Consider the following 50,749-nt stretch of genomic DNA (forward strand, 5'->3'; position numbering starts at 1 on the left):
TTCGCGGATCATCTGCTGAAGCACGTGCCGCTCGCCGCGCGGATCAAGAAGGTGCTGAACGAGCGCCCGGGCCATCGTGCGCCGCGGGTGCGCTTCGAGCAGGAGCTGGAGGATTTCCTGTCCGACGAAGCGGCCGAGGAGACGCTCGATGCGGTGATCGACTGGGGGCGTTACGGGGAGGTGTTCTCGTATAACGACAAGACCGAGGTGTTCAGTCTCGAGGATGTCGAGTCGTGAAGTCTGGAAGTTGATTCGTGTGGTGCGACATCCATCCGTCATCGATGTCGCACCTACGTCGGAGCCTGCTGCATAGCCGGCAGCCTTACCGACGAGTCAGGCCGTGACGGTTCCGGCCAATCCACCGAAGAGCGATCACCAGATCGGCGACGAATCCGAGCGTCATTCCGGCATGGGTGCAACACCATGTCACGCCATTCTCTGACCGCACTGCCGGTCAGACTGCCCCGATTAGCCATATCCCAAGTAGCAAGATCGAATCGCGACTATCGCGTGACAATTTTATACATTGTTCGATTCGATTGTTTCCGGAGCTAGTCGATCGATTTCGTATGGGGATGCGCGGATTTAGAGGGCGATTTATTGAGTGTTTATCGAGCGATCATTAACTCGAATTTTAGAAAGATTGATTTCCCACGATGAGGAATGGCACTGGAGGGTGGCCGCCGCGCCCATCTAAGGTTTGCGGCGTGCGGGCCAGGTGCTTCATCCAAGGATTCTGCTCTATCGGCGTCTTGAGAGAGGCGGTGTCGAGATACTCCGGTGCGATAAAAATAAAAATGAATTTAATCAAATGCGGGGCGTTGCTTTGAGCATATCAAAAAAGATAACGGCTTATCAGGTCCGGGCAGTGTGTGTTCATTTCCATGAGCCTATGCTTCACTGGCGAGAGCGTAGTGGCACCGCGTCCCCGAATGCATGAGTGGACGAACGTGCCGGTGTACAACCTCTCGTTCAACAGCAGCCATGCCAACCATTCAGGATGTGCTGAAACACCGCGGTTCGGTCGTTACCCAACCGCTGCATCTGGAGATCGCGACGCTGGATGCGCCGATTTCCGTTTTGTCGTTCGTCCTGACCGAGGAAATGAATACGCGATTCCTCGCGGACATCACCGTGACGTCGAAGGACAAACGGATCGACGGTGCGGCGATCGTCGGTCGGCCGGCGATTTTCACGATCGAGGAACACGCGTCCGTGCCGTCGATGGCGGGGGATGATCGCTCCGGTTCGGCATGCGGCGCGTACCGTGCACGGCGTTGTCACGCAATGGACTCGAGTCAAGGCGTCTCGCGACGAGGCGACCTATCAATTGCACGTGAAGCCGCGTTTCTCGCTGCTTGAAGAGGTGCACGATTCGGCCGTATTTCTGGACCGGTCGTTGCACGAACTGCTGGCCGACGTGATCGTCGATCGCAGTGTGTTCCAATCCTTCGATGTCGAGTTCGAGCTGGAGGGGCTCGACGGGAAGCTGGAACAAACCGTGATGTACGAGGAGACGGTCGCGAACTTTATCGACCGGCATTGCCGGCGTGCGGGGGTCTATTACTACTTCAAGCAGGCCAGGAAGGAGGACGGCCCGCAACGCGACACGTTGGTGTTCGGCAATACGCCGCGCGGCTATATGCGAGCGCTCGAGGTGCCATTGCTGCCGCATTCCGGCCTGGTGAGCTGGCACGAGGCGATTCTGACGCTGGAAGCCACGCGCGCGCTGGTGCCGCAGAAGGTGCGCGAATGGGATCACAACTACCGCATTCCCGACGATCCGCTACAGGTCGAAGCGGTCGTGGCCCACGACGACCGCTCGGTGTACGGGAGCGTGAACCGCAGCATCGAGCATTTCCATTCGGTCGAAGAAGGCCAGGCGCTGGCCGACGCGCGGCGTGACGAACTGCTCACGCGGCAGATGCGCCTCTCGGGCACGAGTAACGTCATTGGCATGACGCCCGGCATGGTGGTGAGGATTACCAATGACGTGGTGCCGGAGGCGCCGCACGGGATGGTGATCACGAAGCTCGTCACGACCGGCAGCCGTAGCCAGTCGGTGATCAACACCTTCGAAGCGATTCCCGCGCACCAGACCTATCGGCCGGAATATGTTCCTGAAAAGCACTGGCGATGGGTCACCGGCATGCTGATCGGTGTGGTCGAGTCCGGCGACGACGAACCGTACGCGTGGATGGATGAATACGGCCGCTATCGCGTCAGGCTCCTGTTCACCCGGCATAGCGGCAAGCGCGGCACGAACAGCATGCCGTTGCGCCTGCTGCGTACGTCTGCGTCGTATCGCGGCGGCCTGCACATCCCTCTGCTGCCGCGGTCGGAAGTACGCGTCGTCGCGACTCAAGGAAATTGCGATCGCCTGCTTATCGCTGGGGCCCTGCATGACTATGCGCATCGGGACCTCGTGCATGGCAAAGAGGGATGGTACAGCCGAGCCGTGTTCCGCTCCCCGCTGCTCGGCAACAAGCTGCGCTTCGAGGATCTGAAAGACCGCGAAGGCATCCGCCTAGCGACGGTGTTCGGGCAGTCGTCGCTCAACATGGGTTGTCTTGTCGATAGTGAGAAGAACAAGCGCGGCGAGGGCTTCGAGCTGACCACGCAGGACTGGGGCACGGTGCATGCGCCGAAGGGGTTGTTCGTCTCGGCAGATGCACCAGGCGGGTCCGGGCAGCCGCACCTTGATATGCCCGCCGCTGTCGCGCAACTCAAGTCTGCATTGCAGCGTGTAACGGACCTTGCGGCCGCGGCGACGCAGGTCAAGGCCGATCCTGCGGACCGTGCGACGCAGGCGGCGCTGTTGGACAGCCTGAATCAGCTCCGCGACGCGGGGTTGCTTGCGAGTGCCCCCGGCGGGATGGCATTCGTGACACCGAAATCGGTGCAGCACTCAGCGGGAGAGAACGTGATCGTCACCGCAGGTCAGGACCTGGACGTGAGTGTCGTCAGGCGGCTGCGCATGGTGGCGGGTGACCTGATCTCGCTGTGCGCGCACAAGCTCGGCATCAAGATTTTTTCGAAAGGGAAAATCGAGTTGCAGGCGCAACGCGCTTCGATGGATCTCTTCGCCGACGAGCAATTGCATGTGTCGAGCGCCAGCGCGAATGTGCTCGTGAGCGCCAAGACCGGGGCGATGGTGGCCAGCGGCGGCGCGTCAATGACCATCGAGAACGGCAATGTCGTATTCAACTGTCCGGGCGAGTTTCGTATCAGGGCTGCCTCGTTCACGTTCGAAGGGCCGCGCAATACGTCCATCAGCTTGCCGCAACTGCCGGTGAGCGACTACCAGCCCAGCGACAAATACAGCCATACACGGTAACGATCATGATTATCAGCCCGCCATTTCTGCCCAAAGCCGGTTTCGCGGCCCCGACCGGGACGAACCCCGATCCGATGATGGATGCGGTAGACCAGTTCGAAGGCGATCACGGCATCTATCCGATCGCCCACGATCGGCGCTGGCATTGTGGCATGCATCTTCAGTCCGATACGAAGGGCGAGGTGTACGCGATTGCCGACGGGGAAGTCGTTGCCTATCGCGTCTGCCAGCATGCCGTTGACAGCGGCAAGAGCCATACGGGATTTGTGTTGCTCAAGCATACGACCGAGACGGGTGAAGGTCGTACGCTGACCTTCTATTCGCTTTATATGCATCTGTTGCCGCTGGCGGAGTATCAGGAGCACGGGGCGAACGCAGAGGCGATGCCGGAATTCCTGCGCATGCCGACTGGCCCGGTGAGCAAGGGGCAGGTGACGCAGGCGGTCTCGGGGGAGGGCAAGAAGGTTCGTCGCAAAGATGTACTGGGGTGGTGTGGGCAATATGAGGGTATGCCGCATTTGCATTTAGAAATCTTCATGTTGCCGGCGGATTTCGACACTTATTTCGGGAGCACGCAACTGGGTAGGAGCGTGCCGACCCCGCCGAATGGAACGGACTGGTGGGGGCACGCGTATTTCATCATTCCGGCAGGCAGCGACTTTCGTCGTTTGCCTGAGAAGGCCGATGCTCGAAACAAACTGCACGGGATTGAATTCAGGCCGGGTCAAGAGGGCTCGAACACGTTGCCGTTGCTGGTTGAAACCTACTTCACCCTCGGCTCGAAATACACCAAGGTATGGAGCGTTGCGCAAGACGGTACCCGCACGCTGCTCACGCCGCAACCCGTCGAGGAAAAGGACTACGAATACGACCTGTACAAGCGTGCGACGGCGCTTTATTCGTCATGTCCGAGCGACGGATACGAACTGCTGCGTTTCGGTTGCATCCTGTCTCCGTCTCAAACATTGGCGGCAGACGCGCGCGCGACGTGGATGCAGGTCAATTGGGCGGCAGACAAGGTGGGCTACATCGACATTAATGATTCAAGTATCCAAAAGTTCTCCGATGCGGACTTCCTGTCATTGATGGGCTGGCAAAAAATCACTGAGGGTAATACGCCGTTCGATAGTGACGGAATGTGTGATGTGGATGCGCTGAGGGAAATACTAGACGATGCCACTCCGCACGAGGTAGCAGCGGTGACGGGTGAAACGCCGGAAATTCACAAGGCGAGAGTGCTCTGGGCCTATGTAAAAAGCAACACCCAGGTACGGCAACAGCTACGCGGGTTCGTCTGCAACGCGCCGAGCGAATGGGACAGTACAAACAACGAGGAGCGCTATGCGAGGCTGCTTGACGAGGGCGGTTTCTATCACGGTAATGACAAGGGCTACAACGATTTCATGAAGTATCTGAAGGACGTTCAGTTTTGGGACAAAACGGGGCTTCCGGCGGGGCAGGCGCTGTGGTTTTTCCATCCGCTCGAGTTTATTCGGCATTTCCGAAAATCCGCATGGTTCAGTAAAGATGAGTTCGCGTTAATTTACTCAAACAGTCACATGTCTGGTAACGCGAGTGCTATCCGGGAAAAATATAGAAAACCTTTGAACTTCTCGCTTAGAAAATATGGATTGACGAGCAATCTGAAACAATCCCATTTCCTAGGCCAGGGCGCAGTGGAATCAAAATTTCTCTGTGGCATGCAAGAGACGAGTATGGTTGGTAAAGTGACTGAGGTCGCAGTTTACGGAGAGCGCATAAATCAAATTTCAGAAAAATCTGAAAAAGATCTTGGGCACTGGTATGGTGAAATTTCCTCTGAAGACGATCCGTATTTCAGATTGACCAAATATAGTTCAAAAGGCGGCTTCATAGCATCGTCGTATAGCTGGAGATTTGGGAACTGTGATAGCGAGGATGCTCAAAAATTCCGTGGCCGCGGGTTTAAGCAGCTTACATTCCGAAGCAATTATTCTGACTATTGGTTGTATCGGGGATGGATTGCACAAACGAATTTTTCCGCCTCGTGGTGGAATGATCCTCAATATAGGTTGAAAAACCGAGCGTTAATGAAAAAAATCCCTGCTCACATTGAAAATCCTCAGATTGTTGCCACTGAGCCGGAAAATTGCTTGGATTCGGGGGCTTGGTATATAACCTGTCTCAGGTCGAAGGTTCTCCGCGCTATTGACCGGGATGATTTTTGTCTCGCGAAGACGGCGGCAGAACTCGCGAGAGAGAAGAAAGTGATAGTGGATATCACTATGGGAATTAATGGAGGGGACGGCGGGATTGGCGATCGAGTCAAGTATACTCGCATGATCAAGAAGGTTCTTCTTTGAAAGTAAATCAGTTCATATTAATTGGTCTGGTAGCCGCATCAACTCTGAGCTACTGTCAGCCTATTGGTGCCGCGGGTGCTTCCGGGTATTTTGTTTTCTCCGGACGGACGACTGCTGGCGAATTTTATTGCTTAATTGACAAAGAACCCATTGGCGCAACACTGAGTTCGGATGGTGAGGTAGTTATCATGTCTGGCACCGATTACGTTCCTGTCGATGAGCTAAATCATTGTGCAGCTAATACGCCGATTCATGCGAGACGTGCTGCTCCACATGTGAGCTTCTTGTCAGACGTAAATCTTAAAGCGGGCATTTATGCGTCAATGATACCGGTTGCTGTCTCTCCTATGAGTTTTTTGGCGGTTGTTGGGAGGCTCGGGAGCGATAGGAATTTGGTGAAAATCCCGGGTTTCTATAGGGCTACCGTAAGCAAATCTAAGCTGAAAGGGGAGGCATCTTCAAATATGTTTCCTGTTATATCGCTTGATGGGAGATATGTATCATTGGATTGGCGTCAGTGTGAGGTGGGATCAAAAATTGACGTTATTGAAATAAGGAGGGGAAGGTCGGTTGAAATCGACGACAAAAAGTGCGCTGAGTTGTTCAATTGGGAAAGGTGATTTTATTGGGTGTTGGTGGTTTCCTTTGTGGCTGATGAGTCTTCTGTGAAATTTTTATAACGTGCCTGTGTTTTTTATCGGTCTCTCTTGGGTTGCGCTCGCTTTGTATGCACGGGGAGCATTTGATACGAGATTTGGGCCTACTTGCTGGATTATAAAAACAGGCGGCTCAATTCGGATGGCTCTGTATGCGTGGATGTAGATGGACTAAGTGTAACTGCCTTCATATGATTTTATAAAAATCCTGCTGATAATGTTTTTGAGTATAACGGCTATTTTGGATATAAGGGCCTTTCTCTGGAAGATGCATGGCAAATCTCTTTGTTGTCTGGTGATGATTTTGTATATGTTGCAGGAGACTATAGCTTCCATGTCTGACGAATACGCTGCTGTACTATTTTCGGTGAAAAACCCCAGTGCAGATCCTGTTTTATTTGTCTCTGCAATTATTGAATGGGTCACCTACGCCTGGCGGGAAGGTCGTGGAAAAGGCGGTGAGTAGGGTGGGCGGCGATTAATGCGATTATTGAGTCCATAAAGATTGGCCGGTAGCATGAGGTTGGTGCCCATATCATCTGTTGGTCGCATGCGGTCATCTCATAATAGGGTGGTGTCGAATTTTGACTGAAAATCAGAAATGGAATGATTTGTTTTAAGAAGGATCTGCCGATCCATGTGACATGAATGGTCGGTCATTGCGTTGGGCGAAAACGCGAAGAGTGTATTGGGTCTTGGGGGTAAGGTATGAGGAGGTGTGTTGCATTTATTTTTCCTTTGATAATTTTCATGTCGGATGCGCGTGCGAATATGGTTATATCTTGCGATAGGAGGTATTCGGCGCAAATTTTCGGCCGGTCAGCTTTGCTAGTTAAGCGGGACGGTAGGATGATTGGGGCGGTTAAAATCAATCATCATATTAATGGAGGCGTATTTTCGTTGGATGGAAGAAGTTTGGTTGTTTATGGAATACCGAATAAGATAGATCTTCGTGATCCTCGGGCTCAATTTGCTTCTGTTTATGATTTAAATCCAAGCTTGCGTATGATTTTTAGGGGGGCGTATGGTGGTGGGATATATGAGGTTGCAATTGGTTCTGGTAAAAAAATATTTGTTTCTAGTCGTTTTGAGTTTGGTTTCGTAGATATAGGGAATATAAAAATAAAATCGTATGACCCAATTTCGGAGCCGCGGTTTTAAAGGCGGAAATGTAAGCTTGGCAACTGACTTTGAGGTGGTTATGAAATCCCCCATCCGACAAGGCGACAAACTCGAACACGGTGGCGAAGTCACCGGTGGCTCGTCCTGGACGATATTCATGGGCAAATCGCTTGCCCGCAAGGGCGACGAGGCGACTTGCAATCTGCATGGCCCAACCTTCATCGACGAAGGTGCCGACAAGTTTCCTGATCGCGACAACAAGCCGTTCGCGCTGGACGGCCATCGCTGCGCATGTGGTTGCCAGTTGATCTCGTCGCTGCCGAACGTCCACTTCGAATAATGCCCGTCGACCTCTCTCACGCGGGGCTCCCGAACGCCTATCCGAGCCGCCCGCGCTTCTGGCCGTGGTGGTTCTGCGTCTGGTCGGCGTGCGCGGTGCTCGGAGCGGTGACCACTCTGCTAATTTGGCCAAAGGGTGAGCGGGCGGCCGGCCCATGGTTCTGGTTCTGCGTTGTCGGTATCCCGAGCGGACTTTTCGGCTTTCTGTTCGCGATCGAGCGCGCTCGCTATGAGGCAATGTGGTACCGCGCATACCACCGCAACCTCCATCGCGACCGATGGCTGGCGGAGCGCATCCGTGTCGCGCAGCAGCCGCTTCGGGTGCTGGGCGTCGGCTATTGCTTGCCCTTGAACGACCAGACGCTTGCACAGGCGATCGATGCGGGGGTGCGTTTGCCGCGACAGCAGCAGCCTCGTCTGGGCGCGGGTGTCGTTGAGCACTGCCGCTTTGACGACCCGTTGGAACTATCCGAGGAAGCCGACGAGGCCGAGGAAGCCGACCCGACAGAGGAGAGCGATACCGTAGCGGATACACCTCCAAAGCGACCCGTTACCCCGCTCACACTCAGGATCGCCGAAGCGCTCGAACCGCTCGCTGCGAGCCTGCACGCGCTCACGCACTACGAAGCCGCCTACTGGCCGAAAGTGCGCGTACTGGCTGAGCCCGGCGAAGAAGCGTTGCGTGAGGAGGAGGTGCGCGACGCGCTGCGATTGGTTGGTCTTCCGCCTCTCACTGTGCTACCCACACCCGCTTCGCACGGGTTGCTGCTGGCGGACGCGTGGCTCGATGCCCGCGACGCATGCCCGCTGCTCGTGATCGCAATGGCTTGGCACGAAGAACGACCGCCGACCGGCAGCACGGAGGGATGCGTCGCGGTGCTGCTCGACGCCGGCTTCTACGCTCTACCCGAAGGTGTACACGCGATGGCGACCCTGCATCGCCCCGTCGAAGGCAACGCCGACGAAATCGAATACGGTTTCGCGAATGCCGTGATCTGGGGCAGGTCAGACGTCACTGCCGTGACGCGTGCCTGGGTCACACGTGCCGTCAAGCGTTGCAATCAGGGGCTGCGGATCGCGAACCTGGAGGCGCTTGCGAACAGCGAGGCCCAATGTGACCTCGCCTACATCGTGGGCGATTTTGGTAGTGCGAGCGGATGGCTGTCCGTCGCAGCCGCTACCGAATGTGGTGCTGCGGATGCGCCACAACTGATCATCGATGGCGTGCAGTCCGCCGTCATTCATGTGCTTCCCGGTCCACGCGGGAAGGATTCTTCATTGCCTGGACACGCTCAGCATGACCGATCCGAAACTGACCTTGCGATCGCTTGACGCAGCACCCGCTGCAGCGTCTGCGCCCTCCGGACGCCTCGCACTCTGGGGCGTGGTTGTCTCCGCGCTGATTGTCGCGGCGTGCGCAATTGGCCTCGTATGGAGCCGGGGCGACCTGTTCGATCTCGCGCCAGGTGTAGCACGTATGCAAGTAGTGATCGTCATCGTCATCGCGCTGATCGTCTTCGTCGCCGTACATCTCTGCTTGTTTTTTATCGGTGCATACACCATTGCCGGACAGACGTTTCGCAGGGATATCGGCGACGCGACGAAGGCGCAGAAGCCGTTGAAATTCGATGCCCGTCTGCAACGCGTGGCCGAGGAACTACGCGCCTCGCGGGGCAGGCTCTGGCGATACCGATCACCGTGGCTGATGGTGAGCGGCGCGGATACATTGATCGATCAGGTCGCGCCGGGCCTGAAGCGAGCGGGCGCGATACCGGTCGGCAACGCGATTCTCGTGCACGTGGCACCGGACGGCATCGAGGCTGGCACATGGCGCCGACAAATCCGTAAGCTGCGGGGCCGGCGGCCGGTCGACAGCATTGTGCAGGTTACGCATTCGGACGATCGCGATACCGAACTGCCGCGCGCACTCGCCGCGCTTGTGACCGACATCGGCTGCGCCGCGCCTGTCACGCTCCTGCACGCAGTGCCCGCGCACGGCGATCGACCCGAAACGTTCGAGGCGATCGGTGCATTTCCCGGGCTGGCGTACAAGGGTGGGCAGCCGGCGCGGGCATTACGCGATCAGCTTGCCGAGATCGAGCGTGGGACGGCGGATGCAGGCGTTCGTCTGTGTACAGCACCCACACGTATCACCTGCCTAGCCGAAATCTCACAATACATCGGGAAGCAGCACGAAGATATCGTCGCCAGCTGGCAAACGCTCCTTGGTTCACCCTGGCTGCGAACACCGCTGGCGGGCGTGATGTTCGCACCCGTATTTGCGACAACGGCGGCAATGCCGACGCCAGTGCCGGTCACCGTGGACGGGAGCGCGACAGTTCCGAACGTCCCGATCGATCTCCCGCCGCAACCGGCCGCTCTGCTGCCAGCATGGCACGCAATCGCCAGTCGGAGGCGTATTGGCCGGCGAGTGGGATTCTACTGGCCGAACGCGCTGGCGATGTGCTTGATCGTTGCGACCATCGCGTGGTGCGCATGGATGTCCGTGTCGTTCATTGCCAACGAGCGGCTCATGCGAGATGCGCAGGCAGCAGCGAGTGCGGCGGTCGATGCGCGGCCGCAAACGGCCGCCGCGTGGCGCGCGCAACTGGCGCTGCAAAGGGTGATGGAAACGCTCGAATACCGGCAGCAGCATGGCGTACCGTGGTACCTGCGGGCGGGTTTGTCGCGTAATGACGATATCCTTGACGGTCTCTGGCAACCGTATCAGGTAGCGGCGACGCGCAACCTGCAGACGCCTGTCGTGCAAACGATCGGCAAGCTGCTGCAGGCTGCGGATCAGGCGCGAGCCGACAGCCTTCAATCGCAGGACACGAGGGGCAGTACCTACAACGCGCTCAAGACCTACCTGATGCTCGGCGACCCGTCGCGGGCAGATTCGGCGTTTCTGAAGCGCTTGCTCGTAGCCCTCTGGCCGCGTCCCGTGGAGATGCCGCTGGGTGAGCGTGACGATACCGGCCGACGGCTCGCAGAGTTTTACGCCGATCACCTGAACGCGCATCCCAATTGGCGAATTGAGACGGACGATCAACTCGTGACAGCGACTCGCAACATGCTGGTCACGCAGATAGGACTCGCGTCGGCTGACGACACGGTGTACCAGCGCATTCTCGACGACGTCAAGAACAAATATGCCGACGTGTCGCTTGAAACGCTCCTGAATGGCGCCGATGCGCGAGGGATGTTCGTGGCGTCGCAGGCCGTGCCCGGAATCTATACGCGTGCGGCGTGGGACGGCATGATCGCCACGGCGATCGACAAGGCTGCCGGCGAGCGCCAGCTCAGCAGCGATTGGGTGCTGACTGGCAAACAGCCGCAGCAGACAACCGGTAACCCGCTCGCGCACGGTGCGATCCAGACCAGGACGATCGTGGACGAGAAACGTGCAGGCGAGGAACTGAAGCAGCGATTGACGGCACGCTATTTCGGCGAGTACACGGCCGCATGGCAGCGCATGCTCAACAGTATGCAGTGGCAACCGACGTCCAATCTCAGTGGCGCGATAGAACAGCTTTCTCGACTGGCGGATGCACAGACTTCGCCGTTGATCGCATTGATGAAATCCGTGCAATATCAAGCGCAGGCGGGGCGGCCGTCGCAGGCGCTAGCCGATACGCTGGTTAGAAAGGCGCAGAATCTGATCGGGACCGACGAGGACGCATCGACCGTCGTCTACCCGCTCGACAAGCCGTTTGGGCCACTGCTGGTGCTGACAGGCGACACGAACGCGTCACCTGCCGCTGCAAATGGGAAGGGCAACACACCAGCCAACATCGCGCTAAGCGGCGTGAGCCTGTCGCGTTACCTGACGGCGGTCACGATGATGCGGCTGAAGCTGCAACAGATCGCGAGCAGTCCTGACGCGCAGGCAATGGCGCGCACGCTCGCGCAGGCAGTGTTCCAAGGCAAGTTGTCGGAATTGTCCCAGGCGCGCGATGACGCGGCGCTCACGGCCGCGAGCCTGGGTGCGGCGTGGGCGGGGTTCGGCAATGCGATGTTTGCGCAGCCGCTCGAGTCCGCATGGCAGACGATCCTGCAACCGGCCGCAGCGAGCCTGAATGACGCGTGGCGAGCCAGTGTTGCCGCGCCGTTCAACGCGGCGATGAACGGCCGCTATCCATTCTTCGATACGCAGGCCGATGCGTCCTTCGCGGAACTTGGACGCTATGTGCGACCCGATACAGGGTTGATTTCGCGTTTTGTCACGACACAGCTGGCCGGTGTAATGAAACCCGAGGGCGACCGTTGGGCGCCAAATGAGCTGGCACCGCAGGCATTGCAGTTCGACCCGACATTCCTGAGCGCCATCAGGCAGCTGTCGGCGGTTGGCGCGCAACTCTACCTGCAAGGCGATGCGGGTGGGAAATTCGAAATGATGGCGCTGCCGACACCGCAAGTGACGCGTTCGGAACTGTCGATCGACGGCAAGCAGATCGTCTATTTCAATCAGCAGGAGCGCTGGACGCCACTGGCGTGGCCCGGCAATGGCCTGAACGGGCACGCGCGGCTCACATGGCAAACGCTCAATGCGGGCCTGCAGCAGGCGTTCGATTCGACTGGCGATTGGGCGTTCCTGCGGCTGCTGAGCAAGGCCGACATCAAGCCGCTCGATAGCACGCGTTATCGGCTCACGTGGAATGCCGGGAACGATGAGCCGCTGTCGTACGTGTTGCGCACGCAGATCGGTGCAGGGCCGGTCGACCTGCTGAAACTACGTGGGTTCCGCATGCCTGATCGAATTTTCGTCGTCGGCAAGGCGAGCGCCGCTTCGAAGATGTCGCTCCTGCCACCGCTGCCACCGGATCTCCAACCATGAGTGAAGAAAAAAACGAACCGACGATGCCTGAAGGGGGCGGTTTCGGTACGGACGACGATCCGTACCTGCGCTACTTCGATGCGGAGATGCGTTACCTGCGCGAAACGGGGAGGGAATTTGCGAAATCCCAGCCGCATGTCGCGCGCCGTGTGGGGATGTCGATGCCTGGCGCGCGACACGACAGTGTGGAGCAGACTTACGAGGGTTTCGCGTTCCTCATGAGCCGGCTGCGAATGAAGCTCGACGACGCGCTGCCGGAAATCACCGATCCGCTGGTCGATCACCTATGGCCACATGCAGGCCGCACGATTCCGTCGCTGGCCATCCTCGAGTGCACGCCACGCACCGGCGAGGCGCGGATTCTCGATACGTTGCCGCCGGGGTTGCAGGTACGTTCGACACCGGTCGGACCGGATGGGACGATATGTGTTTATCGAACCACTCAGGCGATACGTCTGCTTCCGCTCACCGTGCGCGACGCGGGCGCGCGCATGCGCGAGGACGGTCGTACGGTGATCCGGCTCGCGTTTGACCTGCTGCACCGCGAGCAGCGCTTGCTGGACGACCTGTCGCGTATCCGGCTATACCTGCATGGCGACCGACCGATTGCATCGGCGCTGTACGGCGTTTTCACGCGCCAGGTCGAGTCGATCGGCGTGCGCATGCCGCGCATACTCGACGGCCAGCTGCAACCACGGGCGGCGATGTCTATCGAGGCGGCCGGCTTTGGCACGCAGGCGCGACTGTGGCCGATCGATCTCGATGTGCGCGACGCCAATCTCGACCGCGAGCAGACGATGCTCGAATATTTCACGTTCCCCGAGAAGTTCCACTTCGTCGACTTGTGCGGTTTCGACGCGGCCAGTGTGCTACCGGGCGAAACGCGTCTTGAATTCGATATCGTGATCCGGGATCGGATACCTGGTGACGTCACGTTCGGCGCGGACAACATCCGGCTATTCTGCACGCCGGTGATCAATCTGTTCGAACTGGATGCGCAGGCAATCCGGCCCAACGTACACGACCGTGACTATCCGGTGTGCGCCCCGGCGTCAGCGGGCGAGCACGTCGAGCCCTACGACGTAATGTCGGTAGTGGCAAACGATCCACGCACCGCCAGGCAATACACCTATCAATCGATCAAGGAATTCCGGCACCGGGGCGGGATGATCCGACACGAGTCGCCGGATCGGTACTACCACTCATTGGTTCGGCAGGGCGTGACGGGCCGGCGCGAGATGGTCGTGACGTTAGGCGGGCATCTCTGGGACGAACCCGGTGGCCTGCCGGACGGGCACGTAACAGTTCGGGTGTTGGCGAACAACGGGCGCTTGCCGCGTATGGCGCTGCGTGAATCGATGATTGCCACGCCTGCTTCGACTTTCAACGGTGTCGAACGCGTGCGCAATCTGACCGCCCCGACGATGCCGCTGTATCCCCCGCGCGGCGGGGACTATCACTGGCAGGTGATTTCTCACTTCAATGGTGCCGGCACAACCGAGCTGAACCTGATGGACGCGAATGTGTTGCGCGGCGCACTGTCGTTGTACGACTGGACGCGACGAGACGATAACCGGAGACGTATCGAGGCGATTCATTACGTCTGGCTCGACGAGGAAACGGAACTGGCAGGTGCGCGTGTCGACCGCATCGTGAATGTGAACGTGGGTATCGAGCCGGCGGGTTTTGCCGGGCCGGGTGACGTCGCGTTGTTCGGTGACGTACTCAGCCGCTTCGTAGGCCGCTACGCGAGTGTCCATTTTGCGGTGCGGCTCGCTCTGTATGAAGGTGTGGGCGGTCCGATCCGGCGCTATCCATGCACGATCAAAACGGGAGATTGGTTGTGACGCTGCGAGCAAATCGGATGATGCGAAGCGTTCGACTGGCGAGTGCTGCTGCGATGGCGGTCGCGTTGTTGTCTGGCTGCGGCACGTGGCAAGCGGTGAAGGACACGACTGCCGACATGACGCGAGCGATTTTCATCGCGAAGATCAAGCAGATGAATCTCGTGATCGAAAGCCGTTCCGCACTCAACGAGAACGAGCAAGGACAGTCGCTACCGGTTGTGATGCGCGTCTACCAGTTAAAGGACGCGAAGGTTTTCGAGAACGCAGCTTACGTCCAGTTGCTCGATGACGACAAAGCGCTACTGAGTGCCGATCTGCTCGGCAGTCAGGAGGCCACGCTTGCGCCTGGCGCCACCGTGAGGCTTTCTGCGCCATTGACGGATGACGCGCAAATCGTTGGTATTGCAGGGTTCTTTCGTGATAACGGCGGTGCCGAGTGGCAACTGACGATTCCGAAGTCGCAGTGGAAAAAGACGGATCCCGTCAGGCTGGTCGTGACGGGCAACCGGATGGAACTGGTGCCCTGAACGAGTTATCGCGAAGATTGTTGGAGTCACGCATTCAATGTTATGGATTGCAGTTGTTGATTCAGGTTGCAAACCCGACGGTGTCGAGCGCTGAAGCCGATGCTTGAATGGCGATAAGTCGTCACTCCGGCAAATCGCGCTGGTTGGTGTCCTGCCCGATGCCGCCGGTGTTGAGATGTTCGATCTTCTCCATCCGCTGCCGCGCCATCTCCGGCAATTGATTCGTCACACCGATCACGAGCGCTTCGGCGAGTGCGAGCGCCGGCACGTTCGTCTGAAGCATCGCAAACGGCTGCCCCCGGATCCGCAGCACGATCTCGGCAAATTCGCCGATCGGCGAGTGCCATTCGTCCGTGATCAGCAGCACGCGTGTGCCGAGTTGGTGAGCGGCCTGCGCGAACCGGATGCTGTCCCGCTGATAACGGCGAAAATCGAAGATGACGAGCACGTCGCCGGGCCCCATGTCGGCCAGCGCGACCGACGCGAGGTTCACGTTCGGTTCGACATACTGAACATGGGGCCGCGCATAGGCGAGGGTGAACGAAAACAGCGACGCGAGCGGCGCCGTGTAGCGCCCGCCACCGCAGAAGACACGCGCATCCGGATTCGCCAGCAGTGCGACCGCGGCGTCGAACGCCGCCGCATCGAGCCCTTCGATCGTCGTGGCCAGCGACTCGGACAGTCGCTGGAAAATCGCCGAATGACTGTCGCGCATGCCAGCGGACGAATGGAACGCATCCATCCGCGCAAGCGGCGAGTTCATCGCCGTGTCGATTTCGCCGTACAGCGCCTGCTGGAACGACGAGTAATTCGGAAAGCCGATCCGGACGACAAAGCGAAACACGGTCGGATCGCTGACCTCAGCCTGTTTGGCAAAGCTCGCAATCGGTCCGAGCCCGAGGCTAGGGTAGCGATCCAGCAATGCCTGCGCGACCTTCTGTTCCGACGGCGTGAAGCTATCCATCTGGGATAACAGCAACGCCCTGATGCTCGTCCCCATCGGGCACTCCAGCTCTCTGATCTGAATAAAAAACGGCAGACGTGAGTCTGCCGACGACTTCACGCATGTTAGCCGATCGACGTGCGGCAGGCCGTCTGCGGCCCGAAATTAGAGGGACGCATCACTCGGCCGCTTGGTGCGGCAGTTTATGTAACAAAACAAACATACATCGAAAATCGATCTCGATTGTGGTCACGATAAATTCAGTGATAACCCTAGGTTTTAGCGCAAAAAAGCGAGTGCTATGATCGCGGCCTCGCTGGAATGTATTGTTTATTACATGCTCGATTGACGTGTCGGCACGCGCCGATACGACGTCGCGTTCCGGCATGCAACGGTTCATTTGTCTGGAGGATCCCGTCATGAGGCGGCTCGTAGTACTCACCCTGTTGTCGGCCATGAGCGTGTGTGCGTTCGCCGCTTCGGACCCCGCGGTTGAAGCGAAGAACGGCATGGTCGTTTCGTCGCAGCATTTCGCGTCGCAAATCGGCGTCGACATCCTGAAGGAGGGCGGCAACGCGGTGGACGCGGCAGTGGCGGTCGGCTACGCGCAGGCCGTGACCAATTCGTGCTGCGGCAACATCGGCGGCGGCGGCTTCATGACGCTGCACCTGGCTGACGGTCGCGACCGCTTCATCAATTTCCGCGAAACCGCGCCGGCTGCGGCTTCCGCGAACATGTATCTCGATGCGAAGGGCAACGTGATTCCGGACGACAGCCTGTACGGCTATCGTGCGGTCGGCGTGCCGGGCACGGTCGCCGGCCTCGACCTCGCGCAGCGCAAGTACGGCAAGCTGACGCGCAAGCAGGTGATGGCGCCGGCGATCCGGCTTGCGCGCGACGGCTTCGTGCTGACGCGCGGCGATACGGACATCCTCGACACGACGATCGACCGCTTCAAGAAGGACCCGGAAGCGGCGCGCATCTTCCTGCGGCCGGACGGCACGCCGCTGCAGCCGGGCGACCGCCTCGTGCAGAAGGACCTGGCCCGCACGCTCGAGCGCATCGCGGAGCAGGGCCCGGACGCGTTCTATCACGGCGAGATCCCGAAGATCGTCGAGGCGGCCGCGAAGCGCGGCGGCGGCGTGATCACGGCCGCCGATTTTGCGTCCTACCGGGCACAGGACATGGCGCCGCTGACGTGTTCGTATCGCGGCTACGAGCTCGTGTCGGCCCCGCCGCCGAGCTCGGGTGGCGTGACGATGTGCGAGACGCTGAACATCCTCGAAGGGTATGACCTGCGCAAGCTCGGCTACCATTCGGCCGCGGCGGTCCACTACATGACCGAAGCGATGCGGCACGCGTACGAAGATCGCAACATGCTGCTCGGCGACCCGAACTTCATCGACAACCCGGTCGCGAAGCTGACGAGCAAGGAATACGCGGCGCAAATCCGCAAGAGCATCCATTCGGATACGGCGACGCCGTCGGTCGACGTGCAGCCGGGCGTCGGCGTGCACGAGAAGCCGGAGACGACCCACTACTCGATCGTCGACAAGGACGGCAACGCGGTATCGACGACCTACACGGTCAACGGCCGCTTCGGTGCCGTGGTCATCGCGCCGGGCACGGGCTTCTTCCTGAACGACGAGATGGACGACTTCACGGTGAAGGTCGGCGCGCAGAACCTGTTCGGCCTCGTACAGGGCACGCGCAACTCGATCGCACCGGGCAAGCGTCCGCTGTCGTCGATGGCGCCGACCATCGTGAAGAAGGACGGCAAGGTGTTCATGGTGGTCGGCTCGCCGGGCGGCTCGCGCATCATCACGATCACGCTGCAGACGGTGCTGAACGTGATCGACTACGGGATGACGCCGCAGGACGCGGTCACCGCGCCGCGCATCCACCACCAGTGGCTGCCCGACGAGGTCTATTATGAAACCTACGGCCTGTCGCCCGACACGCTCGCGATCCTGCGCAACATGGGCTACAAGATGGTCGAGCAGACGCCGTGGGGCGCCGCCGAGCTGATCATGGTCGGCCTGCCGGGCACCGAAGCGGCGAGCCGCCAGAGTTCCGGGAACGATTCGTCCGTGTCCGGCAACGTGCGGGTCGGCTTCATCTACGGCTACAACGACCCGCGCCGTCCGGCCGGATCGGCGATCGGTTACTGACCCGGCCTGACCTGATCGCATCATGCTGAGTCGCTGCCGTCGGCGTTCGCCCCCGCGCGAATGCCGTTGCGGCGGCAGCACGTCGGTTCGCGGACATCCGCGAGCCTGGCCGGCGCCGGCACCCGTGCCCGACACACAGGGCACCACCGGCTCGCCACGCGCGCTCCCAGGTTTCCTGGCACGGCACGGGATGCGCGCCTTTCATCCGTCAACTTCTTCCGTGCGTCGAATTCCGTTATGAACAAACGAATGTCCGCGGCAGGCTGGATCCTGCTCGCGATGGCGGCCGGCATCCTGATCGGCTACATGATTTATACGCAGCTGCCGGACAAGCAGTCCGCAGCGGAGATCGCCGGCTACATCTCGCTGGTGTCCGACGTGTTCCTGCGGCTGATCAAGATGGTGATCGGCCCGCTGGTGTTCTCGACGCTGGTCGTCGGCATCGCGCACATGGGCGACGCGTCGTCGGTGGGCCGCGTGTTCGTGAAGGCGCTCGGCTGGTTCGTCACCGCGTCGCTGATCTCGCTGCTGCTCGGCCTGCTGATGGCGAACCTGCTGCGGCCCGGCGAGAATCTCGGGTTGCCTCTGCCGGATATCGGCGCATCCGCGCATCTGGCGACGTCGAAGTTCACGCTGAAGGATTTCGTCGGCCACATGGTGCCGAAGTCGATCGCCGAAGCGATGGCGAACAACGAGATCCTGCAGATCGTCGTGTTCTCGATGTTCTTCGGCGTGGCGCTCGCGTCGCTCGGCGAACGCGGCAAGATTCTCGTCGCGGCGATCGACCAGCTCGCGCATGTGATGCTCAAGATCACCGGCTACGTGATGAAGCTCGCGCCGCTCGCGGTGCTGGCGGCGATGGCGTCGACCGTCGCGATCAACGGCCTGTCGATCCTGCTGAAGTTCGCGGTGTTCATGGGCGACTTCTACCTGAGCCTGTTCCTGCTGTGGGGCACGCTCGTCGTCGCCGGGCTGCTGTTCCTCGGCCGCCGCGTGTTCAAGCTGCTGGTGCTGATCAAGGAAGCGTTCATGCTGTCGTTCGCGACCGCGAGCTCGGAAGCTGCGTATCCGAAGATCCTCGATGCGCTCGACCGTTTCGGCGTGCGCCGCAAGATCTCGAGCTTCGTGATGCCGATGGGTTATTCGTTCAACCTCGACGGCTCGATGATGTACTGCACGTTCGCGTCGCTGTTCATCGCGCAGGCCTACGGCATTCACCTGTCGCTCGGCACGCAGGTCACGATGCTCCTGATCCTGATGCTGACGTCGAAAGGCATGGCCGGCGTGCCGCGCGCGTCGCTCGTCGTGATCGCTGCGACGCTGCACCAGTTCAACATCCCGGAAGCCGGGCTGCTGCTGATTCTCGGCGTCGATACGTTCCTCGACATGGGCCGTTCGGCCACGAACGCAGTGGGCAACTCGATCGCCAGCGCGGTGGTCGCGAAGTGGGAAGGCGAGCTGATGCCGGAAGCGGAAGCCGAAGCGAATGCGGCGCGGCTGGATGCGGAAGCCGAAGCACGCATGAACGAGGTGGTTCGCGAGACGGATCGCGTCACCACCGCCTGAAGCGGAATCTCGAACCTTCAGGCCGCCTCGGCGGGGCGGGCCGCGTCGATGCACGCGGCCAGCACCATCGCGGCGGCGTTGCCCGGCGTCGAGCCGAGCAATTGCGGCGCAAAGACGCTGTCGCCGATCTCGATCGGCTGCCCCGACAGCGCACACACGCCGCGCTTGCGCGTGGTGAACAGCCGCCACTTCTGATAACCGTAGTGCCCGGTGCATGCGTCGCGCCATGAAATCATCACGGTGTCGGCCGTGGGCCGCTCGAGCACGCTGATGGTCGGCTTGCTCGTCGCGTCCCACGACGGCAGCCGGTCGCGCGTGACGCTGCGCCGTCGCGGCATGCCCCACGAGACGGACGGCATGTCGAAGCTGCCGATCGCGGCGACGGTCACGAGCCAGGGCGCTAAACGGTTGTTCATGTCAGTTTTCCTCGAAACGTTACGCGACACCGCCACACGCGGCATCACGACAGGCGGATGCGCGGCTGCACGCAGCCGTTGATCCGTTCGGCGATCCACAGCAGGGTCGCCTTGGAGAAGCCGTGCAGCGCCTGCTGGTGCCGCCGGTAGAGCATCAGGTGGCTGAACTGCGCGAAACGCCCCTGGATGAAACCGCCGCGAAAGAACCCGAACTGCCCGAGCGTGCCGAACGCGTCGTAGTCGCTGATCGACACGAGCGCGCCGAAATCGTGGAACGCGAACGGCGGAATCGGCTGGCCGTCGAGCCACGCCGGCAGGTGCTTCGCGAGATGCTCGGCCTGCTGCGTCGCGACTTGCGCGGTGGGCGGCAGCGGCCGTTCCTGGCCGTCGGGCAACAGGCTCGCGCAATCGCCGATCGCGAACACGTGCTCGTCGCCCGTGGCCAGCAGCGTCGGCCCGACGACGATCTGGTTCGCGCGATTCGCGTCGAGCCCGTCGAGCGCCTGCATGAAATCGGGTGCCTTCACGCCGGCCGCCCAGACCATCAGGTCCGCTTTCGCGAACGAACCGTCGCCGTAGTGAAAGCCGTTCGCGTCGGCCGACGTGACGCGGGTCGACGTCAGCACGTGAAAGCCGATCTGTTCGAGCCGCCGCTGCGCCGACGCGGAAATCCTCGGCGGAAACGCGGCGAGGATGCGCGGGCCGCTTTCGAGCAGCGTGAGCTGCAGCCGCTCGCGCACCGTCGCGTCGCCATACGCCTGCGCCACTTCCAGCAAGCGGCTCAGCTCCGCCGCGAGTTCCACGCCGGTCGCGCCCGCGCCGACGATCGCGACGCGGAACGGCTCGTCGCGCGCGATGCTGCGAAATACGCGCATCCGCAACGCTTCGTTGAAGGTCTCGGCCTGCTGCTGGCTGTCGATGAAATAGCAGTGCTCGCGCACGCCCGGCACGCCGAAATCGTTGGCCTGGCTGCCGAGCGCGAGGATCAGCACGTCGTATTCGAGTTCGCGCGCGTCGAGCACCAGTTCGCCGTCCTGCGAGCGGATCTCGCCGAGCTGCACGCGGCGGCGGGCGCGATCGAGCCCCTTCAGTTCGCCGGGCTGGTACGCGTAGCCGTGGTCGCGGGCATGGGCGAGGAAGATCACCTGCTGCTGCTGGACGTCGCGGGTACCGGCCGCGATCGTGTGCAGCATCGGCTTCCAGATGTGGGTCGGGCTGCGGTCGACGACGGTGACCTGTGCGCGCCCGGACCGGCCGAGGCGCTCGCCCAGGCGGGTCGCGAGCTGCAGCCCGGCGATCCCGCCGCCGACGATGACGATGCGTGTAGGGGTTGTCATGGATAAATCATCAAGTGATGAATAAGGTATGATCCTAGCGCTTCCCGGCTTCGCGTGTCAACGGAGCGGGGCAGGTCACCCGGTTTCGGCGGCGCTAAAGCGGGGCCGGAACAGGGGCATTCGAATCATTCAAGGAGAGCAGGAAAACGTGACTGAAGTCACTGAGCGCGCGCCGGTCAAGCGGCGTATGCGAGGGCGGCCGCTGGCCGGGGCATCCGTGGGGCCGGACGTGATATTGCGGGCTGCGCGCCGCACGTTCGCGAAGCGTGGCTACGACGCGACGAGCGTGCGCGAAGTCGCGCGCGAACTGGGGGTCGACGCGGCGCTGATCGCGCATCATTTCGGTACGAAGGAAACGTTGTGGCTGGCTATCGTCGAGCAGATCGCCGAGCTGGCCCAGCCGATGTTCGACGCGCTGCGCGCGTTGCGCACGTCGCCGCTGCCGCATCGCGACCGCGTGCGGCGCGCGATCGAGTTGTGCGTCGATCACGAGTTCGACGAGCCCGACATGGGCATGTTCTTCTCGACGGCCGCGACCGAAGTGGGCGGGCGGCTCGACCGGCTGCAGGAGCGGATCGTGCGCCCGTACTACGACGTGATGTTCCCGCTGCTGTCGGAGGCGGTGGAGGCCGGCGTGATCCGCCCGGTCGATCCGACCGTGCTGTTCTTCATGATCGCGAGCGCGATCGGCACGACGGTGTCGTACAGCCACATGATGCTGGAGTACACGTCGCTGCCCACGCGGCAGGACGCGTTCCGGCAGGCCGTGGTGGACGTCGCGTTCAACGTCGTCGGCGGCTGAGCGCGGCACGCGTGACGCGCTCGGCCGTCACGTCGCCAGTACCAGACCCAGTTCGCGCACCGCGCTTCGTGCGGTCTCGCGCAGCGCATCGACGAGCGGCGATGGCGTCCGGTACGCGATCGCCAGCTCGTACGCGAGCGGGCTGCCCGCATCCTTCGGTTCGCAGAACGTCATGCCTTGCGGCTGCATCGGCACGAGCAGGCGCGGCATCAGCGCGCCACGTCCGGCCTGTCGGTCATTCGACGTCCGCAGGCGGCTTGTCGCCGAGCCAGCGCCGCGCGCCGGGCCCGTTGCGGCCCGCGCGGTCTTCCGGGTTCGTCAGCTTGCAGCGCTTCAGCGACAGGCAGCCGCAGCCGATGCATTCGTCAAGGTTGATGTAGAGCCGCTGCAGCTCCTCGATCCGGCTCGCGACGCGCTGCTTCCAGCCGCGCGACAGCCGCTGCCAGTCCTTGTTGCTCGGCGCGGTGTCCTCGGGGAGGCTGACGAGCTGCTCGGCGATCTCGTCGAGCGTGTAGCCGATCTTCTGCGCGAACACGATGAACGCGATCAGCCGCAGCACCGCGCGCGAATAGTGGCGATGGCTCGAGCCGTTGCGGTGCGACTTGATGAGCCCGCGCGTCTCGTAGAACCGCAATGTCGACGCCGGCACGCCGCTGCGTGTGGCCACTTCGCGAATCGACATCAGCGGCCATTGCGGGATTTCCTGGATACCCATGATGCCCCTCCGGGAAAACTTGACTTGAAGTTAACTTCAACTTTTAAGCTACGCGGCAGTTTAACCCGTCGCGAGGCATCATGCTCTCCTTACCCCTACGCAGGATGTCGCCTTTGGGCGCGGCCTGCGCACTGCTGCTGGCGTTGTCGGGCTGTCACGACGGCAAAGGCGCATCGTCGGCCCAATCCCTTCCCGAAGTCGGCGTTGCCACCATCGCGCCGCGCACGATCCGCCTCGCGGACGAATTCAACGGACGCGTCGAAGCGGTCAATGCGGTCGAACTCCGGCCGCGCGTGAGCGGCTATCTGCAGCGTGTCGCCTACAAGGAGGGCGACCTGGTCGCGCAGGGCGCGCTGCTGTTCGAGATCGACCCGCGCCCGTACCGGATCGCACTCGATCGCGCGAACGCGCAGCTGCAGCGGGCCCGTGCGGCTGCGAGCCTCGCGAACGTGCAGCTCAAGCGCGTGCAGACGCTGATCGATGCGCATGCGACGTCGCAGGAGGAACTCGACAACGCGCGCGCCACGGCCGAGCAGGCGCGTGCGGACCTGCAGGCGGCCGACGCGGCCGTCGCCGATGCGAAGCTCAATCTCGGTTTCACCGAAGTGCGTGCGCCGATCGCGGGCCGTGTCGGCCGTGCGGTCGCCACCGTCGGCAACCTGGCGCGCGCGGACGACACGCTGCTGACGACCGTCGTGTCGCAGAACCCCGTCTACGTGTATTTCGACTGCGACGAGCAGAGCTACCTGCGCTACAACGCGCGGCGTGCCGATCCGAAGCATCGCGCGATCGGCGCCGATCCGGTGCGCGTGGGCCTCGCGAACGAGACGGGCTTCCCGCATGCGGGCACCGTCGACTTCCTCGACAACCGGCTCGACCCGCAAACGGGCACGATCCGCGCGCGCGTGCGGCTGCCGAATGCGGACCATACGTTTACGCCGGGTCTGTATGCGCGCGTGCAGCTCGTCAGCGGCCGCGACCAGGATGCGCTGCTCGTCGACGACAAGGCCGTGCTCACCGACCAGGACCGCAAGTACGTGTACGTGATCGGGCCCGGCGACAAGGCGCTGCGCCGCGACGTGACGATCGGCCGCGGGCTGGACGGCGAGCGGATCATCGAGAAGGGGATCCAGGCGGGCGATCGCGTGGTCGTCGACGGCATGCAGCGGATCTACTATCCGGGCGCGCAGGTGAAGCCGAAGGCGCTGCCCGTGCGTGCCGACGCCGCCGCCGGTGCCGGCAATGGCGCAGGCGACGGGCCGAACGACGGCACGCAGGCCGTCGCCGACGCCGGCGCGCCGGCCGTGCAGTGACGGGGGGCACGTGATGGATTTCTCCCGATTCTTCATCGACCGGCCGATCTTCGCGGTCGTGCTGTCGATCGTCATCTTCGCGATCGGCCTGATCTCGATTCCGATGCTGCCCGCCGGCGAATACCCGGAAGTCGTGCCGCCGAGCGTCGTCGTGCATGCGACGTACCCGGGCGCGAACCCGAAGGAAATCGCCGAATCGGTCGCCGAACCGCTGGAAGAGGCAATCAACGGCGTCGAAGGCATCATGTACATGAAGTCGGTCGCCGGTTCGGACGGCAGCCTGCAGGTCGTCGTCACGTTCCTGCAGGGCGTCGATCCCGACACGGCCGCCGTGCGCGTGCAGAACCGCGTGAGCCAGGCGCTGTCGCGCCTGCCCGACGAGGTGCGCCAGTACGGCGTGACCACGCAGAAGCAGTCGCCCACGCCGCTGATGTACGTGAGCCTCTATTCGCCGGACAACAGCCGCGATTCGCTGTACCTGCGCAACTACCTGACGCTGCACGTGAAGGACGAGCTGTCGCGGCTCACCGGTGTCGGCGACGTCGGCCTGTCCGGCGCCGGGGACTATGCGATGCGGCTGTGGCTCGACCCGAACCGGCTCGCGTCGCGCGGGCTGACCGCGAGCGACGTGATCGCCGCCGTGCGCGAGCAGAACGTGCAGGTGTCGGCCGGCCAGCTCGGCGCGGAGCCGTCGCCGAAGAAAAACGACTTCCTGCTGTCGATCAACGTGCGCGGCCGGCTGCGCACGGTGCAGGAGTTCGGCGACATCGTGCTCCGCAACGGCGACGACGGCCAGGTCGTGAAGCTGTCCGACGTCGCGCGCATCGAGCTCGGCGCGGGCGACTACACGCTGCGCTCGTATTTCAACGACAAGCAATCGGCCGTGGTCGGCATCTTCCTGTCGCCGGGCGCGAACGCGCTCGAGGTCGCGAAGGCCGTGTATGCGAAGTTCGACGAGCTGTCGAAGCGCTTCCCGCCCGGCGTCGCGTACCGGCCCGTGTGGGATCCGACGGTGTTCGTGCGCGAATCGATCCGCGCGGTGCAGCACACGCTGATCGAAGCCGTCGTGCTGGTCGTGCTCGTCGTGATCCTGTTCCTGCAGACGTGGCGTGCGTCGATCATTCCGCTCGTCGCGGTGCCCGTCTCGGTGGTCGGCACGTTCGCGTGGCTCTATCTGCTCGGCTATTCGATCAACACGCTGACGCTGTTCGGGCTCGTGCTCGCGATCGGGATCGTCGTCGACGACGCGATCGTGGTCGTCGAGAACGTCGAGCGCAACATTGCGCAGGGCCTGAGCCCGCGCGACGCCGCCCACCAGGCGATGCGCGAGGTATCGGGGCCGATCGTCGCAATCGCGCTCGTGCTGTGCGCGGTGTTCGTGCCGATGGCCTTCATGTCCGGCGTCACGGGGCAGTTCTACCGGCAGTTCGCGGTGACGATCGCGATTTCGACGGTGATCTCCGCGATCAACTCGCTGACGCTGTCGCCCGCGCTCGCCGCGAAGCTGCTGCGTCCGCACAGTGCGCCGAAGGATGCGCTTACACGCGGGCTCGACCGCGCATTCGGCTGGCTGTTCCATCCGTTCAACCGCTTCTTCGACCGCAGTTCCGATCGCTATCACGGCTTCGTGTCACGCACGCTGAAGCGGCGCGGGGCGGTGTTCGCGGTCTACGCGGCGCTGCTCGCGGCGACCACGCTGCTGCTCAACGCGGTGCCGGGCGGTTTCATCCCCGTGCAGGACAAGCTGTACCTGTTCGCGGGCGCGAAGCTGCCGGAAGGCGCGTCGCTCGCGCGCACCAGCGAGGTGACCGAGCAGATGACGAAGATCGCGCTCGGCACCGACGGTGTCGAGATGGTGCCGGCGTTTGCCGGGCTGAATGCGCTGCAGGGCGTGAACACGCCGAACATCACGAATTCGTACGTGATCCTGAAACCGTTCGACCAGCGCCATCGCAGCGCCGCGGAAATCAACGCGGACCTGAACGCGCGCTTCTCGGCCATCGGCGGCGGCATCACCTATGCGCTGATGCCGCCGCCGATCCAGGGCCTCGGCAACGGCTCGGGGTATTCGCTATACCTGGAGGATCGCGGCGGCCTCGGCTACGGCGCCTTGCAGAACGCGCTCACCGCGTTCCAGGGCGCGGTCGCGAAGACGCCGGGGATGAGCTACCCGGTCAGCTCGTACCAGGCGAACATCCCGCAGCTCGAGGTGAAGGTCGACCGGTTGAAGGCGAAGGCGCAGGGCGTCGCGCTGACCGACCTGTTCAGCACGCTGCAGGTCTATCTCGGCTCGATGTACGTGAACGACTTCAACCTGTTCGGCCGTGTGTACCGCGTGATGGCGCAGGCGGATGCCGGCCACCGGCAGACGGCCGCCGACATCGCGAACCTGCGCACGCGCAATGCGAAGGGCGAGATGGTGCCGATCGGCTCGATGGTGACGGTGGCGCCCGCGTACGGGCCCGACCCGGTCGTCCGCTACAACGGCTATCCGGCCGCGAACCTGATCGGCGACGCCGATCCGAAGGTGATGTCGTCGTCGCAGGCGATCGAGAAGCTGCAGCAGATCGCGAAGGACGTGCTGCCGCCGGGCATCACGCTCGAATGGACCGATCTCAGCTACCAGCAGGTCACGCAGAGCAACGCGGCGATCGTCGTGTTCCCGCTCGCGGTGATGCTCGTGTTCCTCGTGCTCGCATCGCTGTACGAGAGCTGGACGCTGCCGCTCGCGGTGATTCTGATCGTGCCCGTGTGCATCTGCGCCGCGCTGTTCGGCGTGTGGCTGTCGGGGGGCGACAACAACGTGTTCGTGCAGGTCGGTCTCGTCGTGCTGATGGGATTGGCGTGCAAGAACGCGATCCTGATCGTCGAGTTCGCGCGCGAGCTCGAAATCCAGGGCAAGGGTGTGATCGAAGCCGCGCTCGAGGCGTGCAAGCTGCGGCTGCGCCCGATCGTGATGACGTCGGTCGCGTTCATCGCGGGCTCGGTGCCGCTGCTGATCGGTGGCGGCGCGGGCAGCGAAGTGCGCGCGGCCACCGGCATCACCGTGTTCGCGGGGATGCTGGGCGTCACGCTGTTCGGGCTGTTCCTGACGCCCGTGTTCTATGTGGCGATCCGCAAGCTCGCGGGCGGCACGCCGGCCGTGTGGAGCGAACACCACGGCACACTCGAAGGAGAAAACCGATGAGCGCCGCTTTCCGTCTTTCCGCGCTCGCGATGTCGGTGACGCTCGCCGCGTGCGCGGTCGGTCCCGATTTCAAGCGGCCCGACGTGGCCACGACCGCGCGGTTCGCGCGCGACGCGCATCCGGCGGCGCCGCGCGATGCGTCGTCGTCCGGTACGACGCCGGATACGCCGCCCGACGCGTCGGCCGATGCCGACGCCGCGTTCTGGCGCGGCTTCGGCGATCCGGCACTGACGCAGCTGATCGACACGGCGCTCGCGGCGAACCAGGACCTGCAGGTCGCCGTGTCGCGCTACGACGCATCGAATGCGCTGCTGTCGCAGGCCACGTTCGACCGCTATCCGACGATCACCGCGAGCGGGCAGATCGGCCACCAGCTGATGAGCAAGGACCAGGCGTTCGGCGCGCCGCGCAGCCAGCGCGATACGCCGACGTCCAGCGTCGGGATCAATGCCGCGTGGGAGCTCGACCTGTTCGGCCGTGTGCGTCGCTCGATCGAGTCGCAACGTGCGGAAACGGCTGCCAGCGCGGCGGACGTGCGCGCGGTGCGCGTCGCGATCGCCGGCGAGGTGGCGAGTACGTACGTCGATCTGCGCGGCTCGCAGGAGCGGCTGCGGATCGCGCGCGAGAATGCCGACAATCAGAAGCAGACGCTCGCGCTGATCAATGCGCGCGTCGGCGCGGGGCGCGGCTCCGAACTCGATGCGGCCCGGGCGCGCGCGCAGTACGAATCGACGACGTCGCGGATCGCCGTATACGAAGCGGCGATCGGCGTCGACGAGCACCGGCTCGCGGTGCTGACCGGGCAGACGCCGGACGCGCTGATCGGCCGCTTCGATCTCCCGCAGGCAGCCGCGTCGGCGGGCACGCCCGTGCCGCTGCCGGCGCTGGCCGCCGACATCGATCCCGGCACGCCGGGCGGCCTGCTGCGGCGGCGGCCCGACGTCGCGGCCGCCGAGGCGCGGCTGTATGCGGCGACCGCGCGCATCGGCGTCGCGACGGCCGACCTGTTCCCGCGCTTTACGCTGTCGGGCCTGCTCGGCAGTGCGACGAGCAGCTACGGGTTCTTCCGCGCGGGCAGCGACACGAACCTGATCGCGCTCGGCATCGACTGGTCGTTCCTCGACGTCGGCCGCGTACGCGCACGGATCGCCGCGAGCGATGCGGAAGCGGCCGGGCAGCTCGCGCAGTACCGGCAGACGGTGCTCGGGGCGCTGGAGGAAACGGAGAACGCGCTGCTGCGCGCTGCGCGCACGCGTGACGAGACGGACCATCTCGTGCGGGCCGCGACCGACAGCGCGCGCGCCGCGCAACTGGCGCAGGCGCGGTTTTCGGCGGGCGCGATCGACTACTACGAAGTGCTCGACGCGCAGCGCACGCTGCTGCAGGCGCAGGATGCGGCGGCCGACGGGCGGATGCGCAGCGCGGCGTCGACGGTGGCGCTGTACAAGGCGCTGGCGGGCGGCTGGCCGTCGGGAGCGGGGCAGGGTCCGCAAGGTCCGCTCGCGCAGTCGGGGCAGTAGCGCGGGCACGCGCCGAGATACGGCCGCGCGGATGAACAGGGGCCTGGTTGTCGTTGCAAGCGCACGAAGAGGGGGCGTCGCGGTAGAATCGATTGCAACTGCAATTAAATAAGGAAGAACCGACATGAGCGCCCCCGAACCCGATCTGTGGTTTTCGTTCGTTCGCGCGCATCGCACCATGATTCGCGAGATCGAGCGCCGCCTCGCGGATGCCGGCCTGCCCGCGTACGCGTGGTACGACGCATTGTGGGGGCTGGAAAGCGGGCCCGACGGGACGCGCCGCATGCACGAACTCGCCGACGTGCTTGCAATCGAGCGCTACAACCTCACGCGGCTCGTCGACCGGCTCGAGCAGGAAGGGCTCGTCACGCGCGCCCGCTCGGCGGACGACGGCCGCGCCGCGTATGCGAGCATCACCGACAAGGGGCGGGCGCTGCGCAAGAAGATGTGGAAGGTGTACCAGTCGACGATCACGGAACTATTTCTCTGCCAGTTCCGCGACAAGGAGCAGGCGGCGATGGCCGCGGCGCTCGATCGCGCGACCGGCGCGGCGCGCGAAGCGGCGGCCGACGCGAAAGCCTAGCATCGGCATCGGCCGCGAGCGCCGGGCCCGGTTGCCCGACGAGCGACCGGCGCCCGAGCGAGCGGCCCGGCAGTCCGGATCGCGCAGTCTGCATGTCCCTCCTTCGAGTACTGGCATGTCGCCGCGGCCATCGGTTCCGGCATAGGATTGCAATTGCAATGATTGTAGTTGCAACCGTAACCGGAAGACAAGGACCGACATGACCTCGACGCATCCCCTCACGTTCTATACGGCCGACACGCCGAACGGGCACAAGATCGCCATTTACCTGGAAGAGGCCGGGCTCGCGCACGACCGCGTGCACGTGAACCTGTCCGCCGGCGAGCAGCGCAGCCCGGCGTTCCTCGCGATCAACCCGAACGGCAAGATCCCCGCCATCGTCGACCACGGCACCGGGCTGGCCGTGTTCGAATCCGGCGCGATCCTGAGCTATCTCGCCGCGAAGACGGGTTTTCTGCAGCCCGACACGCTGGCCGAGCGCACGGCGGTCCAGCAGTGGCTGCACTTCCAGATCGGCGGGATCGGGCCGATGCTCGGCCAGCTCTGGTGGTTCCTGCATGCATCGAAGACGGTCAATGCGGAAGCGATCGACCGCTACCGGAAGGAGGCGACGCGTCTCTACGGGGTCGTCAACAGCCGCTTGGCGGAATCGGCGTATCTCGCGTCGTCGCGGTATTCGATCGCCGACATCGCCGCGTTTCCGTGGCTACGCACGGCGGCCGAACTCGATCTCGATCTTGCCGGCTTCCCGCACGTCGAGCGCTGGCTCGCCGGCATCGAGGGGCGGCAGGCCGTTCAGCGGGGCCTGATCGCATGTCGCGAGCCGGCGGCGGAGGGCGCGCGCTGACGTCGCATCGCCCGCGCCGTACCGATGGCGCGGGCGCCGGCCGTTGACCTGCCGGGAAACATTGTTCTCCTTCGTCGTAAACGTCTCGAATGCGTGATATTTGCGCCGCGCGATCCGGTTAGAGTGGCCGCGAATCGATGACGATGTGTCGTATCGCCGCAGCACCGGGCGGTACAGATGCACCAGAGGAGTGGGAGACAAATGAGTGAAGGCAGAATTACGCAGGTCGAGTCGTTCGGTTTCGAGCGCATTCCCGATGCATCGCGCTATGCGCGGCCGATCGATCTGTTCCGGTTGCTGTTCGGCGGCTGCAATACATTTTCCACATCGGTGCTCGGCAGTTTTCCCGTGCTGGTCGGGCTGTCGTTCAAGGCCGGTGTCTGCGCGATCGTGCTCGGCGTGCTCGCCGGTACCTGCATCCTCGCGCCGATGAGCCTGTTCGGCTCGCGCAACGGTACGAGCGACCCCGTGTCGTCCGGCGCGCATTTCGGCATCCACGGCCGGATCGTCGGCTCGTTCCTCGCGCTGCTCACGTCGATCGCGTTCTTCTCGCTCGCGGTGTGGAGCTCGGCCGATGCGCTCGTCGGCGGCGCGCACGACATGGTCGGCGTGCCAGTCAACGGCTTCACGCTCGGCGCGGCGTACCTGGTGTTCGCGGTGCTCGTGCTGATCGTCTGCATCTACGGCTTCCGCTTCATGCTGTGGGTCAACAAGATCGCCGTGTGGGCCGCGAGCGTGCTGTTCGTCGTGGGCCTGTTCGCGTTTGCCGGCCTGTTCGACATGAATTACGCCGGCACCGTGCAGCAGGGCAGCGCGGGCTTCTGGGCCGCGTTCGTCGGCGCGGTGCTGGTTGCGCTGAGCAACCCGGTATCGTTCGCATCGACGCTCGGCGACTGGGCGCGCTACATCCCGCAAAAAACACCGAAGCATCGCGTGATGGGCGCCGTGTTCGCTGCGCAGATCGCGACCTTCGTACCATTCTTCTTCGGCCTCGCGACCGCAACGATCATCGCGACGAAGGCGCCCGCGTTCATCGCGTCGAACGACTACGTCGGCGGCCTGCTCGCGATCTCGCCGCGCGGGTTCCTGCTGCCGATGTGCCTGATCGCGATCATCGGCGGGATGTCGACCGGCACGACCGCGCTGTACGGCACCGGCCTCGACGTGTCGAGCAAGTTCCCGCGCCTCCTGAACCGCGTGCGTGCGACGCTGCTGATCGGCACGATCGCGATCGCGTTCATCTTCGTCGGCCGCTTCTGGTTCAACCTCGTCGAAAGCGTCGCGACGTTCTCGACGCTGATCGATACGTTCAGCGGCCCGTGGATGGCGATCATGGTGATCGGCTACGTAACGCGGCGCGGCTACTATCTCGCCGACGATTTGCAGGTGTTCAACCGCGGGCTGCGCGGCGGCCACTACTGGTTCACGCGTGGGTGGAACGTGCGCGCGATGGGCGCGTGGCTGCCGGCCGCGTGCGTCGGGCTGTCGTTCGTGAACCTGCCGGGCCAGTTCGTCGGGCCGCTCGGCAACCTCGCGGGCGGGCTCGATCTCAGCGTGCCGGTATCGCTGGTGGCGGGCGGGATGCTGTATTTCGTGCTGCTGACGTTGTATCCGGAACCGGACGGCGTGTACGGCCCGCACGGGCGCCGCTTCGTGCGCGGCGGCAGGCAGGCGGCGCGCGGCAACGGCGCACCGGCGATCCAGCCGAAGGGATTGTGAGCGGCACGTGGTGTGTGGCTCGGAAAATGACAATGCCGCCGCGCGGGAGAGCCGCCGGCGGCATTGTCGTTTCCGGGCGTGTGATTGCCTGAAGGGGGGGCCGTACTTTCCTCGCACCGCTTCCCGCAAACGAAAACGTTCATGGCGTCTCCGTGGCGGACGCACGTGTGCGTGCCGCGCGATGAATGACGGCCATGATCGCAACAAAGCGCGCGCGGCGTGCCGTCCAAACGGATGAGTGCACGCGCTTTGTCGTGGCGTGGCGGGTGGACGCGCGACGCCGCGACGATGCAGGAAGCGCAAAGCGGAAAGGAGAAGAAGGGCGCAGCCCGGCGATCCGCACGTTACCGTGCGTTCGGCCCCTTGACCTTCAGCCGGCACACGGTCGCAAGTGCGAGCAGGTTCGGGTCGCGTTCGCGCCAGCGAACTATCGGCGAGGGCGGCGGGCAGGGTATCGGGTCTGCCGATGGTTAGCATCGCGGGTGGCGGCCTACCGCGGCCGCCGCCCGGTCGTTACGCTTGGGCGATCATCCACTCTGTCCGGAAGGTCGCCATGTCCCGGCTCGACTACAAGCTGCTCGGCCCCTGCCTGCTCGCCATCGCGATCGACGCGATGGGATTCGGGCTCGTCTATCCGATGATGTCCGCGATCTTCAGCGATCCGCACGCGGGCATCCTGCCGGCCGACGCCGGCGCGCACGCGCGCAATTTCTACCTCGGTCTCGGCTACGGGATCTACCCCTTGTGCATGTTCTTCGGCTCGTCGCTGATGGGCGACCTGTCCGATCGCTATGGCCGCCGCAGGATCCTGCTGCTGTGCGTGCTCGGCCTCGCGGCCGGCTACGCGATGATGGCGGCCGGCGCGTGGCATGCGAGCATCGCGCTGCTGCTGGCCGGCCGCGGGCTCACCGGGCTGATGGCCGGCTGCCAGGGCATCGCGCAGGCGGCGATCACCGACCTGAGCACGCCGGAAAACAAGGCGTACAACATGAGCATCATGTCGCTCGCGTTCAGCGCGGGCGTGATCGTCGGCCCCGTGCTCGGCGGCGTCACGTCCGACCGCACGATTTCTCCGCTGTTCGGCTACGGCACGCCTTTCGTGCTGGTCGCCGCGCTGTCGCTGACCTGCGCGTTCTGGACCTGGGCGTCGTATCGCGACTCGGCCGCGCCGCGCGGCGACACGCGCATCGATCCGCTGTTGCCGCTGCGGATCATCGGAGAGGCCGCGCGCCAGCGCAACGTCGCATTCCTGTCGGTGGTGTTCTTCCTGATGCAGGTCGGCTACGGGCTCTACCTGCAGACCATCATGCTGCTGCTGCAGGCGAAATTCGGCTACACGAGCGCGCGGCTCGGGCTGTTCAGCGGCGTAATCGGCCTCTGCTTCGTGTTCGGGCTGCTGTTCGTCGTGCGGCTGATGCTGCGCGTGTGGCGCGTGGTCGACATCGCGAAGACGGGCCTGCTCGTCGCAGGCGCCGGCCAGATCCTGTCCGCGCTGTTTCCGCACGAGCCGGTGCTGTGGGCGCTCGCGATGGTCGTCGGCTGCTTCGACATGGTCGCGTATACGACGATGTATACGGCGTTCTCCGACGCGGTCAGCGAGGATCGGCAAGGCTGGGCGCTCGGCGTCGCGGGCTCGGTGATGGCTGTCGCATGGGTCGTGACGGGCGCACTCACGAACCTGCTGCCGGTGTTCGGCGAGACGGGCCTGCTGCTGATCGGCGGCGCGGGCTTCCTGCTCAGCTTCGCGATGATGGCCGCGTACGGGCGCACGCAGCCGGGTGCGCGAACGGCCGCGCTGTCGTAGGCGGTTTGCAGGTTGGCCCGATCCTGTCGGACGTTGTCCCGCGCGCCGCTGTCGCGCGCGGCCGCGCGGCCCGACACTGGCGCGTCGCGGCCGGGGAGCACCCGGGCCGCGTCCGGTGGCGCCGGCTGGCCCGGCGCGCCGTTCCTTCGATAGGCCAACCGAGAGAGCGACCCATGCAACATCCGACCATCCGTACCCTGGCGGGCGCGACCGCGCCGACGTCGATCGCCGCCGCCCGCACCGCGCTGCTGGTGATCGATTTCCAGAATGAATACTTCAGCGGCCGCCTGCCGATTCCGGAGGGGCCGCGTGCGCTGGGCAATGCGCAGCGCGTGATCGCGTTCGCCGACCGCGCGGGCATTCCGGTGTTTCACGTCCAGCACGTCGATACGGCCGACAGCCCGATCTTCGCGGACGGCAGCGACGGGTTCCGCTTTCACGCGGACCTGCAGCCGGCGCCGCATCACACGGTCGTGAAGAAGACGTCGGTGAGCGTGTTCCCGACGACGGACATCGATGTACGCCTGAAGGCGGCCGGTATCGACACGCTGATCGTGACGGGCCTGATGACGCATGCATGCGTCGCCGGCGCGGCACGCGATGCGGTGCCGCTCGGCTACGCGGTGATCGTCGTCGACGACGCATGCGCGACGCGCGACCTCGACATCGCGGACGGCGGCACGGTATCGCACCGCGACCTCCATCGCGCGACGCTGGCCGCGCTGTCGGACACGTTCGGCGACGTGCTGACGACCGGGCAGGTGCTCGCGCTCGGCATCGCCTGACGGCCGCCGGGTTCGCGCGTCAGTCGGCCCAGCCCGGCGCGGCGTACACGACTTCGCCGCGGAAGCACGTCTCGATCACGCGGGTTTGCGCGAACGTCTCGACCGGGTGGTCGAACGGATTGCGGTCGAGGATCGCGAAGCTCGCGTCCTTGCCCGTTTTCGGGTAGCCGGCCGGGCTCAGTTGCGGAATGATCGGGCAGACGCGGTAGAACGCCGCTTCATGCACAACGCCATTCGGCGCGCCCGACGCATCGCGCTCGTAAACGCCGCCGGCCGGGTCGGGCGTGTCGGCACGGATGCCGGCGGCTTCGAGGCCCTTCGTGTTGAGGCAGCCGCTGTGCACGTCGAAGCCGACCACGAGCAGCGGCCGGTCGGGCACGATCCGGTCGAGCAGTTCGCGGGTCGGATACGCGCCGAACGCGGCCAGGTTGGCGCCGCCGAGATAGACCCACGGTTCGTTCGGCGTCGCATCGGCGCAGGCGCCGATGCGTTGCAGGATCGCGTCGGGATCGTCGATGCCGGACAGGTCGAAGTCGCCGAGGATCTGGTGGCCTCCGAGCGGGTGCACGTGGCCGTCGATGAGGCCCGGCAGCATCAGCCTGCCGGCCAGGTCGACGATGCGCGTCGCGGGGCCGGCCAGTTGGCGGAGATCGTCGTCGCGGCCGACTGCGACGATCTTGCCGTCGTGGGTGGCGAGCGCCTGCGCGAAGCGGCGCTGTGCATCGCCCGTGTAAAGCAGGCCGTTCAGATAGACGGTATCGGCGTGTTGCATGTGTCTCCTCCGGATGGGGGGATCGACGGGCGCACGTGTCCGGCGGGCGGGCCGTGTGGCTCGTCCGGTCGGGTGAACCCGGTCGGGTTGGAATGGGATCGGGAGCGGCTAGGTGCCGGTGCTGCGCGGCAGGCGCGGCGATGCGTCGTGGTGAAGGCCGGCCGCCGCCGGCGCGTCATGTCGGTCGCGCCGCCGGGTCTGGATCGGCAGGGCGATGGGCGACGCGCGCGCGGCCGTGCGGGCCGGTGGCCATCCGGTATTCGGCATGCCGTGTCTCCGTGATATCCGACGCATTCCTGTCGTCGGGTGAGTCAGATACTAGGAGCGGGGCGGCCGGCTGTCTGTCATCGTTTTGAGGACAACGCGTGACAAAGGCGGCAGGGGATTGCAGCGATGCGGAGGCGTCGTCTAGTGACCGCGCTCCTCCGGCGCTTCCTCTTCGGTCACGCACCACGCGAACAGCCCGGCCCGGTTCGCCACGCCGAGCTTCGCAAGCGCGCGCCCGAGATAGGTGCGCACGCTGCTCGGCTTGAGCGCGAGCGTGTCGGCGATCTGCGGGACGGGCTGGCCTTGCAGCGCCGCGCGGCACACGAGCCGTTCGCGCTGCGACAGCGCCGCGCCGCTGGCCGACAGGCGCTGTTCGAACCGCCGCAGCAGCGCGCCGTCGTCCGAGCGCGGCGTCAGGCGTGCGAGCCGCGCATGCTGGATCAGGAGCGGCAGCACGAAATCGCCGAGCTGGCGCAGCAGCGCCGGTTCGGCCAGCGTATAGGACGGCTGGCCGCGCCGGCGAAACAGCGAGAACGCATAGACGTAGTCGCGCTCGCTGCCGAGCAGCGTGCAGTCTTCGCCGAGTTCGCCGAGCGCGAAATGGCGGCCGTATTCGGTCGCCGTGTCGATGTCCTCGTTGCACGAGAACACGAGTTGCGAATCGGTGGCGCGCTCGATATGCGGAAGCAGCGTGTCGGTGCGCCAGTCGCCCTGTGTATACAGATCGAGCGCGTGGCGTGTGCCGTCGGGATCGTCGCCGCCAGCGAAGAACAGCACGTCGACGCTGTCGACCGACTGCGACGGCGCATCGCGACGGTAGCGCGTCGCCACGCTGTAATGGGACTGCGGATCGACGGTTTCGCGCAGCCAGGCCCCAAGCCGGGCGGGAAACTGCGGACTGCCGAGGCTGGCGACCAGGTCGCCGGCATTGCTGAGGGAAATATGGGCGGGGCTCATCGTGGACACCGTCTTCGCGCACGGCCGCCCGTGCTGGCCGTGCGTCACATGCGACGGCGCACTGGCGGTGCGGTCATGCGGGACGGAGGCCGGCGCGGCGGCGACGCTCGATTGTAGGGGACTTCGCTGGCGCGAGGCATTCGTGCTTGCCCGGCGGGCAGCCGATCGTCCGTCGACGGGGGGCGCGCATCGTTGCGCGCCGTGTACCGGCCCGCGCGTCAGAACATCGTGTTCGCGTTCGCGGACGTTTCGGGCACTGGCTGGATCACGTCCCAGTGTTCGACGATCCTGCCGCCTTTCACGCGGAAGATGTCGACGACGGCTTCGCCGCGGTCGCCCGGTCGCTCGGTCGCGTGCACGTGCAGGTAGACGAGGTCGCCATCGGTTGCGCTGCGCACGATGCGCGCGCGCGATGCCGGGTTCTTCTGGAAAGCGCCGACGAAGTACGACACGAACGGCTTCTTGCCGTCCGGTACGTGCGGGTTGTGCTGCTTGTAGTCGTCCGCGACGGCGGCGGCGGCCTCGACCGCTTCGTGCTTGTTGAAGAAGCGGTCGTAGAACGTCAGCACGAGCTGGCGGTTGGCTTCCTCGGCGGCCAGGTCGCGCGTGGCCGGGCCGGCGGCCAGCGCGGCCGTCGACGCGGCCAGCAGGACGAGCGCGGCAACGGCGCGAACGGGAGAGCGGAGCGATGACATGTAGCGGGTTCCTTGTTTGGCGAAGCGTGGGTTGCCGTGCGATGCACGACGGCGGGGGAGCCGGCCGTGACGCTCGGCGGGCGACGGGGTGTTGCTGCGGGTACGCGTCCCTTATCGGCTCGAGGGATTCATCGTGTAGCCCGTGTCGTCAAGATACGGGCAGGGCGAGGCTGCGCGGTGTCGTCATGCTTCGTTGAACTGGCGAATCCGCGCGGCTGCCGGACTGGTCGAATGGTACAGTTGCCGCGAACCCGTCACAAGAAGTCAGCGCGGTGTGAACAGGTCACACCGCGCTGACTGTGTGTTGCCCGTGAAAGAGAATCCAGCCATGCCGTTTCCGCCCGCCGATGAAACCGTCGAACTCGATCAGCCGTGCCCGATTCGCGATGTGCTCGACCGCATCGGCGACCAGTGGAGCCTGCTCGTACTCGAAGCGCTGTCCGGCGGGACGATGCGTTTCAACGAACTCGGCCGCGCGATCGGCGATGTGTCGAACCAGATGCTGTCGCGCACGCTCAAGCGGCTCGAGCAGGACGGCTTCGTCAGTCGCACGTTGTTCGCCGAAGTGCCGCCGCGCGTCGAGTATGCGCTGACCGACCTCGGGCGCTCGTTCCTCACGCCGATGCAGGCGATGATCCGGTGGGCCGACGAACATCATCGCGCGATCTGCGCCGCGCGACGTCGTGCACGGGAGCTGGAGGGCGGCGGGCGTTGAGCGGGGCGCACGCGCCGTCATGCCGATGGGCGTTGTGCGGCGGATCGAGTGCGATGTGACGAGACATGGCATCGCTGCATGTGTGTCGCCATTTCATGATTTCGTTATCCGAATGACCTTGCCGGGGTGGTGCGGGGGCGCGGTTGCCGCGATGTGTTCCATTCGTCCGGAATGCGGCAAGGCGTTGGCGGTGCTCCTTTTACACGGGCACGCGCCGGGGCGACCGAAACCGCGGAATTCCGCGGCATGGCGCACGACAGGTGCGGCAGGATCCGCTCGAGTCGGGAGGGGCTGCCGTAGACCGGCGAGCATGTCGATGGTCGAGGTTGCGTGACCGGACGCCTCGGCACCGGTTTGGGTGCCGGCATCGGGGCGGGGTGGAGCAGGATTCGCGGAGGGTCCTGCGAGGCATCATGATGTCGGAGCCGAACGGCGCGGGTTCGCTCGCGCCGCCCGGTTCCGTGCCTGCCATCGGGCGGGGCGCCGGGCGGTTGCCTATCGCCACGTACCGTCGACGTAGATCCACACCTGTCCCTGGCGTCGCCAGTAGCCGGGCACCCACCGGCGCCCGGGGCGCCGTGCGACCCAGCGGCCGGACACCCATATATAGCGACCACGCTGCCAGCGCCAGTAGCCATCCGTCCATATATAGCCGTGCGGCCGTGGCGGCGGCGGACGGCGGTCGTGCCGGGCCGCCGGCGGTGCGAAGCCCGGGCGATCCGCATAGGGCGGCCCGCCGGGCACGCGGTTCGGGCCGGACGGCCGGTACACGGGCGGCGCGGGCTGGGCCGAGGCGGCACGGAGCCAGCCGGTGCCGACGAAGGCGGCGGTCAGTCCGATGGCGCGCAACAACGAGCGTCGATTCATGGCGTGTCCTATTCTGTATTCAGGCTGCCTTACATTAGCCTGCCAGTCCGCCGGACGGGTTACGCGCGCGGTTAAGGCTGTTACCGTGTGTCACGGCAGGCGGGCGAACCGCCGGCAGGAGGCGGCCGGCTTTTCTGGTACTGCGGCTGACGGGGGGGCGTTGCCAGCTGGACGAACGTCGCGACCTGCTTACTGGCTGACGGGTGCGTTTCAGACGCCCGGAACCTGAAATTCGAGACTGAATTGGGTAAAATTTACCGTTTTCGAGGTGCTGAGCCGAATCCGTTTGTTGTTTCTATGCAACCGTCAAGACGATGACATGAAAGAATGGTGCGATGAAAGCCTTCAAAAAGCCCCCGTCAAGAAGCCAAAAACAAACGTAAAAACAAATACTTATAACGATTCCCCATTTCTATTATTTCTAGTTCTGGAAAAGCTTATTTCTTTATTTGCGGATCGCTCCCCTAGGGTACACCCCTAAACTCACGGTTCCCAAACGGGCAACTATCCGGGCGCGGCCAGCAGGATCGATGGCGCTCCCGGGCGGTTGCAGACCGTTTATGAACAAGGTCGCGAGACCTGCCTCTTTTTAGAAGGGAGCTCCACGAATGAACAAGACTCTGATCGTTGCAGCAGCTGCAGCATCGTTTGCTACCGTCGCTCACGCGCAAAGCAGCGTCACGCTGTACGGCGTGCTGGACGCAGGCATCACCTACCAAAGCAACGTCCAGAACGCAGCCGGCCAAGGCAAGTCGCTGTGGTCGATGGGTTCGGGTATTGACCAGAGCCGTTTCGGCCTGCGTGGCTCGGAAGACCTCGGTGGCGGTCTGAAGGCAATCTTCACGTTGGAAAGCGGCTTCGGCATCGGTAACGGCAAGTTCGCAAACGGCGGCAACAACACGATTTTCAACCGTCAAGCATTTGTCGGTCTGTCGAGCCAGTACGGCACGGTTACGCTGGGCAAGCAGTATGACTCCGTTCAAGACTACCTGGCTCCGCTGACCGCAACGGGCACGTGGGGTGGTACGTACTTCGCTCACCCGTTCAACAACGACAACCTGAGCACGAACGGCGGCTACTCGAACAACAACTCGATCAAGTTCACGAGCGCGAACTACGCTGGCCTGCAATTCGGCGGCACGTACTCGTTCTCGAACGATACGAACTTCGGCAACAACCGTGCATACAGCGGCGGCGTGTCGTACCAGTACCAAGGCCTGAAGCTGGGTGCAGCGTACTCGCAAGCGAACAACCCGAACGCAACGTCGTCGGGCGCAGTTGTGTCGAACAACGCACTGTTCAACGGCCAAGGCCGCCTGCGCACGTACGGTGCAGCAGCAGCATACGCATTCGGCCCGGCGCAAGTTGGTGCAGCGTGGACGCAATCGCGTGTTGACAACCAAGCTAACGGTGCTGGCACGTTCCGCGCTGATAACTACGAAGTCAACGCAAAGTACAACCTGACGCCGGCTCTCGGCCTGGGTGCTGCTTACACGTACACGAGCGCGAAGGTTGACGGCAGCAGCGCGCACTGGAACCAGTTCGGCCTGCAAGCTGACTACTCACTGTCGAAGCGCACGGACGTGTACGCACAAGCTGTGTACCAGCGCGCATCGAAGAATGCTGGCGGCGCGTCGATCTACAACGGCGACCCGACGACGGCTTCGAGCTCGTCGATCAACCAAACCGCAGCAACGGTTGGTCTGCGTCACCGCTTCTAAGCGTGACGGCGGGGTAACCCGCTTCGCAGCATCGAAAAAGGCGCCTTCGGGCGCCTTTTTTTTATCTGCCGAATGTGATGTCGGCGATATACATCGTCCGGATGCAAAAAAGCGAGGCCAGTGCCTCGCTTTTTTCGTTGTGCGCCGTTACGGCGCAGTGCCGCCGGCAGGGGGCTCAGCGCGTGTATTCGCCGTTGGCTTCCGGCTGGAACACGATCGCGGCGACCTTCATCAGCTTTTCGGCGCCGCTCGGCTGCATCACCTTGACCATCTGGCCGCGCTGGGTGCCCAGCAGTGCCATGCCGACGGGCGAGAAGACGTTCAGGCGGCCGAGCTCGAGATTGGCGGCATCCGGATAAACAATCGTCCAGGTGGCTTGTTCCTGGGTCGCTTCGTCGAGCAGCGTGATCTGCGAGTTCATCGTGACGACGTTCGCCTTGATGGCATCGGGCTGGACGATGTCGGCGCGCTCGAGCAGCGTGTCGAGCATCGTCTGGAAGCGCGGGTTGTGTTCGGCGTGCTTTTCGAGGCGAGCAACGTCGAGTTCGGTCAACTGATAAAGGCGTTGTTTCATGGTAGTGCTCCAAATGATCGGCAGGGGCAGGCGGGGCGTGCCTATGAGGATCGCCCGGAGCCTGTCTGACCTGGCTCCGGGAGGAGACCGAGCTGTCAGATCAGGCGCCGGGCAGGGGCGAGCGGCGCCTGGGCCGTGCGTCGAGCGAGGGGGTACGCCGGATGACCGGCGCGCGCACGCACGCCGGCCGGGCCGGACGGCGAAACCGAAAGGGGCGTGAGCGCGGACATGGTGGATGGAAGATCGACTGACGAATAAAACCTTACGATTCTACAACACAACCTTCGGGATATGTGATTTGGCTGTCGGCATTTCGTCAGCGATTGTTGTGGGAGTGAAGCAAGTTGAGACGATATCGCCCGGGAAGTGCCGGCGATTTTTTTCAAAATCGCAACACTGTATGTTCAAACTAAGGGTTTCCCCTTGGGGTGGCGGGAACTACACTGCATTCAATCGCTTCAGACAGTCCTGCCGAGGCGACGCCATAAGAGAACATATTCCGGAGGTAAATCATGAAGTCGATCATCTACGCAGCCGTCGCCGCATCTGTCCTTGCCGCCCCGGTTGCATCGTTTGCGCAGTCCGAGCAGGGGCAGACCCGCGACCAGGTCAAGGCCGAGCTCGTGCAACTCGAACAGAACGGCTACAAGCCGCTGGCGAGCGATTCGCAGTATCCGGACAACATCCAGGCCGCTGAACAACGCCTTCAACCGAACCAGCCGATGCTCGCGCAAGCCGATACGAGCGGCTACGGTGCCGTGGCGACGGGTGCCGGGCAAGCCGGCCGTCGCATGACGCGGGAAGCACCGAATCCCGTGAACTCGGTCTATTTCGGCAACTGAAGAACGCCCCCGGGTCTGCCCGAGCGCATCGCTTGATCGACGAGACGCGCGCCAGTCGCGCGCGTCATTCGCCCGCAGGAGCAGAACCTCCGTCGCCGCATTCCGGCGGCTTTCCGCCCAGACGCTCGCGCGTTTGGGCCTTTTTCGCTGGGGCGGGTCAGGCGGACGTGACCGCGGGCGTGCCGTGGATATAGTGTTCGAGCTGGCTGATCGTGAACTGCTGATCGGCAATCACGCTCTTGACGAGGTCGCCGATCGAGATGAGGCCGACCAGCTTGCCGCCGTCGAGGACGGGCAGGTGGCGCATCCGGTGCTCGGTCATCAGTGCCATGCACTCGTCGGTGGATTGCGACGGTTCGACGTAGCGTACCTTCGCCGTCATGATTTCCTCGACGCGGGTGGCTTTCGACGAGCGATCCTGCAGGACGATCTTGCGCGCGTAGTCGCGCTCGGTGACGATGCCCGCGATATCGTCGCCGTCCACGACCAGCAGCGCGCCGATGCCCTTTTCCGCCATCAGCTTGATGGCGTCGTAGACGAGATCGGTCTTCGTGACGGTGTAGATGGTGCGGCCCGAATCCGGTTTGGCCTTGAGAATCTGCGCGACAGTCGTGCTCATTCGCTTTCTCCGTGTGCAGGTCGATGCTGGGCAGGCGGGGCGTGATGCGTGTCACCCGACGAGCCCAGTATAGCCGCGCAGGCGGCAGCAGTCGCGTGACGATTCCAGATTAGCGGTAAACTCCCGTCACGCACTATCCACACAACTCCTACATTCCTGAACGTTTCGATTGAATTCATGATGTCTTCGCGTCCCCAATCGCCCACGCCGGGCAATGGCCAGGCCGACGAGTGCGTGACGCTCGTCGCCACCGCGTCGCTGCCCACGCGCTACGGTACGTTCACGTCGTACGCTTTCCGCGTTTCGGGCAGCGATGCCGAACATCTCGCGCTCGTGATGGGCGACGTCGCCGGCGAGCAGTCCGTGCTGACGCGGCTGCATTCCGAATGCCTGACCGGTGACGTGTTCGGCTCGTACCGCTGTGATTGCGGCGAGCAGCTCGATCTCGCGTTGCGCTACATTGCAGCCGAAGACCGCGGTGTGCTGCTGTATCTGCGCGGCCATGAAGGGCGCGGGATCGGCCTGAGCAACAAGATTCGCGCGTACGCGCTGCAGGAGCAGGGGCGCGATACCGTCGAGGCGAACCTCGACCTCGGCCTGCCCGACGACGCCCGCGAATACGACTCGGCCGCCGCGATCCTCCGGATCCTCGGCGTGACGTCGGTGCGGCTGATGAGCAACAACCCGGCGAAGTTCGACACGCTCGCGAAGCATGGCATTCCCGTCTGCGAACGCGTGGCGCTTGCGGTGCCCGTGCGCGAGGAAAACGAGCGTTATATCCGCACGAAGCAGACGAAGTTCGGGCATTACTTCGAAGAAAACGAGTAATCGCAGCGGGTGCACTGGCGCCCGTTTCTCGCCTCCTGTTCCCTGGATCGTTGCCGGCAGAGGCAACGATCCCGATTTCACCTTCGCCTGTTCCGCTTTCAGGTTGGTCACGGCGCTCGCGTTGCGCCGCCTGAACGATCCGTATCCCCCATGTCCACACCGTCGAAGATCGAAACCAAACGTCTGACGCTGCGCCGCTGGCGGCCGGCGGATGCGGGCGCGCTGTCGGCAATGCATGCGGATCCGGATGTGACCGCATGGCTCGCACGCGGCCCGATGTCCGTTGACGAGGCGAGCGACGTCATCGCGCGTTTCGACGCGCATGTCGATGCACATGGATTCGGCCCGTGGGCGGTCGAGCGCCGCACCGATGCGGTGTTGATCGGGGTGTGCGGCCTGTCGCACGAAATGCGTGCAACGCATCCGATGGCGCCGTGCGTCGAGATCATGTGGCGGCAGGCGCGCCACGCATGGGGGCATGGCTACGTTGCCGAAGCGGCCGCCGCTGCACTGGCCGACGGGTTCGACCGGATGGGGCTCGGCGAGATCCTCGCGTGGACGGCCGACACCAACCTGCGATCGCAGCACGTGATGCAGCGGCTCGGCATACAGCGTCAGCCCGCACGCGATTTCGACCATCCTGCATTGCCGGAAGGGCACGCGCTGCGTCGGCACGTCGTGTATGCCGCCCGCGCCGCTTGCCTGGCCGGCACGTAACGGCTCATGCGGATTTGCGCGTCAGCGCCAGGTGCCGTTCTGCAGCACGATCCGGTAGCCGTCGGCATCCTCGAAGGTCTGGCCGGATATTTCCCAGTACGGATTGAACGACGTCACGGGCATGAAGCCATGCGCAGTGGCGCGCGCGCAGGCGGCTTCCCATTCCGGCCGATCGGGCAGGTAGAACACGATCAGGTCTTCGGGTGTTGGCGACGGCGCGATTGGATGATCGGGGCAGTGCGTGAACTCGAAGTGATAGTCGAGGCCGTCGCGATACATGCGCTCGGTTCGGGCGAGGTTGCTGACCGGGCGGGCAATGCGCAGATGGGCGGGCAAGATGGCCTCGGGGGCGAGTGGTGGGCCGGTCAATGATAAGCCGGCCGATCCCGATTGCGCGAGGCGAACGAATCGCGTCCCGGCGCAAGCGCGACGTATTGAACGATATGGGCTTATTCCGGCCAAACGAATCGAACCGTTGAACCTCGTCTCCCGAAAAAATATGGCGCTTCCGATCAAATGCGCACACCCCGTTGCAGCAGGTGCTTGTCCGGACAACTTTCGACGTTCTGCTTTCACCTCAGCCTGTCGATCGATAGGCGGATGCGCCTATCCCGGACGAGAGGCCGCGAATGAGTAAGCCTGATCTCCGTCGGCCGGTCGCCGGCCCCTATCGCCAGTCGCGATGGGCGGCCGTGCTGGAGGTTGCCTTTGGATGGGTGGCCAAGGGGACGATGGTATTGGTCGGACTCGGCATGGTCGCGCTGGCAGCCCTGACGGGTGACGTGAGTGCGCTGGCGGACCTGCCAACGACCAAAAAGGGCTGGTTGACCCTGCTGCTGGTCATGATCGGGGTGGTGGCGCTGATATTTGCGGTGTACCACTACTGGCCGTGGCCGCCTGATGCGCGCCCGGCAGGCTAGGTGGGGCGCAAGGGGATGTGTCCCCACAATTCACGCAGGCAAGAAAAAGCCCGCTACATTGAGCGGGCTGAATCCATGTTTGGAGACATGGAGGAGACAGATGTAAATTTAAGGGAAAACCCGAGGCATGGCAAGCCCTAGTTGTATCGATACAACTTCCTGCTGCACCGCATTCACATGCCGCCAGCCCGCGCGTGCGCCGCAAACGCGCTGAACCGCTCCTGCGCGACAGGCAACGCGAACTTGTCGCGCATCTCCGTCTCGATCCATGCACAGGCCTCGCGCGCGCAGTCGGTCAGCGCGTGCCGTGTCGTGTGCCCGTCGATGTCGTAGACGAAGCGCACGCCGACCTCGTCGTCGGCAACCTGTCGCTCGAGCTGGTTGAGCTGCAGTTGCGGCCCGTGCTGTTGCGACAGCGCGCGCAATTCGTCGAAGTGATATTCGAGCCAGTCGGCAAAGAACAGCGCGTCGCTGTGGCAAGGCAGCCGGAAGGCCGCGCTGCGCGACGGGCGCGGCCCGGCGTCCCGGGCCGATGGGTGTGGTTCGCCGTCGGTGGCGATGGACGTGCCGACGGGTGCGAGCGGGTGCTGAATCCGGCGGTAGGGCTCGCGATCGCGCAGCGCATGCCACAGCAATTCGTCGCCGGCGGCGCCGGACGGCTGCATCGTCAGGTCATGCCGGCCTTCGCCGGCCGGGGCGATGTCGCGGATCACGAGGCGCAGCGAGCAGAGCGGCTCGTCCGCGACCAGCAGCGTCGCCGCACGCGGCAGCCCGCAGACGAGCGGCGCGGCGCCGGCGGCGCGGAACACGAGCCCGCGGCGGTCGAGCCGCACGAGCGGCAGCGGCCGGGGAAACGACGGGTAGGCGACCGCGATGCGGGCGCCGTTCGCGCCCGTCAACCCGGGCATCATCGCGCGAAAGACCTGAGACTGGTCCACGTTGATTCTCCTTCGTTACGATGCCGCCCGGACAGAAACGCGCGTTCCGGCTCAGGCGGCGATGGCTTGCCGGGCGGCCTGCCCCGGCTCGATTCCTAGTGCGGCAAACGTTTGCGGATCGATGTCGATCCAACACGCGACCACCAGACGTCCGTCCACCTGCTTCGGCGGGCCTGCGCGGTGCGCGTGTATGCCGATCCGGCGGAACAGCCGCTCCATGCTCGCGAACGTCACGCCGATCAACTGCCGCGCGCCAAGCTGCGCCGCGCATTCGACGACGGCCGCGAGCATCGGGCGTACGGCCCATTCGGCATTGCCCGGCCCGCCTTCGTCGTCGGTTGCCGCAAACCGGGACAGTTCCCAGACGGCGGTCGATTGCGGCAGCGGCATGTCTTCGGCGATCAGGTCGGCGAACAGCGACTTCAGCAGATACGGGCGTGTGGTCGGCAGCAGGCGCGCACATCCGCACATGTCGCCGCCGGCGTTTCGCGCGAACACGTAGACGGTATCGTCGCGATCGAACTGGTCGCGCTCGAAGCTTTCGTTCGCCGACGGGAGCGCCCAACCGAGTTGTTCGACGAACACACGGCGCCGATAGCGCCCGAGATCCGCTGCAAGTTCGTGTGGTAACCGTCCTTCTTCGTGAACGAAGGTCCGCATGGTGTCCTCGGATCTGTGCTTTTGTATGCATGCATTACATCGCGCAGCACGAGGAGGCTGTAACTGGTAACTCTTACAGGGTGGCGGTGAAACGGTGCCGATCAGGACGTGGTAACGGTTTCTTGATCAACGGGATTGAAAACCGTGGCGCTTTTGCTTATAAAGAGCGCCAGCATCGCGGAAATCGTCAGAGGAATGAATGCGCGCCAGTTGTCACTGGAGCGTCGGACCGGCATGATAGGTGTCGTGGTGCCCGAGCAGGGCCGACGCGACCGCAGCGGGCCAATCGATGCATGCGAGCCGCGCGGCAAGCGCGGCGGCAGTGCGAAACATGCCGATGTCGGCGCCGGTGGCATCGACGGCCATCACGTTGCTGCGGACGTCGCCGCCCGCGATCACGAACGTGCCCGTCGCGCGTTCGAGATACCAGTCCCAGCCGATCGTCACGTAAGCGACGCCGGCTCTGGCCGGGCGATGCCATTCGGTATAGCCGGCGAGGCGTGCGTCGATTGCGCTGTCGCGCAATTCCGCAAGCAGTGATGCGTCGAGGCCGCTTGCGACATGGTCGAGCGCAAGCACGGCCAGTGCGCCTTCTGGCAGGCGTACGTAGCCGTCCGGGGACGGGCCGGAGACCGGGTGCAGCAAAGGTGAAGTCATGCGCGGAATGTATCAGCGTCGAATGGGTGCTGGAACCTGACAAGTATGACAGCGTGACGTTGTCGGAGAATGAATGGAACTGCGCTGGCAGGATGCCTATCAACAATTCAGCGCCGCGGAAGACGAGCAGCAGCTCTTCCAGCGGGTCGCCGCCTATTCCAGACGGCTGGGATTCGAATACTGCTGCTACGGCATTCGCGTGCCGTTGCCCGTATCGAAGCCGGCGGTCGCGATCTTCAATACCTATCCGGACGGCTGGATGGCGCACTATCAGGCGCAGAACTACATCGAGATCGATTCGACGGTTCGCGACGGCGCGCTCAGCACCAACATGATCGTGTGGCCGGACGTCGACCGGATCGAACCGTGCCCGCTGTGGCAGGACGCGCGTGATTTCGGGCTGTCGGTGGGCGTCGCGCAGTCGAGCTGGGCGGCCCGCGGCGCGTTCGGCCTGCTGAGCATCGCACGCCATGCCGACCGGCTGACGCCGGCCGAAATCAACATGCTGACGTTGCAGACGAACTGGCTCGCGAACCTGTCGCACTCGCTGATGAGCCGCTTCATGGTGCCGAAGCTGTCGCCGGCGGCGGGCGTCACGCTGACCGCGCGCGAGCGCGAGGTGCTGTGCTGGACGGCCGAGGGCAAGACCGCGTGCGAAATCGGCCAGATCCTCAGCATCTCGGAACGGACGGTCAACTTCCACGTCAACAACATCCTCGAGAAACTGGGCGCGACGAACAAGGTCCAGGCCGTCGTCAAGGCCATCTCGGCCGGGCTGATCGAGACTCCCTGACCCGGAGTGAGGGCGGGTGGCAGCGCGAGATGCGGCTGCCGTCGGGCCACTCACTCCATCATCGGCTCCGCTTCCTTCGCGGTCCAGCTCACGCTGGAAATGCTCTTCTCCATGCTCATCCGGCTTGCGATCTGCTCGAGCTTCTGCTGATCCTTCGGATGCAGCTTCAGTGTCGCGGTCACCTTCAGCCGGTCCGGCTGGTCGGGCACGTCCTCGCTCGTGAGGCTCTGGAACGACAGCGGCTTCGCATACATCGAGTTCGACAGCAGCGTGCGGATGTGCACCTCGTCGGCGGTCAGGCAGATCACGGTGATCTGGTATTCGCGCACGAGATCGGCGTTCGATACAGGCGTCGCGTTGATTGCCTGGCTGACGCCGCGCAGCACCGTATTGGTCAGCAGTACGACGCCCGTGCCGGCGAGCGCGGGCACGTAATGGCCGGAGCCGGACAGCACGCCGACGGCGGCGGAGCACCACAGCGTCGCGGCGGTGTTGATGCCCTGGATCGAACCCTTGTCGCGCATGATCACGCCGCCGCCGAGAAAGCCGACGCCCGACACGACGTATGCGGCGATCTGCGTGACGCCCGCGACGCCGTTGCCGGTCAGCACGCCGAGCGTGACGAACAGGCACGCGCCGCTCGCGACGAGCGTGATCGTGCGCAGGCCGGCCGTGCGCTGGCGCATCTGGCGCTCGAGGCCGATGGCGACGCCGCAGGCGAACGCGGTGAAAAGACGGAGTGTGAAATCGAAAGTCATGGTTGTCCTGCCGTGCAAGGCGCGCGTGTCGCCTCGCGTCGCGGCGGCGCAAGGCCGGAGGCGACGCGAAGATGGCCGTCATCGCGCGGAACTGTACCGCGCGAATGCGTCATTCAGTGTGAAACGGTAGGCGTGCGGCTCGCGGAACACGAGCCGGGCAGGAGAGCTGCGTCGGACAGGCGTTCAGGCGGCAAGCGGCGCACGCAACGGAGTGCTGCAACTGTCCACGATGGTTCCTGAAGGGAGAATGGGCGGCATTCTAGTGGGCGGCGAGCGCATGCGTCAACCGCCTCGCGGCGGATACGCTACTGCGCCGAGCCGATCGTCCCCGTCGCAAGCGCGAGCGCGGCAGCCGCGGACAGCGCACCCGCATAGCTGTCGACCTCGGCGTTGCGGGCGGCGAGCAACTGGCTTTGCGCGATCGTCGCATCGGTGACCGAACCGACGCCATTCCGGTACGCGGTCAGCGCCGCGTCGTAGCTCGTCTGCGCGGCATCGACGAGCGCCTTTGCGGCGTCGTGCGATGCAAGGCTCGTCTGCACTGCGTTCTGCGCGGCGACGACCTGGCGGACGGCTTCCTCCTTGGTGCGCGTGAGACGCGCGGACGCGCTTTCCGCATCGTTGCGCGCCTGCATCAGCACGGCCGAGCGCAGGCCGCCGTCGTACAGCGGGATCGTCACGCCGAGAAACACGCCGCCGCCGTAGCGGCTGCCGTTCAGGTTGACGGTCGGTGCCTGGTCGCCGATCGCGGGCAGCGCGGAGATGGACGTGCCGCCGCTCGCGTACGACGTCGACGCGGACAGGAAGATCTTCGGCATGAATGCGGCTTCCGCGGCCTTGATCTTCGCGCGATTGGCCTTTTCAAGTGCAAACGCACCCTGCAGGTCGGGGCGGCGCGCGATTGCGTCCGACACGATCGCATCGACCGACGAGCCGAGCGCGGGCGGCAGCGGGCGCTTCGGCAGCGCGGCGATGGTCGGCTTCGACAGCGGCGAGATGCCGAGCGCGGAGACGAGGGCGAGGTAGCTGTCGCTCTCCGTGCCGTTCGCCTGCACGAGCGCGAGGTTTGCCTGCGCGCGGTTTTGCGTCGCCTGCGCGAGCTCGACGACCGTGCCCACGCCGTGCTTGAGCCGCGCGCGGGAGGCCGCGAGGATCGCGTCCGCGTTCGCGAGGCCCTGCTGTGCGCTGAGTGCGCGCGAGCGCGCGGCCTCGTAGCGGTAGTACGCGACGGTCACGTCGTGGATCACCTGCTGGTGCACGGCCGTGAACGCGACGTTCGATGCGATCGACGCCTGCTCGGCCGCTTCGACGCGCGCCGCGCGGCCGCCGAAATCGAACAGCAGCCATTGCAGCGACAGCGCCGAGATGGTGCCGTGCACGGTGGAGTTGCTCGACGAGTCGCCGAGGATCGACGATGTCGAGCCGTGGTTCGCCTGGTACCCACCCATGGCCGTCGCGGACAGCCTCGGCAGGTAGGCGACCTTGGCCAGGCCGACCGCGAGCGCGGCGTTGCGTGCGTCGTTCCACGCGATGCGGGTCAGCGGATTCGACGATTCGGCGAGATCGATCAGCTCGGGCAGCGTGTACGGGTGCGCGGCATCGAGTGCGGCCGGCGGCGAGACCGACGCGAGCGCGGGCGACGCGGGCAGCGTGTAGTCATGCGAACCTTGCGCGGACGCGCGCGGCGGGCCCGGCACGATGTCGCCCGCGGTCGACGTTTGCGGCTGCCACGGG

At 64.1% G+C, this 50,749-nt stretch carries 45 protein-coding genes and 2 pseudogenes; 29 read left to right on the forward strand and 18 right to left on the reverse strand.

Annotated elements, in window-relative coordinates:
• The 11 genes and pseudogenes from G3N64_RS18700 to tssJ all read left to right on the forward strand — a co-directional run.
• The coding region (locus G3N64_RS18700) for an AAA-associated domain-containing protein (protein WP_204495783.1) at positions 1 to 237 on the forward strand (237 nt) is incomplete at its 5' end.
• Between the two features lie 747 nt (positions 238 to 984).
• Positions 985 to 3,337, forward strand: a pseudogene (locus G3N64_RS18705) (type VI secretion system tip protein VgrG).
• Between the two features lie 5 nt (positions 3,338 to 3,342).
• Positions 3,343 to 5,679 carry a M23 family metallopeptidase gene (locus tag G3N64_RS18710; RefSeq protein ID WP_205785263.1) on the forward strand — a complete coding sequence of 779 codons (2,337 nt, stop codon included), beginning with the start codon at positions 3,343 to 3,345 and terminating at the stop codon, positions 5,677 to 5,679.
• On the forward strand, positions 5,676 to 6,299 hold the full coding sequence (locus tag G3N64_RS18715) for a hypothetical protein (protein ID WP_205785264.1): 624 nt from the start codon (positions 5,676 to 5,678) through the stop codon (positions 6,297 to 6,299). Before G3N64_RS18710 ends, G3N64_RS18715 begins: the two co-directional genes overlap by 4 nt.
• A gap of 370 nt (positions 6,300 to 6,669) precedes the next feature.
• Positions 6,670 to 6,801 carry a hypothetical protein gene (locus G3N64_RS40235; RefSeq protein WP_277399120.1) on the forward strand — a complete coding sequence of 44 codons (132 nt, stop codon included), beginning with the start codon at positions 6,670 to 6,672 and terminating at the stop codon, positions 6,799 to 6,801.
• Between the two features lie 383 nt (positions 6,802 to 7,184).
• A complete protein-coding gene (locus G3N64_RS18720) occupies positions 7,185 to 7,496 on the forward strand; it encodes a hypothetical protein (RefSeq protein ID WP_205785265.1) in 312 nt (103 codons plus the stop codon).
• 40 nt (positions 7,497 to 7,536) lie between these two features.
• Complete coding sequence (locus tag G3N64_RS18725; protein ID WP_205785266.1) at positions 7,537 to 7,797, forward strand: PAAR domain-containing protein; 261 nt, start codon at positions 7,537 to 7,539, stop codon at positions 7,795 to 7,797.
• On the forward strand, positions 7,797 to 9,128 hold the full coding sequence (locus tag G3N64_RS18730) for a hypothetical protein (protein WP_205785267.1): 1,332 nt from the start codon (positions 7,797 to 7,799) through the stop codon (positions 9,126 to 9,128). The genes G3N64_RS18725 and G3N64_RS18730 overlap by 1 nt, the downstream gene beginning before the upstream one ends.
• Positions 9,094 to 12,633 carry an ImcF-related family protein gene (locus G3N64_RS18735; protein WP_205785268.1) on the forward strand — a complete coding sequence of 1,180 codons (3,540 nt, stop codon included), beginning with the start codon at positions 9,094 to 9,096 and terminating at the stop codon, positions 12,631 to 12,633. Before G3N64_RS18730 ends, G3N64_RS18735 begins: the two co-directional genes overlap by 35 nt.
• The gene (tssF, locus tag G3N64_RS18740; RefSeq protein WP_205785269.1) at positions 12,630 to 14,480 is read left to right on the forward strand and encodes a type VI secretion system baseplate subunit TssF; all 1,851 of its coding nucleotides are present in this window, start codon (positions 12,630 to 12,632) and stop codon (positions 14,478 to 14,480) included. The genes G3N64_RS18735 and tssF overlap by 4 nt, the downstream gene beginning before the upstream one ends.
• Positions 14,450 to 15,007, forward strand: coding sequence for a type VI secretion system lipoprotein TssJ (gene tssJ, locus G3N64_RS18745; RefSeq protein WP_241021084.1), 558 nt, complete (start codon positions 14,450 to 14,452; stop codon positions 15,005 to 15,007). The genes tssF and tssJ overlap by 31 nt, the downstream gene beginning before the upstream one ends.
• Before the next feature lie 121 nt (positions 15,008 to 15,128).
• Here the strand turns inward: tssJ and G3N64_RS18750 are convergent, their stop codons facing one another.
• A complete protein-coding gene (locus G3N64_RS18750; RefSeq protein ID WP_205785270.1) occupies positions 15,129 to 16,007 on the reverse strand; it encodes a MurR/RpiR family transcriptional regulator in 879 nt (292 codons plus the stop codon).
• Positions 16,008 to 16,369: 362 nt separating this feature from the next.
• Between G3N64_RS18750 and ggt the strand changes: the two genes are divergently transcribed.
• Positions 16,370 to 18,121: a gamma-glutamyltransferase gene (gene ggt / locus G3N64_RS18755; protein ID WP_205785271.1), complete on the forward strand. Its 1,752-nt coding sequence runs from the start codon at positions 16,370 to 16,372 to the stop codon at positions 18,119 to 18,121.
• Positions 18,122 to 18,358: 237 nt separating this feature from the next.
• On the forward strand, positions 18,359 to 19,687 hold the full coding sequence (locus tag G3N64_RS18760) for a dicarboxylate/amino acid:cation symporter (RefSeq protein WP_205785272.1): 1,329 nt from the start codon (positions 18,359 to 18,361) through the stop codon (positions 19,685 to 19,687).
• 17 nt (positions 19,688 to 19,704) lie between these two features.
• On the opposite strand, the gene G3N64_RS18765 is transcribed toward G3N64_RS18760, so the two are convergent.
• Both G3N64_RS18765 and G3N64_RS18770 read right to left on the reverse strand, forming a co-directional pair.
• Positions 19,705 to 20,103: a DUF3331 domain-containing protein gene (locus G3N64_RS18765; RefSeq protein ID WP_205785273.1), complete on the reverse strand. Its 399-nt coding sequence runs from the start codon at positions 20,101 to 20,103 to the stop codon at positions 19,705 to 19,707.
• 44 nt (positions 20,104 to 20,147) lie between these two features.
• The gene (locus G3N64_RS18770; RefSeq protein WP_205785274.1) at positions 20,148 to 21,440 is read right to left on the reverse strand and encodes an NAD(P)/FAD-dependent oxidoreductase; all 1,293 of its coding nucleotides are present in this window, start codon (positions 21,438 to 21,440) and stop codon (positions 20,148 to 20,150) included.
• A gap of 148 nt (positions 21,441 to 21,588) precedes the next feature.
• Between G3N64_RS18770 and G3N64_RS18775 the strand changes: the two genes are divergently transcribed.
• Positions 21,589 to 22,242, forward strand: coding sequence for a TetR/AcrR family transcriptional regulator (locus tag G3N64_RS18775; RefSeq protein ID WP_205785275.1), 654 nt, complete (start codon positions 21,589 to 21,591; stop codon positions 22,240 to 22,242).
• A gap of 27 nt (positions 22,243 to 22,269) precedes the next feature.
• On the opposite strand, the pseudogene G3N64_RS18780 reads toward G3N64_RS18775, so the two are convergent.
• A pseudogene (locus G3N64_RS18780) lies at positions 22,270 to 22,458 on the reverse strand (LysR family transcriptional regulator); the annotation flags it as partial.
• A 19-nt stretch (positions 22,459 to 22,477) separates the two neighbouring features.
• Positions 22,478 to 22,957 carry a redox-sensitive transcriptional activator SoxR gene (soxR, locus tag G3N64_RS18785; RefSeq protein ID WP_205785276.1) on the reverse strand — a complete coding sequence of 160 codons (480 nt, stop codon included), beginning with the start codon at positions 22,955 to 22,957 and terminating at the stop codon, positions 22,478 to 22,480.
• 80 nt (positions 22,958 to 23,037) lie between these two features.
• On the opposite strand from soxR, the gene G3N64_RS18790 reads away from it, so the two are divergent.
• From G3N64_RS18790 to G3N64_RS18825, 8 genes are all read left to right on the forward strand, one after another.
• Positions 23,038 to 24,270, forward strand: coding sequence for an efflux RND transporter periplasmic adaptor subunit (locus G3N64_RS18790; RefSeq protein WP_205785277.1), 1,233 nt, complete (start codon positions 23,038 to 23,040; stop codon positions 24,268 to 24,270).
• A gap of 13 nt (positions 24,271 to 24,283) precedes the next feature.
• Positions 24,284 to 27,457 carry a multidrug efflux RND transporter permease subunit gene (locus tag G3N64_RS18795; protein ID WP_205785278.1) on the forward strand — a complete coding sequence of 1,058 codons (3,174 nt, stop codon included), beginning with the start codon at positions 24,284 to 24,286 and terminating at the stop codon, positions 27,455 to 27,457.
• Positions 27,454 to 28,977: an efflux transporter outer membrane subunit gene (locus G3N64_RS18800; protein WP_205785279.1), complete on the forward strand. Its 1,524-nt coding sequence runs from the start codon at positions 27,454 to 27,456 to the stop codon at positions 28,975 to 28,977. The genes G3N64_RS18795 and G3N64_RS18800 overlap by 4 nt, the downstream gene beginning before the upstream one ends.
• Before the next feature lie 124 nt (positions 28,978 to 29,101).
• Complete coding sequence (locus tag G3N64_RS18805) at positions 29,102 to 29,560, forward strand: MarR family transcriptional regulator (protein WP_205785280.1); 459 nt, start codon at positions 29,102 to 29,104, stop codon at positions 29,558 to 29,560.
• A gap of 199 nt (positions 29,561 to 29,759) precedes the next feature.
• Positions 29,760 to 30,407, forward strand: coding sequence for a glutathione binding-like protein (locus G3N64_RS18810; protein ID WP_205785281.1), 648 nt, complete (start codon positions 29,760 to 29,762; stop codon positions 30,405 to 30,407).
• Between the two features lie 201 nt (positions 30,408 to 30,608).
• Complete coding sequence (locus G3N64_RS18815) at positions 30,609 to 32,126, forward strand: cytosine permease (protein ID WP_241021086.1); 1,518 nt, start codon at positions 30,609 to 30,611, stop codon at positions 32,124 to 32,126.
• A 553-nt stretch (positions 32,127 to 32,679) separates the two neighbouring features.
• On the forward strand, positions 32,680 to 33,930 hold the full coding sequence (locus G3N64_RS18820; protein WP_205785283.1) for an MFS transporter: 1,251 nt from the start codon (positions 32,680 to 32,682) through the stop codon (positions 33,928 to 33,930).
• 173 nt (positions 33,931 to 34,103) lie between these two features.
• Positions 34,104 to 34,715 (forward strand): cysteine hydrolase family protein, encoded by a 612-nt coding sequence (locus G3N64_RS18825; RefSeq protein ID WP_205785284.1) that lies wholly within the window; start codon positions 34,104 to 34,106, stop codon positions 34,713 to 34,715.
• Between the two features lie 19 nt (positions 34,716 to 34,734).
• Here the strand turns inward: G3N64_RS18825 and G3N64_RS18830 are convergent, their stop codons facing one another.
• The 4 genes from G3N64_RS18830 to G3N64_RS18845 all read right to left on the reverse strand — a co-directional run bounded on the left by G3N64_RS18830 (position 34,735) and on the right by G3N64_RS18845 (position 37,406).
• Positions 34,735 to 35,487, reverse strand: coding sequence for an amidohydrolase family protein (locus G3N64_RS18830; RefSeq protein WP_241021087.1), 753 nt, complete (start codon positions 35,485 to 35,487; stop codon positions 34,735 to 34,737).
• Positions 35,488 to 35,595: 108 nt separating this feature from the next.
• Complete coding sequence (locus tag G3N64_RS18835) at positions 35,596 to 35,754, reverse strand: hypothetical protein (protein WP_205785285.1); 159 nt, start codon at positions 35,752 to 35,754, stop codon at positions 35,596 to 35,598.
• Positions 35,755 to 35,895: 141 nt separating this feature from the next.
• The gene (locus tag G3N64_RS18840) at positions 35,896 to 36,711 is read right to left on the reverse strand and encodes a helix-turn-helix transcriptional regulator (RefSeq protein ID WP_205785286.1); all 816 of its coding nucleotides are present in this window, start codon (positions 36,709 to 36,711) and stop codon (positions 35,896 to 35,898) included.
• 218 nt (positions 36,712 to 36,929) lie between these two features.
• Positions 36,930 to 37,406 (reverse strand): nuclear transport factor 2 family protein, encoded by a 477-nt coding sequence (locus G3N64_RS18845; protein WP_205785287.1) that lies wholly within the window; start codon positions 37,404 to 37,406, stop codon positions 36,930 to 36,932.
• Positions 37,407 to 37,734: 328 nt separating this feature from the next.
• Here G3N64_RS18845 and G3N64_RS18850 point away from each other — a divergent pair, with 328 nt between their 5' ends.
• A complete protein-coding gene (locus tag G3N64_RS18850; protein WP_205785288.1) occupies positions 37,735 to 38,121 on the forward strand; it encodes a helix-turn-helix domain-containing protein in 387 nt (128 codons plus the stop codon).
• A gap of 495 nt (positions 38,122 to 38,616) precedes the next feature.
• On the opposite strand, the gene G3N64_RS18855 is transcribed toward G3N64_RS18850, so the two are convergent.
• Positions 38,617 to 38,988 carry a YXWGXW repeat-containing protein gene (locus tag G3N64_RS18855; RefSeq protein WP_205785289.1) on the reverse strand — a complete coding sequence of 124 codons (372 nt, stop codon included), beginning with the start codon at positions 38,986 to 38,988 and terminating at the stop codon, positions 38,617 to 38,619.
• A 608-nt stretch (positions 38,989 to 39,596) separates the two neighbouring features.
• Between G3N64_RS18855 and G3N64_RS18860 the strand changes: the two genes are divergently transcribed.
• Positions 39,597 to 40,709: a porin gene (locus G3N64_RS18860; protein WP_205785290.1), complete on the forward strand. Its 1,113-nt coding sequence runs from the start codon at positions 39,597 to 39,599 to the stop codon at positions 40,707 to 40,709.
• 175 nt (positions 40,710 to 40,884) lie between these two features.
• Here G3N64_RS18860 and G3N64_RS18865 read toward each other — a convergent pair whose 3' ends face one another.
• A complete protein-coding gene (locus tag G3N64_RS18865) occupies positions 40,885 to 41,283 on the reverse strand; it encodes a GreA/GreB family elongation factor (protein ID WP_006486027.1) in 399 nt (132 codons plus the stop codon).
• Positions 41,284 to 41,795: 512 nt separating this feature from the next.
• Here G3N64_RS18865 and G3N64_RS18870 point away from each other — a divergent pair.
• Positions 41,796 to 42,125 carry a DUF4148 domain-containing protein gene (locus G3N64_RS18870; RefSeq protein ID WP_205785291.1) on the forward strand — a complete coding sequence of 110 codons (330 nt, stop codon included), beginning with the start codon at positions 41,796 to 41,798 and terminating at the stop codon, positions 42,123 to 42,125.
• A gap of 157 nt (positions 42,126 to 42,282) precedes the next feature.
• Here G3N64_RS18870 and G3N64_RS18875 read toward each other — a convergent pair whose 3' ends face one another.
• Positions 42,283 to 42,744: a CBS domain-containing protein gene (locus G3N64_RS18875; RefSeq protein ID WP_060085547.1), complete on the reverse strand. Its 462-nt coding sequence runs from the start codon at positions 42,742 to 42,744 to the stop codon at positions 42,283 to 42,285.
• A gap of 177 nt (positions 42,745 to 42,921) precedes the next feature.
• Between G3N64_RS18875 and ribA the strand changes: the two genes are divergently transcribed.
• Together ribA and G3N64_RS18885 are read left to right on the forward strand one after the other, a co-directional pair.
• Positions 42,922 to 43,572, forward strand: coding sequence for a GTP cyclohydrolase II (gene ribA, locus G3N64_RS18880; protein WP_069260282.1), 651 nt, complete (start codon positions 42,922 to 42,924; stop codon positions 43,570 to 43,572).
• Positions 43,573 to 43,722: 150 nt separating this feature from the next.
• Positions 43,723 to 44,289 carry a GNAT family N-acetyltransferase gene (locus G3N64_RS18885; RefSeq protein ID WP_205785292.1) on the forward strand — a complete coding sequence of 189 codons (567 nt, stop codon included), beginning with the start codon at positions 43,723 to 43,725 and terminating at the stop codon, positions 44,287 to 44,289.
• A 21-nt stretch (positions 44,290 to 44,310) separates the two neighbouring features.
• Here G3N64_RS18885 and G3N64_RS18890 read toward each other — a convergent pair whose 3' ends face one another.
• Positions 44,311 to 44,625 carry a VOC family protein gene (locus tag G3N64_RS18890; RefSeq protein WP_205785293.1) on the reverse strand — a complete coding sequence of 105 codons (315 nt, stop codon included), beginning with the start codon at positions 44,623 to 44,625 and terminating at the stop codon, positions 44,311 to 44,313.
• Positions 44,626 to 44,918: 293 nt separating this feature from the next.
• On the opposite strand from G3N64_RS18890, the gene G3N64_RS18895 reads away from it, so the two are divergent.
• A complete protein-coding gene (locus tag G3N64_RS18895) occupies positions 44,919 to 45,209 on the forward strand; it encodes a hypothetical protein (protein WP_205785294.1) in 291 nt (96 codons plus the stop codon).
• Between the two features lie 173 nt (positions 45,210 to 45,382).
• On the opposite strand, the gene G3N64_RS18900 is transcribed toward G3N64_RS18895, so the two are convergent.
• The 3 genes from G3N64_RS18900 to G3N64_RS18910 form a co-directional block, all read right to left on the reverse strand.
• The gene (locus tag G3N64_RS18900) at positions 45,383 to 46,147 is read right to left on the reverse strand and encodes a hypothetical protein (RefSeq protein WP_205785295.1); all 765 of its coding nucleotides are present in this window, start codon (positions 46,145 to 46,147) and stop codon (positions 45,383 to 45,385) included.
• A 51-nt stretch (positions 46,148 to 46,198) separates the two neighbouring features.
• A complete protein-coding gene (locus G3N64_RS18905) occupies positions 46,199 to 46,807 on the reverse strand; it encodes an acyl-homoserine-lactone synthase (RefSeq protein WP_205785296.1) in 609 nt (202 codons plus the stop codon).
• Between the two features lie 213 nt (positions 46,808 to 47,020).
• The gene (locus G3N64_RS18910; protein ID WP_205785297.1) at positions 47,021 to 47,464 is read right to left on the reverse strand and encodes a DUF4902 domain-containing protein; all 444 of its coding nucleotides are present in this window, start codon (positions 47,462 to 47,464) and stop codon (positions 47,021 to 47,023) included.
• Positions 47,465 to 47,537: 73 nt separating this feature from the next.
• Here G3N64_RS18910 and G3N64_RS18915 point away from each other — a divergent pair, with 73 nt between their 5' ends.
• Entirely contained in the window at positions 47,538 to 48,257 is a 720-nt protein-coding gene (locus G3N64_RS18915; protein ID WP_205785298.1) for an autoinducer binding domain-containing protein, read from the forward strand.
• 50 nt (positions 48,258 to 48,307) lie between these two features.
• Here G3N64_RS18915 and G3N64_RS18920 read toward each other — a convergent pair whose 3' ends face one another.
• Positions 48,308 to 49,015, reverse strand: coding sequence for an MgtC/SapB family protein (locus tag G3N64_RS18920; protein ID WP_205785299.1), 708 nt, complete (start codon positions 49,013 to 49,015; stop codon positions 48,308 to 48,310).
• 305 nt (positions 49,016 to 49,320) lie between these two features.
• Positions 49,321 to 50,749 (reverse strand): TolC family protein (locus G3N64_RS18925; RefSeq protein WP_205785300.1); only part of this gene is annotated, 1,429 nt, incomplete at its 5' end.

Origin of the sequence: Burkholderia sp. Ac-20344 (assembly GCF_017104975.1) — a bacterium.
GTDB lineage: Bacteria > Pseudomonadota > Gammaproteobacteria > Burkholderiales > Burkholderiaceae > Burkholderia.

Coding starts and splice junctions, on each gene's coding strand:
- G3N64_RS18820 (WP_205785283.1), top strand. CDS start 32,680: ATGTCCCGGCTCGACTACAAGCTGCTCGGCCCCTGCCTGCTCGCCATC.
- G3N64_RS18810 (WP_205785281.1), top strand. CDS start 29,760: ATGACCTCGACGCATCCCCTCACGTTCTATACGGCCGACACGCCGAAC.
- G3N64_RS18870 (WP_205785291.1), top strand. CDS start 41,796: ATGAAGTCGATCATCTACGCAGCCGTCGCCGCATCTGTCCTTGCCGCC.
- G3N64_RS18835 (WP_205785285.1), bottom strand. CDS start 35,754: ATGCCGAATACCGGATGGCCACCGGCCCGCACGGCCGCGCGCGCGTCG.
- G3N64_RS18920 (WP_205785299.1), bottom strand. CDS start 49,015: ATGACTTTCGATTTCACACTCCGTCTTTTCACCGCGTTCGCCTGCGGC.
- G3N64_RS18790 (WP_205785277.1), top strand. CDS start 23,038: ATGCTCTCCTTACCCCTACGCAGGATGTCGCCTTTGGGCGCGGCCTGC.
- G3N64_RS18800 (WP_205785279.1), top strand. CDS start 27,454: ATGAGCGCCGCTTTCCGTCTTTCCGCGCTCGCGATGTCGGTGACGCTC.
- G3N64_RS18760 (WP_205785272.1), top strand. CDS start 18,359: ATGAACAAACGAATGTCCGCGGCAGGCTGGATCCTGCTCGCGATGGCG.
- G3N64_RS18855 (WP_205785289.1), bottom strand. CDS start 38,988: ATGAATCGACGCTCGTTGTTGCGCGCCATCGGACTGACCGCCGCCTTC.
- G3N64_RS18840 (WP_205785286.1), bottom strand. CDS start 36,711: ATGAGCCCCGCCCATATTTCCCTCAGCAATGCCGGCGACCTGGTCGCC.
- G3N64_RS18875 (WP_060085547.1), bottom strand. CDS start 42,744: ATGAGCACGACTGTCGCGCAGATTCTCAAGGCCAAACCGGATTCGGGC.
- G3N64_RS18720 (WP_205785265.1), top strand. CDS start 7,185: ATGATTGGGGCGGTTAAAATCAATCATCATATTAATGGAGGCGTATTT.
- G3N64_RS18825 (WP_205785284.1), top strand. CDS start 34,104: ATGCAACATCCGACCATCCGTACCCTGGCGGGCGCGACCGCGCCGACG.
- G3N64_RS18725 (WP_205785266.1), top strand. CDS start 7,537: ATGAAATCCCCCATCCGACAAGGCGACAAACTCGAACACGGTGGCGAA.
- G3N64_RS18750 (WP_205785270.1), bottom strand. CDS start 16,007: ATGGGGACGAGCATCAGGGCGTTGCTGTTATCCCAGATGGATAGCTTC.
- G3N64_RS18710 (WP_205785263.1), top strand. CDS start 3,343: ATGATTATCAGCCCGCCATTTCTGCCCAAAGCCGGTTTCGCGGCCCCG.
- soxR (WP_205785276.1), bottom strand. CDS start 22,957: ATGGGTATCCAGGAAATCCCGCAATGGCCGCTGATGTCGATTCGCGAA.
- G3N64_RS18860 (WP_205785290.1), top strand. CDS start 39,597: ATGAACAAGACTCTGATCGTTGCAGCAGCTGCAGCATCGTTTGCTACC.
- G3N64_RS18885 (WP_205785292.1), top strand. CDS start 43,723: ATGTCCACACCGTCGAAGATCGAAACCAAACGTCTGACGCTGCGCCGC.
- G3N64_RS18770 (WP_205785274.1), bottom strand. CDS start 21,440: ATGACAACCCCTACACGCATCGTCATCGTCGGCGGCGGGATCGCCGGG.
- tssF (WP_205785269.1), top strand. CDS start 12,630: ATGAGTGAAGAAAAAAACGAACCGACGATGCCTGAAGGGGGCGGTTTC.
- G3N64_RS18735 (WP_205785268.1), top strand. CDS start 9,094: ATGACCGATCCGAAACTGACCTTGCGATCGCTTGACGCAGCACCCGCT.
- G3N64_RS18865 (WP_006486027.1), bottom strand. CDS start 41,283: ATGAAACAACGCCTTTATCAGTTGACCGAACTCGACGTTGCTCGCCTC.
- G3N64_RS40235 (WP_277399120.1), top strand. CDS start 6,670: ATGTCTGACGAATACGCTGCTGTACTATTTTCGGTGAAAAACCCCAGT.
- tssJ (WP_241021084.1), top strand. CDS start 14,450: ATGCACGATCAAAACGGGAGATTGGTTGTGACGCTGCGAGCAAATCGG.
- G3N64_RS18815 (WP_241021086.1), top strand. CDS start 30,609: ATGAGTGAAGGCAGAATTACGCAGGTCGAGTCGTTCGGTTTCGAGCGC.
- G3N64_RS18910 (WP_205785297.1), bottom strand. CDS start 47,464: ATGACTTCACCTTTGCTGCACCCGGTCTCCGGCCCGTCCCCGGACGGC.
- G3N64_RS18850 (WP_205785288.1), top strand. CDS start 37,735: ATGCCGTTTCCGCCCGCCGATGAAACCGTCGAACTCGATCAGCCGTGC.
- ribA (WP_069260282.1), top strand. CDS start 42,922: ATGATGTCTTCGCGTCCCCAATCGCCCACGCCGGGCAATGGCCAGGCC.
- G3N64_RS18895 (WP_205785294.1), top strand. CDS start 44,919: ATGAGTAAGCCTGATCTCCGTCGGCCGGTCGCCGGCCCCTATCGCCAG.
- ggt (WP_205785271.1), top strand. CDS start 16,370: ATGAGGCGGCTCGTAGTACTCACCCTGTTGTCGGCCATGAGCGTGTGT.
- G3N64_RS18830 (WP_241021087.1), bottom strand. CDS start 35,487: ATGCAACACGCCGATACCGTCTATCTGAACGGCCTGCTTTACACGGGC.
- G3N64_RS18915 (WP_205785298.1), top strand. CDS start 47,538: ATGGAACTGCGCTGGCAGGATGCCTATCAACAATTCAGCGCCGCGGAA.
- G3N64_RS18905 (WP_205785296.1), bottom strand. CDS start 46,807: ATGCGGACCTTCGTTCACGAAGAAGGACGGTTACCACACGAACTTGCA.
- G3N64_RS18795 (WP_205785278.1), top strand. CDS start 24,284: ATGGATTTCTCCCGATTCTTCATCGACCGGCCGATCTTCGCGGTCGTG.
- G3N64_RS18805 (WP_205785280.1), top strand. CDS start 29,102: ATGAGCGCCCCCGAACCCGATCTGTGGTTTTCGTTCGTTCGCGCGCAT.
- G3N64_RS18730 (WP_205785267.1), top strand. CDS start 7,797: ATGCCCGTCGACCTCTCTCACGCGGGGCTCCCGAACGCCTATCCGAGC.
- G3N64_RS18765 (WP_205785273.1), bottom strand. CDS start 20,103: ATGAACAACCGTTTAGCGCCCTGGCTCGTGACCGTCGCCGCGATCGGC.
- G3N64_RS18845 (WP_205785287.1), bottom strand. CDS start 37,406: ATGTCATCGCTCCGCTCTCCCGTTCGCGCCGTTGCCGCGCTCGTCCTG.